We start from the raw sequence: 57671 nt of genomic DNA, 5'->3' as shown, positions 1-57671 counted from the left end.
CGTCGGGCAGGCGGATGCTGGCGGCCGGCAAGCTCTCCCCCCCTTCATCCTGCCAGGCGCGCAAGGCGTCCGCATCGAGGGTAAACACGCAGCCCCAGTCGGTGCACGGCGCATCCGGCGCGCGCCGGTCCAGGCCCAGGTGCACGGTGACGGCCGCCGGCAGCAGCGTCGCCGCGGGCGCTTGCGCGTGCAAATTGCGCAGGATGGCCACCTGCGGCTCCTTGCCCAGCGCCGTATTCATGGTTTCGCTGACGATCACGTCCGGCATGCCGCCGGCAGGAATGCGGCAGGCGGCCGCGTCGGCGCAAAGGTACTCGGCGACGTGGCTGTCCAGGCCCAGGGCGGCAATCAGGTCGCGCGCATACGCCAGGGTCTCGGCATGCACGTCGAGGATGGAAAACTGCACCAACTGCGCATCCAGCACGGCCATCACCGGCAAGGCCAGCAGGGCGAACGGGCCGCAACCCGCGTACAACACCCGCACTGGCTGCCCGCCGCTCACGTCCAGGCGCTCGCGCACGGCCTGCGCCAGGCCCTGGATGAAGGCGGCGCTGCGGTACGGCTCGCGCGCGCACAGTCCCGCCTGCACGGGCGAGATGGCCCAGCCGCTGGGCAGAAAACTTTCGCCATCGCGCAAGCCGTCCTGCCGGTCCATGGACAGGCGAGAATGGCGCTCGACGAGCTGGCGCAGCTGCACCGTTTCGCCGACCAGGCTGGCCAGGGAGCGCTGCGGATCGCACAGCGCGGCCGCAATGGCGGCCAGTTCCGCGCGCGCCGGATTCACGCGCGACTCCACGGGCAAGGCGGGATAAAGACAGAATGCATGGCGGCCTCCTTGAAATGATTGCAAGTACGCGGAAAAATTGGCAGCATAGCAAATAAATACATGCCTGCTCATTTGCCGCCATCGCAACCACCTACCGGAGCACCGATGCACGCCTTGCCGCTTTCCGCCCTCGCCAGCCTGCCCGCCCCCTACCAGTTGCGCGTCCAGCGCGACGACGACGAGGGCTTTGCCGCCGCGCTGTACGGCTCCACCCGCGACGACTTGCGCCAGATGCCGGCCGCGCCCGCCGTCATCGAACAGCTGATCGCCATGCAGCAGCGCATGCAAAGCCACGGCTATCGCCAGACGTATCCGCACGCCGTGTACCTGGTGCTGCAGCACGGCGACACGCCCATCGGACGCCTGATCCTGGAGCGCCGGAATCAGGTGCTGCACCTGGTCGACATCGCCATCCTGCCCGCCGCGCAAGGCCAGGGCGCCGGCAGCGCCGTGCTGCGCGGCCTGCAGGCGCAAGCCGCTGCGGAGCAATGGCAGATCCACCTTGCCGTCAACAAAAGCAACGCCGCCGCGCGCGCACTGTACCAGCGGCTGGGCTTTCGCCTGCGCGGGGAAAACGAGGTGCAGGAGCAACTGGAATGGAGCGCGCCATAGTGCCGGCGCAACATACCCCCAGCACCTGGCTGCAACTGCCGCTGCGCTTCGACGTGGCGCGCATGCAGGGTGACAGCGACCAGTTCGCCGCCGGCGAGTGGATCAGCCATTTCAACACGGGCGCCTATGACACGGGCTGGAGCTGCATACCGCTGCGCTCGCCCGGCGGAGCAGCCGGCGATATCATGCCCGTCAACGGCCCCGCCTATGCCGCCACGCCGCAACTGGCGCGCTGCCCCTGCCTGCGCGAGGTGCTTGCCAGCTTCGCATGCGAGCTTCACGCCGCGCGCCTGATGGCGCTGGCGCCGGGCACCCTCATCCGCGAGCACCGCGACGCCGGCATGTCGCTGGCCGATGGCCTGGTCCGCATCCATGTCCCCATCCACACCTCGCCGCAGGTGCTGTTTACCATCGATGGCGCAACCGTCCACTTCACGGCCGGGCACGCCTGGTACATGGATGCCAGCTGCCTGCACGCGGTGCACAACCGGGGCACGACGCCGCGCATCCACCTCGTGCTCGACTGCATCAGCAATGCCTGGCTCGAAGCGCTGTTCGCCTCGGCCGGCTTCGTGCCGAAAGCGCCCCACAGGTATGGCGACCCCAGCATCAACGATGGCAATGTGCGGGCCGTCATCGCCCAGTTGCGGCTATCGCCCTCGCCCGCCAGCCTGGCGCTGGCCAGCGCGCTGGCTGCCCTGGCCGACGGGAACGCGCCGTGAGCGCCGCGCCAGGCCTGGCCCAGCAGGAGCGCTTGCTGGCCAGGGGCGAGACGGTGCCGTGGCACGAGGGCATGGACCTGCGCGGCTGGTATCCGCTGTACGTGGAGCGGGGCGAAACATGGGCGGACGCCGCCATGTGCTGGCGCAAATTGGGGGAAACACCCTTCAGCGACGCCTTCTTTGTCAATACCCTGGCGCGCCAGCCGCACGGGGAGCGCCGCGTCTGCCGCACGCCGCTGGCGGCGCTGGCGACGCTCGGCGATTGCCTGGCGCCCGACGCCTTCATCTTCCATGTCTCGCGCTGCGGCTCGACCCTGCTGAGCCAGCTGTTGGCGTCCTTGCCGCAATGCATCGTCATGTCCGAGCCGCCCGTCATCGACTCGCTGCTGCGCCTGCATCACGACGGCGCCGACCCGGCGGCCAGCGTGGCCCTGCTGCGCCAGGCCATCCTGGCCCTGGGCCAGCGCCGTTCCGGCGCACAGACGCACTTGTTCATCAAGTTCGACTGCTGGCACATCCACAGCCTGGACTTGCTGCGGCAAGCGTTTCCCGGCACGCCCTGCCTGTTCGTCTACCGCGAACCGCTGGCCGTGCTGGCCTCGCACCAGCGCCAGCGCGGCCCGCAGATGGTGCCCGGCATGCTGCACCCGGCACAGCTGCCGCTGCCCGCACACCAGCTGGCGCCGGGCGATCTCGATGGCTATACGGGCCTCGTGCTGGCCAGCCTGTTCGACGCCGCCCGGTCCCATGCGGCGGCAGGCCAGCTGCAGTTAATTAACTATAAGCAATTGCCCGACATCCTCTTCAGCGATGTATTGCCCCGCTTCGGCATCGCCGCCACAGCGGCGCAGTTGCAAGCGATGCGCGCGCAAGGCGGCGTGCATGCGAAGTACGGCACGGCTTACCACGGCGATCCGCCCGCGCCCGCGGCAAGCGGCCTGGCCGCCATCGCCGCGCAATTGCAAGCCGCTTATCTGGCGCTGGAAGCGTTGCGGCTGCATGCCGGGCAACGTCAATGATTTTCATAAACCCAACTTTTAAACGAGGAGGCATGTCGACGTACCCGCTGGAAACCATGCGATAAATTAGCTGTTCAACTGCGGCGCAGAATGCGCCGGTGCAAGCAACCTGAAACCGACCCTGACACCATGATAAAAAAAATGACATTGGCAGTGCTCTTGACCGCCCTGATTCCCTTCTACGCATGCAAGGCGCAAACCACTGCGGCAGCGACACCCGCTTCCGCGGAAGTCACCACCACCCTGACACCCGATATTGGCGGCATCAAGCAAGTGGTGGAAATCAAGACGGACGACGCGAACAAGCCCGTGCTGCTGTTTTTATCCGGCGGCCCGGGAAGCTCCATGATCAAGGGGGCGGATGCCTTTACGAATCTCCTGAAAAGCAGATTTACGATTGTGCAATGGGACCAGCGGGATGCCGGAAAAACCTTGAAACTGAATCCCTCCCCCACGCAGCCGTCCGTCGGGCAGATGGAGCAGGACACGTATCAAGTCATCCAATTTCTGCGCAAGGAGTTAAAGCAGGACAAAATATACTTGCTGGGCAGTTCCTGGGGCAACGTCCTGGGCTTTGATATCGTCAAGCGTCACCCGGAACTGCTGCATGCCTATTTCGCGTCGAATCCTGTCGTGAGCCAGCTGGAAAGCGAGAAAGAATTGCTGCAAGCCTTGAAAGTGCACTTCAAGGACAATGCCGTCGCCAGCCAGGAGCTGAACAGCATCAGTTTTCCGTTTGCGAGTGACGAAAGCATGTTTTATTTACGGAAATGGCTTTTTTACAAGGATGGCAAGGCATTTGCGACGAGCGAAGGTTTCAAGACGGGTTTTCTGCAATGGTCAAAGACCTGGTCGCCCGTCTGGAACGAGGTCATGAACATTGATTTGCCCAAGACCTTGAAGAGCGTTGACTGCCCCGTGTATTTCTTCGTCGGCAAAAACGATATCCAGACCTCGACCAGGATCACGCAAGCGTATTTCGACACCTTGAAGGCGCCAAGGAAGGGCTTGTTTTTCTTCGAGCATTCCGGGCATCAGATACACCAGGATGAACCGGTGCAATTTCAAGAAGCCATCATCAAGACCTTGGATGCGACTGCCAAGCCCTGATGCAACGCCCCATGACATGGGGCCCTTTTCGGGGGCCGACAGGCTGGCCGGCGCACTGCCGGCCTAGTCGCCGGCAATGCTCGCCGCAGCCTTGCTAATCAGCGACGCCACGGCGTGGGCTTGCGAAATGTAAATGGCATGGCTGCCGGCAACTTCGACCACCGTCGAGCCCGCCCGTTCCGACATCTGGCGCTGCATCGCCGGTGCAATCATCTGGTCCCCGGTCGCGACCAGGTACCAGCTGGGCTTGCTCCTCCACGCTGGCGCGCTGACCACGCCCGTCAAGGCAGCCATCCCCCAGGGCACTTGCGATGCCGCCATGAAGTTGGCCTTGTGCCTGGGGACATCGGCGGCAAAGGCGGCCGCAAACTTTTTCTGGTCGAGCAGCAGGAAGCCATCGTGCGGCGGCAAGATCGGCGGCACCGGCGCGCCAGGCGGGGCATTCTTCAGCAAGGAATCGACTGACTCCCCTTGATCGGGCACAAACGCCGCGATGTAGACCAATGCCTTGACCTTGGGATCGTTCCCCGCTTGCGTGACCACGGCGCCCCCATACGAATGACCGACCAGGACCACGGGACCAGGCACTGCGGCGATGACCCGGCCCGTCGCGGCCACGTCGTCCGCCAGCGATAGCGTTGGGTTTTGCACAATGGCAACGTGACAGCCTTCGTCACGCAGTGCCCGGTAAACGCCTTCCCAGCCGGACCCGTCGACAAAACCACCATGCACGAGCACGATCGTCGCCGGTCCGGCGCGCGCGATGTCATCCATGTCAGCCCCTCCCGGAAATTGCAAGCGATGACAGAGCCGCCAACGCCTTGTCTCTTCCAGCATAGCGCCAGATGCCTGGCGGTCCATGCGGTGGATCAAGAGCAGGCGACACGGGCGTCTGCGCCGGCCCTGAAATGCAAAAAGCCCAACCGGTGAAGGCTGGGCTTTCTGCTACTGCGTGTTCTGGCTCCCCGACCTGGACTCGAACCAGGGACCTGCGGATTAACAGTCCGTCGCTCTACCAACTGAGCTATCAGGGAAAAGAGGCCGCATTCTATAGGGGAAATTTTACGATGTCCAGATTTCCCCCAGAAAAATGTATATTTTCCCGGCTTCACCTTGCCCGTCGGTCAGCCGGGATGCTCTTGCGGGTAGTAGTCAAAGACCAGCACCCGGCCCAGCCATGGCTTGAGCTGCTCGACAAAGGCCAGGTGGGCCGCATGGGTCAGGTACCCATCGCGGGCGGCGGCATCATCGAAGGTCAGGGTAAAGCAATCGGTAAAGCCGTCGTCGAGGCCTTCCGGGCTGACGTTCGGCCCCCATTCGAATTGCCGCACGCCGGGAATGCGGTGTTTCAGCTGGGAAAACTCGTAGACGAGCTCGGCATGCTTGGCAGACGTGATGCCATCGAGGAAGTCGCACAGGACGATGTGGCGCAAGGCGGAGGTACAAGTCATGGGAAGGTGCTCCTGAAGTGATACATTCAGGATAGCGCAAAACGCGATTACGCACAGGCAAGCCCCGCTGGCGGCGGCGGAAAACAAAAAAGGCCATGTTTTTCAACATGGCCTTCCGAATTCTGGCTCCCCGACCTGGACTCGAACCAGGGACCTGCGGATTAACAGTCCGTCGCTCTACCAACTGAGCTATCAGGGAAAAGAGGCCGTATTATATAGGCCAAACTTGGCGCTGTCCAGATTTCCATAGGGAAAATCTTATCCTGCCCCAAGCTGCGCACCGGCGGCGCAAAACAAAAAAGGCCACGTTTTTCAACGTGGCCTTCCGAATTCTGGCTCCCCGACCTGGACTCGAACCAGGGACCTGCGGATTAACAGTCCGTCGCTCTACCAACTGAGCTATCAGGGAAAAGAGGCAATATTATATGTCGTTTGTTCCATATTTGCAAGACCGCTACTGCATCTTCACAAACATGGCCATCGCCGACTTTCTACCGCCATCAGCGCCACACTTGCATGCAGCGCCGAAGAAGCAAGATCTTAAAGCACTTTGGCGATCGCGTCAATAACGATGTCGATATTGCGCGAATTCAATGCTGCCACGCAAATACGGCCCGTGTCGACGGCGTAGATCGATTGCTCGCGCAGCGACGCCACCTGCTCCTTGGTCAAGCCCGAGTACGAGAACATGCCGATTTGCTGGCGCACGAATTCGAAGTCGTGGCCTGGCGCCTTGGCTTTCAGCTTTTCCACGAAGGCATTGCGCATTTCGCGGATGCGCACGCGCATGCCGGCCAGTTCCTCTTCCCACAGCTGGCGCAGTTCCGGCGTGGCCAGGACGGTGGCGACCACCTTGCCGCCGTGTACCGGCGGGTTCGAGTAGTTGGTGCGCACGACGCGCTTCAGTTGCGACAGCAGGCGTGCCGCTTCGTCGGCGCTGGCGGCGACGACGCTCAGGGCGCCCACGCGCTCGCCGTACAGCGAGAACGATTTCGAGAACGAGTTCGATACCAGCAGCGGGCCGCCCGCGTCGGCGAAGCGGCGCACCACGGCGCCGTCTTCGGCGATGCCGTTGGCGAAGCCTTGATAGGCCATGTCCAGGAACGGCACCAGGCCGCGCGAGGTCACCACGCTGATGATCTGATCCCACTGGGCCACGCTCAGGTCGGCGCCGGTCGGGTTGTGGCAGCAGGCGTGCAGCACGACGATGGAACCGGCTGGCATGGCGTTCAGGCTGGCCAGCATGCCGTCGAAGTTCACGCCATGGGTGGCGGCATCGTAATACGTGTAGTTATTCACGACGAAACCGGCGTTCTCGAACAGCGCGCGGTGGTTTTCCCAGCTTGGGTCGCTGATGTAGACCTGGGCACCCGGCGCGAAGCGCTGCAGGAAGTCGGCACCGATCTTCAACGCGCCCGTGCCGCCGATGGCTTGCACGGTCACGGCGCGGCGCTCTTGAATTACGGCGCTATCGGCGCCAAATACGAGTTCTTGCACAGCCTTGTCGTAGGCGGCGAGGCCTTCGATCGGCAGGTAGGTGCGTGGGGCTGCCTGTTCGATCAGGATGGCTTCTGCCTTGCGTACGCAAGCTAACAGAGGCACTTTGCCGTTGTCGTCATAATAGACGCCGACGCCCAGATTGATTTTGGCGGGATTCTGGTCCGCGTTAAATGCTTCGGTGATGCCCAGGATCGGGTCGCGTGGGGCCATCTCGATGGCGCTAAACAGACTGGCAGAAACAGTTGGGTTCGTCATGATAAGATTGGATTCGATTGGAAGCAGGTTCACAGCGGAGTTGTAGACAGCGCCCCAAAATACAACGCCAGGGCCGCCAGCAGAGCACTATTCTAACAAAGGTCTGATTCACATGCCCGAATTATCTACCGCCAGCGAGGCGGAAAGCGCAATTATCTCTTTCCCGGACTCCCCCTTCAAGCTGCACCAGCCCTTCCCTCCGGCCGGCGATCAGCCCACGGCGATCGCCCAGTTATCCGAGGGGATTGCCGACGGACTGGCCTTCCAGACGCTGCTGGGCGTGACCGGTTCCGGCAAGACCTACACCATGGCCAACGTCATCGCGCGCATGGGCCGGCCCGCCATCGTCTTCGCGCCGAACAAGACGCTGGCGGCGCAGCTGTACAGCGAGTTCCGCGACTTTTTCCCGCAGAACGCGGTCGAATACTTCGTCAGCTACTACGATTACTACCAGCCCGAAGCCTACGTGCCGCAGCGCGACCTGTTCATCGAGAAGGATTCGTCGATCAACGAACATATCGAGCAGATGCGGCTGTCGTGCACCAAGTCGCTGATGGAGCGGCGCGACGTCATCATCGTCGCCACCGTCTCGGCCATCTACGGTATCGGTAACCCGAACGAATACCACCAGATGATTTTGACCCTGCGCGTCAAGGACAGGGTCGCGCAGCGCGACGTCATCGCGCGCCTGATCCAGATGCAGTACACGCGCAACGAAGTCGACTTCGGCCGCGGCACCTTCCGCGTGCGCGGCGACACCATCGACATCTTCCCCGCCGAACATGCGGAACTGGCCGTGCGCCTGGAAATGTTCGACGACGAGATCGAATCGATCCAGCTGTTCGACCCGCTGACGGGCCGCGTACGGCAAAAGATCCCCCGCTTCACCGTGTATCCGGGTTCGCACTATGTGACGCCCCGCTCCACCGTGCTGCGCGCCGTGGAAACCATCAAGGACGAGCTGCGCGAACGCCTCGAATTTTTCCGCAAGGAGAATAAACTGATCGAAGAGCAGCGGCTGGAACAGCGCACGCGCTTCGACCTGGAAATGATGGCGGAAATCGGTTTTACGAAGGGCATCGAGAACTATTCGCGCCACCTGTCCGGCGCGCTGCCGGGCGAACCGCCGCCCACCCTGGTCGACTACCTGCCGCCCGACGCCTTGATGTTCCTCGACGAATCGCACGTGCTGACGGGCCAGCTGAGCGCCATGTACAACGGCGACCGCTCGCGCAAGACGAACCTGGTCGACTACGGTTTCCGCCTGCCGTCCGCGCTGGACAACCGGCCCTTGAAATTCGAGGAATTCGAGCAAAAGATGCGCCAGACCGTGTTCGTCTCGGCCACCCCGGCCGAATACGAAAAGACGCATTCCGACCAGGTGGTCGAGCAGGTGGTGCGTCCGACGGGCCTGGTCGACCCGCAAATCATCGTGCGCCCCGCCAGCAGCCAGGTGGACGACCTGATGTCGGAAATCGTCGAGCGCATCAAGAAGGACGAGCGCGTGCTGGTGACGACCCTCACCAAGCGCATGTCGGAGCAGTTGACGGAGTACCTGGGCGACCATGGCATCAAGGTGCGCTACCTGCACAGCGATATCGAGACGGTGGAACGCGTGGAAATCCTGCGCGACCTGCGCCTGGGCACCTTCGACGTGCTGGTGGGGATCAACCTGCTGCGCGAAGGCCTGGACTTGCCGGAAGTGTCGCTGGTGGCCATCCTCGACGCGGACAAGGAAGGCTTCCTGCGCTCCGAGCGCAGCCTGATCCAGACCATCGGCCGCGCCGCGCGCAACCTGAACGGCACGGCGATTTTGTATGGCGACCGCATCACGGACTCCATGCGCCGCGCCATCGACGAGACGGAACGCCGCCGCGCCAAGCAGATCGCCTTCAATACGGCCAACAACATCATCCCGATCGGCGTGAAGAAATCGATCCGCGAAATGATCGATGGCGTCTACAGCCCGCAGGAAGCGCGCGAAACCCTGCAAGTGGCGCAGGAAGCGGCGAAGTTCGAAGCCATGAGCGAAAAACAGGTCAGCAAGGAAATCAAGCGCCTGGAAAAACTGATGGTCGACCACGCCAAGAACCTGGAGTTCGAAAAGGCGGCGCAGGTGCGCGACCAGCTGCACATCCTCAAGCAGCAGCTGTTCGGCGCACCGGGCACCGACAACGTGGCGTCGATACTGGGCAAGTAAATGTCACGCCATGCGTGGGGGCTGGCCGGTCGCGCATGCCATTGCGTCATGCAGCAACAGCGCCCCGCCTCGCCCGTTCAGGGATAGCCGGGCCGGCGCATGCGGAACAGGCTGTCCGGTCCGATCTCGAAATAATCGGCCGGACCGCCGCCGCGCAATATCGGCGCGGCGGCGGCCGTGTCGTACACGCCATCGGTCAACAGGTGGCGCGCGATATGCACGCCCACCACTTCCCCCAGCACCAGCCAGCTGCCGACACCGTCCCCGTTCGCGCCCTGCAGTTCGATGATCTGCGTGCGCCGGCATTCGAAGGAGACGGGGCTTTCGGCCACGCGCGGCACGTTGACGAGACGCGAGGCGGCCGGCGTCAGGCCGGCCAGCGCGAATTCGTCGACTTCGGGCGGCGCCGGCGCGCAGCTGGCATTCATGGCCTCGGCCAGCGGACGCGTCGCCAGGTTCCACACGAATTCGCCCGTTTGTTCGATATTGCGCAAGGTATCCTTGCGGCCGATGCTGGAAAATCCGATCAGCGGCGGATGGTAATTGAAGGCGTTGAAAAAGCTGTACGGCGCCAGGTTGAGCACGCCCTCGCCGCTGCGCGAGGCGATCCAGCCGATGGGCCGCGGCCCCACGATGGCGTTGAACGGGTCATGCGGCAAGCCATGGCCCTGTGCGGGTTCATAAAAGTGAATGGGGTCAAGCACGCGCGCTCCTGCAGTCAAAGGAAGTCAAGACGCCCGGGATGGAACGCCTGGAACGACAGCTTACTGGAATTGCCGCCACCGCGTTGCCGGCCCACCGGCGCCAGGTGCGTTCGCGCACGCAGCATGACAATTGTATGGCGCGCCGCCGCACGCCTCGCTTATGATGGGGCAACTCAACCCCGATCATTGCGCCACCGCCCATGCCTACCCTCACGCTGCACCAGAAAGTGTTCTTGCTCCTCCTCAGCGTCGTCACCATCGGCTTCGGCTGGATACTGGCGCCCTATGCGGGCGCCATCTTCTGGGGTGTCGTCCTGGCGATCCTGTTCGCGCCCGTGTACCGCTGGCTGCTGCGAAAAACCCGGGGCCGCGCCGGCGTGGCGTCGCTGCTGACCTTGCTGCTGATCATCGTCATCGTGATCCTGCCGCTGTCGCTCATTTCCGTGTCGCTGGTGAACCAGGCGGCCAGCGTCGTGGAAATGGTACGTTCGGGTGAAATCACGGTCGCCATGTTCTTCGATAAGATCATGGCGGTGCTGCCGCAATGGCTGATCAACTTGCTCGACCGCTTCAACCTGACCAGCCTGGCCAGCCTGCAGGACAAGCTGGCCGAGGGCGCCACGCAGGTGAGCCAGGTGGTGGCGGTGAAAGCCATCAATGTGGGTCTGTACACCTTCGAATTCCTCACCAGCCTGTGCATCATGCTGTACCTGCTGTTTTTCCTGATGCGCGATGGCTCAGCCCTGTCGGCCCGCATCAAGGGCGCCGTGCCGCTGAGCCGCAAATACAAGCAACGCCTGTTCACCAATTTCACCACGGTGATCCGCGCCACGGTGAAGGGCAACATCCTCGTGGCGATTGCCCAGGGCGCCCTCGGCGGCCTGGCATTCTGGTTCCTCGACGTGCCCGCGCCCCTGCTGTGGGCCGTGCTGATGGCCTTCCTGTCGCTGCTGCCGGCCGTCGGCGCCGCCCTCGTCTGGGCCCCCGTTGCCGTCTACTTCCTGGCCACGGGCGCCATCTGGCAAGGCGCAGGCCTGGCCGCCTTCGGCGTCTTCGTCATCGGCCTGGTCGACAACGTGCTGCGCCCCGTTTTGGTGGGCAAGGACACCAAGATGCCCGACTACGTGGTGCTGCTGTCGACCGTGGGCGGCATGGCCCTGTTCGGCCTGAACGGCTTTGTCATCGGCCCCGTGGTGGCGGCCCTGTTCATCGCCTCGTGGGATCTGTTCGTCTCGGCCAGCGAATTCCAGGCCGAGGATTGAAGCGTGGCAATCGGGAGCGTCAGCACCCCATCCGGCAAAAATAATGGCGACGGAAGCCGGCTTGCCGGCGGCGCCACTTGCGCTTCCTGAAACAGGCCGGAACAGCCTGGCGGCAGAGTGCCCGCCAGCGCTGACCAGGCTCGGCAACTATCCACATGAGACCGCATTTCCCATCATTTACCATGATGCAACAGTGTGTATTTAGCAACAGATGCAAAAATATAGTTTTTGACGCAGCAGGTGCCGCGGCGTAGTGTCGGTCGTCCCGACAACCACGTAATGAGGAGCCTCCCATGGCAAATCCACTGTGCTTAATGATGCCGGCGCTGCCCGGCACCAATCCGACCGCCATCGCCGCAACATTGCTGGAATACCAACCGAAGATCAACGCCGCCCTTACCACTATCGGTACCGTGCACTTTGCCCGCTTTACCCTGCTTGACCGCTCCCAGCCCAATCTGCTGCCCAACATTCAATCGGCGGGCACTTCCGATAGCCTGGTCATCGGCGTGATCACCGAGTATGACGGCAACTTCAACGACTACATCGAAGATTTCGTGGGCGAACTGGGCGAGGTATTCGACGCGCTGCTGCAATTTGTCGTGGGCGGCAAGGCGCTGATTCCTGTGGCTAACCATGTGGCTGCATTTGAAGCCTTCATCACGGCCAACGACGCCGCGCAGCACGTGCCCAATAACGGCCTGTACAGCGCCTATCCGCAGACCGTCCAGAAAATCATCGCCGCATTCCGAACCTGAGCCGAAAGCCACGCCGGGGCTGCGCAAGCGGCCCCACCACCCTGCCAGCCACCACCCCAGCCCCCGGAGACAGCATGGCCGATTCCACCATCGATTACGACGACGTGCAAGGCACGATCCTGCGCGGCTACCGCGTCAACCTGGCGCGCCATTTCATCTTCAGCATCACGGATGCGGCGCAGGCACGGCGCACCATCGCGGCCCTGCTCGACGGCAGCGACGGCTTGCCGTCCATTACCACCGCGCGGCACATCCACCCCAAGCCGCCCTGCTTCCTGAACCTCAGCTTTACCGCGCCCGGCCTGTCGGCGCTGGGCGTTGCCGCGACCGACCTCGCCACCTTTGACCAGGCATTTCAACGGGGCGCGGCCGATCCGGCCAGCGTCAATGCCGTAGGCGACGTGGGCGACAGCGCCCCCGAGCACTGGCTCGGCAACCTGGGGCCGGCTACCCAGCATGGCCAGGTGCATGCGCTGCTGAGCCTGTGGGTCAGCGAATCGACGGAAGTGCTGCAGGCGACCTCGGCCACACTACGCCGCGCCTTTGCCGCCGGCTGGCGCGAACTGTATGCGCACGACGGCGTGGCCCTGCCAGACAACCGCGTGCATTTCGGCTACCGCGACAGCATCGCCCAGCCGGACGTCGATGGCGCCCCGCAGCGCAAGCGCGAGCATGACCCTGATCCGCTCAACAGCGTCAAGACGGGGGAATTCCTGCTCGGCTATCCGAATGAAAACGGCGGCACCTACGCGGTGCAGCCGCCGCAACTGTCCACCAATGGCAGCTATGCCGCCTTCCGCATCCTGGAGCAGGACGTGCCCCTGTTCGACAGCATCCTGAGCCAGGGCGCGGCCAGTTCCGGGCTCACGACCGAAATGGTGGCCGCCAAGATGTGCGGGCGCTGGCGCAACGGCAATCCGCTCGTGCTCAGGCCGGACGAGGCCGGGCCCGTGCTGCCGGACGCCAGCCTGAACCGCTTTCACTATGTCGATGCGCAGCCGGACCTCGATGACACGCTGGGCCTGAAATGCCCGATCGGCGCGCATATCCGGCGCAACAATCCGCGCGACGAAGCCGTCGTGGGCGCTCCCTCCCGCCACCACCGCATCGTGCGGCGCGCCATGCCCTATGGCAGCGAATATGATCCGGCAGCCCCCATCGCGGAGCAGCGCGGCCTGGTCGGCTATTTCATCAATGCCAGCCTGCGCAATCAGTTCGAATTCCTGATGAAGCAATGGAACAATGACGATGCCTTCGTCAAATCGGCCGTCGGCCCGGCCGGTCCCGAGGCGGGCGATGCCACGTTCAACATCAGCGGCCAGGACGTGTTCCTGGGCATCAACGACCCGGCCGTCAGTTCCTTCACCTTGCCCGGCGTGGGCGCCAAGGGAAGCGGCAATACCGAACTGCAGCATTTCTCGCGCAGCGTCATCACACGTGGCGGCGTGTATTGCTTCTTCCCCAGCATCACGGGATTGCGCTACCTGGCGAACCTCGGCTAGGCGGGCGCGCCACGGCGGCAAGCGGGAACGGCGCGTACCGCTTGCATTGATCCTGTCATTGCACTATCGTTGGCACACGCGCGTGTTACCAACCTTTCACAATGACAGGAGTTCCCACCGTGTCGCTGATCCTCTACGGCCATCCCTTTTCCTCGTACACGCAGAAGGTACTCATCGCGCTGTACGAGAACGCCATCCCGTTCGCCTTCCGCTGCCTGGCGCCGGACATGCCCCAGCACCTTCAAGAGTGGCTCGAGCGCTGGCCACTGCGCAAGTTTCCGCTGCTGGTGGACGGCGAGCGCAACATCGCCGAGACCAGCATCATCATCGAATACCTGCAACTGGCCCATCCGGGTCCGCTGCGCCTGCTGCCGGACGACCCGATGCAGGCGCTGGACGTGCGTTTTCTCGACCGCTACTTCGACCTGCACGTCATGACACCCGTACAGCATGCCGTCAGCGCCGCCCTGACTGGCGACCCGGCAAAGACCCATGAAGGCCGCGCGTTTGCCGGCGAAAAGCTGGACCTGGCCTACGCCTGGCTGGAACAGCACCTGGCCGGCAAGACGTGGGCCGCCGGCGACCACTTCAGCCTGGCCGACTGCGCCGCCGCCGCCGCGCTGTTCTACGCGGACTGGACGCAGCCGATTCCCGCAACGCTGCCCCTGCTGCGCGCCTACCGCGCGCGCCTGCTGGCCCGTCCTTCGTTCGCCCGCGCGGTGGAGGAGGCACGTCCGTACCGCCACCTCTTCCCCCTGGGTGCGCCGCAGCGCGATTGACCCCGTTCAGGCAAACACGGGACGGAAAAAACTGCGCTCATAGCTGACGATGCAGCGCGTCTCTTCCGCATAGCGGAAGGCGGCCTGGCATTCGGCGTCCTGCATCGAGTCGCTGCGGTATTGCTCGTACAGGGCCAGGCTGGGGAACGAGAACATGGCCAGCGCCACGTTGCTGGCGCCTTCGGATGGCAAAAAATAGCCGTGGTGCTGGCCGCCGAAGCGTTCGACGAGCGGTATCCACAGTTTGCCGTAGGCTTCGAATTCCCGCAATTTATATGGGTCGATGATGTAACGCAAATAACAGGTAATCATGCGGTTTCCTTGTGAAGATTCAGATCCGTCAGCATGCCGGACTCCCAGGAGCCGATGGCGGCCAGTGGCGTGCCAGGCAAGAAGTCCAGCGCGCAGGGATAGGCAATGGCGTGTTCGGCAAGCACGCCGAGTCCCGGCCAGCCGTAGAACAGCAGCTTGCCCTTGCCGATGCGGCCCAGCGCGCCGCCGTCGGGCAGCCAGCGCAAGGCGTCGCCCGTGCCGCCGCCCGCCTCCACGGCCACCGTGGCCAGCCGGCGGCCATCGTCCAGCGCATGCACGGACAGACACTCTTGGCCGTCAGCGTAATGCAGCACGGCCAGGAGTGTGCCATCGGGCGACGGCGCGCACGACGCCAGCTTCGGCAGCGACAGCACCACGCGGCCGGCGCCCGCCTGCAGCGGCCAGTCCCACACGCTGCAATAGTCGGGCGGCTGCACTTGCCCCTCTTCCACCGATTTGACGCCATGCAGGAGCAGCAAACGCCGCCCGTCATCGATAGCCCACATGCCGCGCAGCATCTCGCGCGCGTGCGCCTGCGTGGAGAGCATCTCGCCCGTTTGCGCGTCGCGCACCCGCAGGCGGCCATCCCAGCCGCCGTCGGCAAGATACTGCCCGCAAGGCGACCACGCGGGACCGCAGCCTTCGCCCTCCTTCTTGTTCTGTAAGTTCAGCAGCAACTGGCCAGCGAGGGCATCCACCACAACCATCTGGCCCGTCGTACTCTTGATGGCCAGCCGGCTGCCGTCGGGCGAAAAGGCCATGTCCGACATATGCGCGATGAATTTGCCGCGCCACAGCTTCTGGCGCGCCGCCACGTCCCACAGGACCAGGTCGCGTCCCAGCACGGCCAGGCGCGTGCCGTCGGGCGAAAAGCGCACGCCATAGCTGCAGCCCAGCTTCAGGGGCTTCGGCCTTGCCGTCATGGGCGCACCAGCCGGTACACGACGCTATCGAGGTCGTAGTGGCGCTCCATGCCCACGTACTGCATGCCCAGGCGCGTCATGACCTTGATCGAGGCGGCATTGTCCGGGTGGGCCACGGCCACCACTTCGGGCGCGCCGACGACGTCGAAGGCATGCGCGACGATGGCATTGGCCGCCTCGCTGGCGTAGCCCTTGCCCCAGCCGGACCGCGCCAGGCGCCAGCCGATTTCGTGCGGCTGCGCCTTGTCGCCGCCGATATGCTGCAGGCAGGCCAGCCCCACCAGCACCTCATCTTCGGTGCGGATCAAGGCCCACCACGAATAGCCCCATTCGACCCAGCGCCCCATGATGCGGGCAACGGCAGCACGTGTATGTTCCTCCGTCTCCGGCTGGCCCGCATTGAGGTAAGTCATCACTTCGGTATCCGAGTTCATGGCGTGCATGGCGTCGTAATGCTTCTCGGTGACGGGTTCGAGGCGCAGGCGCGCCGTGTGCAAGATGGTCATGGCATTTCCTTGGACGAAAAAAAAGACGATACACGATCGTCTTTTTTTAGCAAGAGTGCACGCAAAATTACTTGCCTGCTTCGCCCTTCTTGATCCACGCCGCCAGCTGGTGCGGGCGCAGGCCGTCGTAGTCTTCGAACGGCTGGTGGATCCACGGATTGTGCGGCAGTTCGTCCAGGAAGTAGTCGGGACGCACGACGGAGCAGCCTTTCAGCCAGATCACGGCCGATTTGACTTCGGTCACGTCAGGGAAGTTTTCCTTCAGGTGACGCGTGACCTTGTCCAGGGTGACGCCGGAATCGGCCAGGTCGTCGACCAGCAGGATGCGGCCGGCCAGCGGGCCCTTGGTCATGGTCATGTACTTGGCGATATCGAGGTCGCCGCGCACCGTGCCCGCGTCTTCGCGGTAGGAGCTGGTCGACAAGATGGCCAGCGGCAAATCAAAAATGCGCGAGAAAACGTCGCCGGGACGCACGCCGCCGCGCGCCAGGCACAGTACCTGGTCAAATTTCCAGCCCGATTCGTAGACCTTGAGCGCCAGGCGCTCGATCAGGCGGTGGTATTCTTCCCAGTTGACCCAGAGATGTTGATCGTTCGATTGTGGGGTAGTCATGATAGTGGAATCTTATTATTAGCGTGATTAAAAAAATCCGCCTTGCGGCGGATTGTGTCCAGCAGCTTACTCGAATGGGTGGCGCAGTACGATCGTTTCTTCACGATCCGGACCGGTCGAAACCATGTCCACCGGTACGCCGACCAGTTCTTCGATGCGCTTGATGTAAGCGCGGGCCGTTGCCGGCAGGGCCGCCAGCGATTTGGCGCCGACCGTGCTTTCCGTCCAGCCTGGCATCTCTTCGTACACCGGTACGCAACGGGCGGCTTCTTCGGCGCCCGATGGGAAGATGTCCGTGGCCACGCCGTCGATGGTGTAGCCGGTGCACAGTTTCAAGGTTTCGATACCGTCCAGCACGTCCAGCTTGGTCAGGCACATGCCCGTCACGCCGTTGATCTGCACGGAGCGGCGCAGCAGGGCGGCGTCGAACCAGCCGCAGCGGCGGGCGCGGCCCGTCACGGTGCCGAATTCATGGCCGACCTGCGCCAGGTGGTGACCGACGCCCGCATCCGTTGGCAGTTCCGAAGGGAACGGGCCGGAACCGACGCGCGTCGTGTAAGCCTTGGTGATGCCCATGATGTAGTGCAGCATGCCAGGACCGACGCCCGAACCGGCGGCGGCATTGCCGGCCACGCAGTTCGACGAGGTGACGAACGGATAGGTGCCGTGGTCGACGTCAAGCAGGGAACCTTGCGCGCCTTCGAACAGCAGGTTCGCGCCAGCCTTGTGCGCCTTGTACAGCGCGCTCGACACGTCGGTGACCATCGGACGCAGACGCGGCACATAGGCCAGCGCGTCGTCGAGGGTCTTCTGGTAATCGATGCGCGGAGCTTTCAGGTAGTGCTCCAGCACGAAGTTGTGGTAATCGAGGTTTTCCGCCAGTTTTTCGGCGAAACGGGCTTCGTTCAGCAAGTCGGCGACGCGGATGGCGCGGCGCGCCACCTTGTCTTCGTAGGCCGGGCCGATGCCCTTGCCCGTGGTGCCGATCTTGGCCGCGCCGCGCGCCGCTTCACGGGCCAGGTCGAGTGCCGAGTGGTAAGGCAGGATCACCGGTGCGGCGTCCGACACTTTCAGGCGCGAGGCGACTTCGACGCCGACGGCTTCCAGCTTGTCGATTTCGCGCAGCACGTCCGGCACGGAAACGACCACGCCGTTACCGATGTAGCAGGCGACGCCTGGGCGCATGATGCCCGACGGGATCAGCTGCAGCGCGGTTTTCACGCCGCCGATGACCAGCGTGTGGCCTGCATTGTGGCCGCCCTGGAAGCGCACCACACCCTGGGCGTGATCGGTCAACCAATCGACGATCTTGCCTTTACCTTCATCGCCCCATTGGGTGCCGATGACAACAACGTTCTTTGCCATAATTTTCTTTGACATCACTCAACCTAAGTTTTTAAGAATCCAGCTACTACCATTATCGGCAAGTACCAGCACGCGATCGCACTCGAACTCGTCTTGTTCATTACTGTGACCCGGCATACTCTGGATCACGACCTCGCCCGCCTTGCGCAACTCGGCGATTTTTTCCTTCAATTCTGGCGCGCTGCCCCACGGCGCGCGGATCGAATGCTTCCGTTCCGCGGTCGGCAACAGGCGCGCCAGTTCGCGCAAATCGAGCGAGAAGCCGGTCGCGGGACGAGCCCGGCCGAACGCTTCGCCGACGTGGTCATAACGGCCGCCGCGCGCAACCGCGTTCGGCAAGCCAGGTACATACAGCGCAAACATCGCGCCACTTTCATATTGGTAGCCGCGCAGGTCGGCCAGGTCGATCGCCACTTCGGCGCGGCCCAGGGCGGAACCGGCCAGCGCGGCCAGTTCGGCCAGCGCCTTGAGCACGCCCGGCAGCGGCGGCAGCACTTCGCGCGCACGCGCCAGCACGTCGATATCGCCATACAGGTTCGGCAGGGCCAGCAGCGCATCGCGCGTCACCGCGTCGTAGCCGGCCGTCAGCTCGCGCAAGCCCGGCGCATCTTTTGCGCGCAGCAGGGTGTACAGCGCAGCCTCGTCGCGCACGGCAGCGGCGTCTTGCGCAATGATAGCGCGCAACAGGCCGACGTGCGACAAATCCAGGCGGACCGCGTCGAAACCGGCCAGTGCCAGCGAAGCGAGCGCCAGTTCCTGGATCTCGGCATCCGCTTCCAGGCCGGCATGGCCATAGATTTCGGCGCCGATCTGCAGCGGCTCGCGCGTGGCGTGCAGGCCCGACGGACGGGTATGCAGCACGCTGCCGGCGTAGCACAGGCGGGTGACGGTGGCACGGTTGAGCAGGTGCGCGTCGATGCGCGCCACTTGCGTCGTCATGTCGGCGCGCAGGCCAAGCATGCGGCCCGACAGCTGGTCGACCAGCTTGAACGTGCGCAGGTCGGTATCCTTGCCAGCGCCAGTCATCAGCGATTCCAGATACTCGAGCAGCGGCGGCATGACCAGTTCATATCCGTACAGACGGAAATTATCCAGCATGAGGCGGCGCAGCTCTTCGATCTTGCGCGCTTCCGACGGCAGAACATCGGCAATATTTTCGGGCAAAAGCCAATTCGGCATGAGGGAGCGAGATACGGAAGAAAGTTGAAAAAATGCATCATGCGAGGCAGCGGCGGGCGCGCCAGGCAAGAGGCCGAACCTGATATTTTACGCGAAAACACGGGCCTTTAGGGATAAGTTGTCCGAAACGCTGCCGCACAGCCCTAAAAACACCGCATTTTACGCCTTCCCGCAACAGCATGCCGGGCACAAAAAAACGGGGCCGGCATTCACGCCGGCCCCGCTGCTGCCGCACCCGACCTTGCGGCCGGGAGCAGTCTGGATGCTGCCTTACTTCTTGGCCGGACCGGCTGCGCCGCCACCCTTGAAGTACTTGAAGAATTCCGAACTCGGATCGACCACCATCACGTCGCCCTTGTCCTTGAACGTGGCGCGGTAGGCTTCCAGGCTACGGTAGAACTTGTAGAACTCCGGATTCTTGCCAAACGCTTCCGCATAGATCTGCGATGCCTTGGCATCGCCCTCGCCGCGGATCTTCTCGGCTTCGCGATACGCTTCGGCCAGGATCACCGTGCGCTGCTTGTCGGCGTCGGCGCGGATTTTTTCGGAGTCGGCCGAACCGGTCGAACGCAGCTCATTGGCCACGCGCACGCGCTCGGACTTCATGCGCTCATACACGGAGTTGTTGATCTGCTCGACGTAGTCGACGCGCTTCAGGCGCACGTCGACGATTTCCACGCCGATGGCCTTGGCTTCCGCCGACACCTTCGCCAGGATCGCTTCCATCACCTTGCCGCGCTGGCCCGAGATCACTTCGCGCACGGTGCGCTTGGTGATTTCATCGTTCAGCGCCGCCTTGACGATTTGCGACATGCGGTTGCGGGCCGGCTTTTCATCGCCGCCAAAGCTGCGGAAATACAGCCGTGGATCGGCGATGCGCCATTTCACATACGCGTCGACGAGGATGTTCTTCTTCTCGGCCGTAATGAAGCGTTCCGGCTCCGGCGTATCCAGGGTCAGGATGCGCTTGTCCAGGTACAGCACGTTCTGGAACGGCGGCGGCAGCTTGAAATACAGGCCCGGCGTGCTGATGACTTCCTTGACTTCGCCGAGGGCGAAGACGACCGCATATTTACGCTGGTCGACCACGAACACGGTCGAGGACAAGAGCATGATCGCGATAAAGCCCGCGATCAGGGCGGCTACGATACGGTTCATTAGCGGCTCTCCCGTTCACGCGAAGAGCGGCTGTCGCGGCGCGTATTGACTTCTACTGTCGGCATGGCTTCCTGTGGCAAAACGGTGTTGGCTGCGGGTGTCGCGGCAGCACGGGCGGCGGCAGCGGCAGCGTCGGTGGCAGCCGTCTGGGCGATCAGCTTGTCGAGCGGCAGGTACAGCAGATTGCTGCCCGTCTTCGCGTCGACCATGACCTTGCTGGCACTGCTGAACACTTGCTGCATCGTCTCGAGGTACATGCGGTCGCGCGTGACGACCGGAGCCTTCTGGTACTCGACCAGCACCTGCTTGAAGCGCGAAGCATTACCGGCGGCGTTCTCGGTCACCATCGCGCTGTACGCGGCAGCTTCCTCCATCAGCCGGAATGCGGCACCGCGGGCTTTTGGAATGACGTCGTTGGCGTAAGCCTGGCCTTCATTCTTCTGGCGTTCGCGGTCCTGGCCTGCCTTGACGGCATCGTCGAAGGCGGCTTGCACCTGCTCCGGCGGCTGCACGGCCTGCATCGTCACGTTGGTGATGACGGCGCCGACCTTGTAGCGGTCGAGGATCTGCTGCATCAGCTGCTGCGTATCGTAAGCCACCTTTTCGCGGCCTTCGTACAGCACGAAGTCCATCTTGCTGCGACCGACCACTTCGCGGATCGCCGTTTCGGCGACCTGGCGCAGGGTGTCTTCCTGGTCGCGCGTGTTGAACAGCCACGCGACCGGGTCTTTCAGGGTGTATTGCACCGCGAACTGGATGTCGATGATGTTTTCATCGTCCGTCAGCATCAGCGATTCGCTGGCCTGCTTGTTGCGCAGCGACTGGCGGTAACCCACTTCCACCGTGCGCACCTGCGACACATTGACGGTTTCGTCGGTCTGGAACGGGTACGGCCAGCGCCAGTTGAAACCGGCCGGCGTGGTGTGGCTGTACTTGCCGAACGTGAGCACGACGCCGTTCTGGCCCTCTTGCACGATGAAGGCGCCGCTGGCGAGCCAGATGAAGACGGCGATCACGCCGACCACGCCGGCGGTGATGCCGGCGCCCTTCATGTCGGGACGCGGACCACCGCCGCCGCCGTTGTTATTGCCGCCGTTGTCGGGACGGTTCTTCTGTCCGAAAAAGGCGTTCAGGCGCTGATTGAAATCGCGCCACAACTGATCGAGGTCCGGCGGACCTTCGCCGGGCTTTTTGCCTTCTTGGGCTTTCTTGCCGTCGTCCTTGCGATTGCCCCAGCGGGGATCGTTCAGGGACAACTTCAAGCCTGTTTTTTTGAGTAGGGAGACAAGCATAACTATCGTGTTCCGACTTGGGAGTGGGTGGAAATCCTATCGTCCTCGCCAGGCTCTTCGTCCTGGTCCGGGGCGGCGCCATCGTGCTGGTCGTACTGACCGTCAAACTGATCTTCCTGCAGTGCTTCATCGTTCTGGTACAGGTGGGCCGAACCGGGCGCCTTCCTGGCCATCTCGACTATCGCATCGCGCAGCAGGTCGAGCCCGCTGCCCTTCTGCGCACTGACGAACACGCGACTGATCGTAGCATATTCATCGCGCTCCACCGAAGGCTCCAGCCCGGCCGCATCGATCTTGTTCCACACGAGGATTTGCGGAATATGATCGGCGCCGATCTCTTTCAAGACCAGGTTGACCTGCTCGATCTGCTCCATGCGCACCGGCGACGCGGCGTCGACGACGTGCAGCAGCAAATCGGCATGGATGGTTTCTTCGAGCGTGGCGCGGAAGGCCGCCACCAGCTGATGCGGCAATTCGCGCACGAAGCCGACCGTGTCGGAGATCACCACATTGCCCACGTCCTGGCCCAGGTAAACCCGGCGCGAGGTGGTGTCGAGGGTGGCGAACAACTGGTCGGCGACATACACGCCGGCCTTGGTCACGGCATTGAACAGCGTCGACTTTCCGGCATTGGTATAGCCGACCAGGGACACGGAAAATGTGTGATTGCGGCCGCGCGCGCGGCGCTGCGTTTCGCGCTGCTTGTGCAGCTTTTCCAGGCGCGCGCGCAAGGCCTTGACGCGGTCGCCGATCAGCCGGCGGTCGGTCTCGAGCTGCGTCTCGCCGGGACCGCGCAAGCCGATACCGCCCTTTTGCCGCTCAAGGTGGGTCCAGCCGCGGATCAGGCGCGTGGCCAGATGCTGCAGCTGGGCCAGCTCGACTTGCAGCTTGCCCTCGTGGCTCTTGGCGCGCTGCGCGAAGATGTCGAGGATCAGGCTGGTACGGTCGAGCACGCGCACATTCAGGCGCTTTTCCAGATTGCGCTGCTGTGCTGGCGAGAGGGCATGGTTGAAGATGACGATTTCCAGGCCATCGTTGACGACGACGTCGCCAATTTCATCGGCCTTGCCGCTGCCGACGAAATACGCGGAATCCGGACTGGAACGCTTGGCCGTGATGGTGGAAATCGGGTCGGCGCCAGCCGAACGCGACAACAGCATGAGTTCCTCCATGCTGGCGGCGAAGTCGCTGTGACCGAAGTCAACCCCGACTAGTGCCGCGCGCATGATGGCAACTGATGAGTTGTGGCGGACGCCGACGCCGATGCAAACGCATCAGCGCCGCTGGCGCTGACGGGGGCGATGGAGGGTGAAAGGCGCTGGGCCGTCAAGCTCAACGCTTTACTCCGCTTCAGATTCAATATTGAGATTGACGGCACGGGCCGGCACCACTGTCGAGATGGCATGCTTGTACACCATCTGTGTCACCGTATTGCGCAGCAATACGACATATTGATCGAACGATTCGATATGGCCCTGCAATTTAATGCCATTGACCAGGTAGATCGAGACAGGAACATGCTCTTTGCGTAATGCATTGAGGAATGGGTCTTGTAACAGTTGCCCTTTGTTGCTCATAACAGCTCCGTTGTTTATGTTGTTGTGTAAGAATTGGAGGCGACTCGCTTGATTTCAAGTGCTCTCACACCTTTCAAAGAAAGAAAGATGCGTCATAGCTACTGTAACCTGTTTTCGCGATCGCTGTCGCGCATGGCGCATTAACACTTTATTATTTCCGTGCAAAAGCCATTGAATTGGCTGTCGGCGCCGCATTATCTCTGCGGCGCCTTAATATGCACTTAATTTTACTTGCTTGGCGTGCGTGCGAACGGGTTTTTACCCGTGCGCAATTCGATACGCAGCGGCGTGCCGACCAGCGCAAACGTATCGCGGAAATGTTTTTCCAGATAGCGTTTGTAAGGATCGCCGACGGCGTCGAGCGCATTGCCGTGAATGACGATCACAGGCGGGTTCATGCCGCCCTGGTGGGCATAACGCAGCTTCGGACGAATCGAGCCCTTGCGGCGCGGTTCCTGCTTCTCCACGGCCTCGATCAGGGCGCGCGTCAGCTTCGGCGTCGACAGGTCGCACATGGCGGCTGCATACGCGGCGTTGAGCGATTTCATCAGCGGACCGATGTTGGTGCCCTTCAGCGCGGAAATGAAATGCATTTGCGCGAACGACAGGAAATCGAGCTTGCGGTCGATATCGATCTTGATTTCATCGCGCTGGTGCGATTGCAAACCATCCCATTTATTCACGGCCACGACCAGCGCGCGGCCCGATTCCAGGATAAAGCCGGCGATATGCGCATCCTGCTCGGAAATATCTTGCTGCGCGTCAAGCATCAGCACGACCACGTTGGCTTCGGAAATCGACTGCAGGGTTTTCACCACCGAGAATTTCTCGATCGCTTCAAACACCTTGCCGCGGCGGCGGATACCGGCCGTGTCGATCAAGGTGTATTGCTGGCCGTCGCGCTCGAACGGGATTTCGATCGAATCGCGCGTCGTGCCCGGCATGTCGAAGGCGATCACGCGCTCTTCGCCCAGCAGGGTGTTGATCAAGGTCGACTTGCCCACGTTCGGACGGCCGACGAGGGCGATCTTGATGCCGCGGTCGGTCTTTTCCAGCTCTTCAGGCTCATCCGGACGCTGCGCGAACGCCAGGTCCAGCATCACTTCGACGAGGTCGTTGACGCCGTCGCCGTGCGCCGACGAGATCGCATACGGATCGCCCATGCCCAATTCATAGAATTCGGACACGACGGCCGTGTAGCGCATGCCTTCGCTTTTGTTGACCACCAGCAAGACCGGGCGGCCGCTCTTGCGCAGGAAGTCGACGATGGTCTTGTCATGCGGGGTCAGGCCCTGACGGCCGTCCACGATGAATACCACCACGTCGGCCTCGGCCACGGCCTGCTTGGTCTGCAGTGCCATCTGGTGCATGATGCCTTCCTTGGCGACGGGTTCGAAACCACCCGTATCGATGACCAGGAAGGGACGTTCGCCGACACGGCCTTCGCCATAGTGACGATCGCGCGTCAACCCAGGCAAATCCGCCACCAGCGCATCGCGCGAGCGGGTCAGACGATTGAATAAAGTCGATTTCCCAACATTGGGTCGACCTACTAGTGCAATTACCGGCTTCATTGTATTACTCGACCGCGAGAGCGGTCACTGTCCCTGATTGGGTTTGAAAAATCAAATTCGAACCGGCAACAACGGGAGCCGAAACAATCGGGCTACCGTCGGTGCTGACACGACCTATTAATGCGCCATCTTCCCGTGACAGGAAGTGGATATAACCTTGATAGTCGCCGACGGCGACGCTGCGGCCGTAGGAGGCCGGCGTCGACAGGCGGCGGCGCGCCAGCGCCTCATTCTTCCAGGCGCTCTGGCCGCCTTCGCGGCTGAACGCCACCACGGCGCCCTGGTCATCGGCAACAAACACGAAACGCTGGTCGACGGCCACGCCCACATCGGACGAGATCGGCTTGGTCCAGCGCGGCACGCCCGTGGCGGCATCGAAGCAGCCTGCCTTGCCCTGGTACGTGACGACGCACACTTCGCCTTCGAACGCCACCGGCGTGCCGGCGATGTCGGAGACGCGCTCCAGTTCGGTAGCGCCGCGCGGTTCGCTGACGACGATCTCCCAGCGTACCACACCGGTGGCCGCCGTCAGTGCCAGCAGCTTGCCGCCCGGCTGGGCCACGTAGATATTCGCGCCGCCCAGCACCATGCCCGGCGCATTGCGCAAGGTCAAGGCCGGCGTGGCGCGCTGCACCGTCCACTTGCGCTCGCCCGTCTTGGCGTCGAAGCCGACGATGCGGTTGTCCACGCTGCGCACCACGACCACGCCCTGCCCCACGACGGGCGCCGTCAATACTTCGCTGGACGCCTGCGCCTTCCACAGTTGCTTGCCATCGGCGTCGAACGCCAGTACGGCGCCCTTGGCGGCGCCCACGGCCACCAGCGCGCCATCGCTGCCGGCGCTCGAGGTGATGTCGCTGCCGGCCTTGATGCGCCACGTTTCACGGCCGCTGGCCGCATCCAGGCGCGCCAGCGCGCCATCCGCATTGACCACGTACAGGCTGTTGCCGGCCAGCGCAGGCGTAAACGCGTACACGCCGGCCTTGCCGATCGAATACTTCCAGGCGTCGCGCACGGCGATGCTCGATTTTAACTCGACCAGCTTGGCCGGTTCGACTTTCGGATCTTTCGAGGCGAACGGGTTCCAGGACGAGCAACCGGCCATCAGGGCCAACAGACTTGCAGCTACCAGCTTTTCAGTGACACGCATAAGTGTTATCCAACCTTTTTCTTGTACTTGTAAGGGCAAGGCCGGCGACGTATAACGCCGCGCAGCCACGCCATCAGTGTTCCTGTCAGGCGGCAGCCTTGTCAGCCTTGGCCTTGTCTTCCGGTACCGTACCGCCGATCGCTTCCAGTTTGACCTGGATCAATTGACGGCCTGGATTGTTCTTGTCCGTCGCGGCCAGCGCGGCCAGGTAAGCCGTGCGTGCCTCGGCCAGCTTGTTTTGCGCCACCAGGACGTCGCCCTTGCGGTCGGCCACGGCGCCGGCAAATTGCGCCACGGAAGCCGTCGCCAGCACTTTCAGCGCTTCATCGTAGGCTTTTTCATCCAGCAGGACGCCGGCCAGGCGCAGCTTGGCGATGGATTTGTACTCTTCCGTGCCATGCTCGGCCACCCATTGCAGCTGGGTCTTGGCCGTTTTCAGGTCATTCGCATCGAATGCCACCTTGGCCGCGGACAGGGCGCTCATCTGTGCATACGCCGTGCCGCTGAAACGCGATTGCATGTCGCCGGCCGCGCGCATCACCTTGGCCGTGTCCTTGGCGGCGATGGCGTTTTGCAGTTCGTCGTACAGCTGGCCCGCTTGCGCAGCCTGCGTGCGCTGGTAGTACTGCCAGCCGGCCCAGCCGCTGTAGCCTGCCAGCGCCACGATCAGGACCCAGGAGGTCAGATTGCCATTGCGCTGCCACCAGGCCTTGAGGGTTGCCAGTTGTTCTTGTTCTTCGTGATCGTATGCCATGGGTCGTCAGTTTTAATGAGTAGTTGATCGAGGGTAGAACGGTATTGCGTCAAATCAATGGTGATGATGCACGTGGCCGCCAGGACCGTGGTCATGGCCGCAATCGTGGTCGCCGATGATCTGGTCCACCACGTAGTCGACGACATCGTCGAACGGCACCGTGTTCTGTTGCGCACCGGCATCGGCTTCGCGCATGGCTTTCACCGTCGCGACGTTATTGGCGATTTCATCGTCGCCCATGATCACGGCAAACGCCGCGCCGCTGGCATCGGCTTTTTTCATTTGCGTCTTGAAGCTGCCGCCGCCGTTGCTCGCTGCGCAATGTAGCACAACGTCCAGGCCCGCATCGCGAATCCGCTCGGCCAGCACGAAGGCTTGCAAGCCCGCCTGCTCGCCCTGGTGCACCAGGTAGACGTCGCACTGGGCCGGGGCTTCCGGTTCGGCCGCATCCTTCATCAGCAGCACCAGGCGTTCCACGCCCATGCCGAAACCGACGGCGGGCGTCGATTTGCCGCCGAACATTTCCACCATGCCATCATAGCGGCCACCGGCGCAGACCGTGCCTTGCGCGCCCAGCTTGTCGCTGACCCACTCGAACACGGTGCGGTTGTAGTAGTCGAGGCCGCGCACCAGGCGTGGATTGATGGTGAACGGAATGTTGTTGTGGTTCAAGATCTTCTGCACGCCGTGGAAGTGGGCCAGCGATTCCTCGCCCAGGTAGTCCAGCAGCTTCGGCGCACCGTTGACCAGGTCCTGCATGGCAGGGTTCTTGGTGTCGAGGATGCGCAACGGATTGCTGTGCAGGCGGCGCTTGGCTTCTTCGTCGAGCAGCTCGCTGTGGCTTTCCAGGTAGGCGATCAGGTCGGCGCGGTGGCGCAGGCGCTCGGCCGCGTCGCCGATCGAATTCAGTTCCAGGCGGATGCCTTCCAGGCCCAGGTCATCCCACAGGCGGCGCGACAGCATGATGATTTCCGCGTCGATATCCGGGCCCGTAAAACCGATGGCTTCCACGCCGAACTGGTGGAACTGGCGGTAGCGGCCTTTTTGCGGGCGCTCGTGGCGGAACATCTGGCCCTTGTACCACAGGCGTTTCGGGCCTTCGTAGACCAGGTTGTGCTCGACCACGGCGCGCACCACGCCGGCCGTGCCTTCAGGGCGCAGGGTCAGGTTGTCGCCGTTCATCGAATCGGTGAACGAATACATTTCCTTTTCAACAATATCGGTCACGGCGCCGATGGCGCGCGCGAACAATTTCGTTTCTTCCACGATCGGCGTGCGGATTTGCTGGAAGCCATAGCTTTGCAGCACGGATTGCGCCGTATTTTCAAACAATTCCCACAGCGGGGCGTCGGCGGGCAGGATATCGTTCATGCCTTTGACTGCGGTGATCTTATCGGCTTTTTTATTTTCTGACATGGTATCTACTTTATTAGCTACGATTGCTGTTCAATTTTGGGCTTATTGAGGAGTATAGGCTTGCAAGCCTATACCGCTACGCTGGCGAGCGACATGTCGCTCGAAACCCCAGCTACGCCATAGTGACTCTTTACATAATTCAAGACGATGTCCTGGAATTCCTCGACGATGCGTTCGCCGCGCAGGGTGACGACTTTTTCGCCGTCGACAAACACGGGCGCGGCCGGCGACTCGCCCGTGCCGGGCAAGCTGATGCCGATGTTCGCATGCTTCGATTCGCCGGGACCGTTGACGATGCAGCCCATGACGGCCACGTTCATCGCTTCCACGCCCGGATACGACTTTTTCCACTCCGGCATCTGCTCGCGCAGATACGTCTGGATGTTGTCGGCCAGCTCCTGGAAGGTGGTCGACGTCGTGCGGCCGCAACCGGGACAGGCGATCACCATGGGCGCGAACTTGCGCAAGCCCATGGTTTGCAGGATTTCCTGGCCGACGATGACTTCGCGCGTGCGGTCGCCGCCCGGTTCCGGGGTAAGCGAAATGCGGATGGTGTCGCCGATGCCCTCTTGCAACAGCACGGCCAGGGCCGCCGTCGAAGCGACGATGCCCTTGCTGCCCATGCCCGCTTCCGTCAAGCCCAGGTGCAGCGGATAGTCGCAGCGCTGCGCCAGCTCGCGGTACACGGCGATCAGGTCCTGCACGCCAGAAACCTTGCACGACAGGATGATCTTGTCGCGCGCCAGGCCCAGCTCTTCGGCGCGCACGGCGTTTTCAATGGCCGACGTCACCAGCGCTTCATACATGACGGCTTGCGCCGGCCACGGTTCGGCGCGGCCCGCGTTTTCATCCATGATGCGCGCCAGCAAGGCCTGGTCCAGGCTGCCCCAGTTCACGCCGATGCGCACCGGCTTGTCGTAACGGCAAGCCGCTTCGATCATTTGCGCGAATTGCGTGTCGCGCTTGGCGCCCTTGCCCACGTTGCCCGGATTGATGCGGTACTTCGACAGCGCGCGCGCGCAATCGGGGTAATCGTTGAGCAGGGTATGGCCGTTATAGTGAAAATCGCCCACCAGCGGCACGTCGATGTCCATCTTGTCGAGCTGCTCGCGGATGTAGGGCACGGCCGCGGCCGCTTCCGGACGGTCCACCGTCAGGCGCACCAGTTCCGAACCGGCACGCGCCAGTTCCTTGATCTGGATCGCCGTGCCGATGGCGTCGGCCGTATCCGTGTTCGTCATCGACTGCACCACCACGGGGGCGTCGCCGCCCACCCAGATCTGGCGCTGGCCGTGCGCGATCAGCACCTTGCGGCTGTCGCGCCGGCCGGATGGACCGGAGCCGATCGCTGTTTTCGAGGTAGCCATAATATTATCTTCTGAGTTTGCGTGAACGATTACTGCAATTATTTGATGCTGACACGGGAAATCGTGCCGCCGGCAACGGTCGGCAAGTCCAGCTTGGCGCCGCGCAAAGTTGCCTGCACGACACCAGGCTTGCCCACCACCAAGGTGGCCGGACCGGTGATGTCAAACGTTTCCGTGCTGCCCGCCTTGACCATGCGCGAAATCAGCGGCGAGGTGCCGGGACGGCGAATTTCCACCCAGGAATCTTGCTCCACCTTCAGCACCAGCGCATTCGCGCCCACGGCAGCCGCCGGCGGCGTGACGGCGGCCGTGGCCGCTGGCGTCACGGCTGGCGTCGTTGCCAGCGCAGCTGCTGGCGGCACGGCGGCGGCCGGCGCCGAAGCGATGGCGGAGGCCGGTGCGCCCGTCTGCGTATCGTTGCCTGGCGGCGGCGGCACGGAAATCAGGGGCACGGACGGCGACTGCACGGGCGTCAAATCCTGGCCCGGCTTGATCAGGGTCGTTTCCACGGGGCCCACTTCCGCATGCGCCGCTTCTTTCTCGACATGCGCGGACAGCAGGCTGGCCGGCACATAACCGAGTTTATAGGCGCCAAAGGCGGCCGCCACGACGACAGCCACGGCGCCGGCGATCCAGAGGGGAGTCTGGTTCGACGAACGCTGCGTCATCGACGGGAAGCGCGATTCGGAAAACGTGGCGGAAATCTCGCGCCGCACGGGCGCGGCCGGGTCTTGCGCCGGCGCCGGATGGACTTCGATCATGGCCACCAGCGGCGCCGCGTCGAGGCGCACCACCTTGGCGTAGGCGCGCACGAAACCGCGCACCACGGCCACGTTCGGCAAGGCCGCCATGTCGCCCTCTTCCAGCGCGATCACCTGGCGCGGCGCCAGCTTGAGCTGGTCGGCCACCTGTTCCACCGGCCAGCCCAGCGCTTCGCGCTGCGCCTTCAACTGTGCGCCTGCCAACGCAAGATTGCCCTGGGGCTGCTGCTGAGGCGTTTCTGCCCACTCTGAATTCATTGGTATCCCTGTCTCACTCATCAAACGCCCCATTTTGATAAGCAGCATATTCGGGGGAGCCGGAATGGTGGTTGCGCAAATGCGCCCCCAGGCCAGCTTCCGCACCCGCATCCCCGAGCTTATGCTGCACCTTGATCCCGAGCCACAGCACATCGGCCGTCTGGCTCTCCATTGTTGCTATCCTGCCGAGCCGCTGCAAATAATAAGCCGCTTGCCGGTAGTCTTGCTGTTGGTAATACACGCGCACCAGGCCGGCGTTCGTCACTGCCACGTCCGGTGCGATGCGCACGGCGCGCATCAAATATGCGCCCGCACGCGGGTAATCGTTCAGGGCCAGGCTGCAAGCGCCCCCATTGTTGAGCGCTTTTTCCGGCGAGACATACGCCGCATCGGCCAAGGCCGCATCGAAATACGCCAGCGATTGCGCGGCGCGTCCCGTCTGGCACAAAAACAGGCCGTAATTATTGCTCAACTCAGGATTGTGGGGCGCAAGGCGCAAAGCGTAAAGGAAATCTTTCTCAGCAGGCACAGTTTGCCGCTGGGCCGCGAGGATCAGGGCGCGCACGCCATAGGCTTGCGCATCGTTCGGCGCCAGTTGCACGGCTTGTTCCGCTTCCGCCAGGGCCACGTCGAGCTGACCTTGCGCATAATACGCGCTGGCCAGCTGCAGGCGCAGCGCGGCACGCTCCCGGGTACTCGCCAGCGCCTCCTGGCGCAAGGCGGCGCCCGCATCGACGGGAGCGGAAGCACAGCCGACCAGCAGCACGGCCAGGCAAACAGCGGCCACAGCAAGCGAGCGTTGGTAAGCCATGCCTTCCCTCATCAGGAGCGGATTTCCACGATCTTGCCGAAATTGGCGCCAAATTTCTGTTGATACTCCGTCATCTTTTCCATGCGCTCCTGCACCCGCGTGCGGTCCTTGACTTCGCCGGCCAGCTGGCCGCAGGCCGCATCGATATCGTCGCCGCGCGTCTTGCGCACGGTGGTGATGATGCCGCCATCCATCAGCACCTGGGCAAAGGACTTGATGCGCGGGTTTTTCGAGCGGAACAGGCCCGACTCGGGGAAGGGATTGAACGGGATCAGGTTGAACTTGCAGTTCACGCCGAACTCGCGGTCTTGCACCAGCGCCAGCAGTTCGCGCGCGTGCTCGTCGCTGTCGTTGACGCCGTCCAGCATGCAGTATTCGAAGGTAATGAAATCGCGCGGGGCGAATTCCAGGTAGCGCTTGCAGGCCGCCATCAATTCCTTCAGCGGGTATTTCTTGTTCAGTGGAATCAAACCGTCGCGCAAGGCATCGTTCGAGGCGTGCAGCGAGACGGCCAGGGCCACCGGCACTTCCTGCGACAGCTTGTCCATCATCGGCACCACGCCCGACGTCGACAGGGTCACGCGGCGGCGCGACAGGCCGTAGGCGTTGTCGTCGAGCATCAATTTCAGGGCCGTGACGGTCGGTTCAAAGTTCAGCAGGGGCTCGCCCATGCCCATCATCACCACGTTGGTGATCTGGCGCTCGCCTTTCGGGCCCGGCTCGATGCCCTTGGTGCGGCGCAATTCGAATTCGGCCATCCACAGCTGGCCGATGATCTCGCCCACGGACAGGTTGCGATTGAAGCCTTGCTTGCCCGTCGAGCAGAAACGGCAGTTCACGGCGCAGCCGGCCTGGGTCGAGATGCACAGGGTGCCGCGGTTTTCTTCCGGAATGAACACGGTTTCCACGGCATTGCCATTGCCCACGTCGACCAGCCACTTGCGCGTGCCATCCGTCGACGTATGGTCGCTGATGATGGCCGGGGCGCGCACTTCGGCGCGCGTGGCCAGCTTGTCGCGCAGCGACTTGGCCAGGTCCGTCATGGCGTCGAAATCGGAAGCGCCGAACTGGTGTATCCAACGTTGCAATTGTTTCGCACGAAACGGTTTCTCTCCCAACTCGGCGCAGTAGGCGATGAGTTGCGCGGGATCAAGGTCCAGCAAGTTGGTGAGGGTCGTCGTATTCATGATCATGTCTATTCTAAAAATCCGTCCCCGCGCGCATCCGGAGCGAAAACTCCACAGCGCAGCGGGAACAGGGGGTGATAAGTTATTTCACAGATAACGCCAGGAAATAACGTTATCTAAGGCAATTAAGCCTTCAGTTCTGGGAAGAAGTAAGCGATTTCCACTTTAGCAGCTTCGACAGCGTCGGAACCGTGTACGGCGTTAGCGTCGATCGAATCGGCGAAATCGGCGCGGATCGTGCCTTTTTCTGCTTTCTTCGGATCGGTCGCGCCCATCAGGTCACGGTGGGCCAGAACGGCGTTTTCGCCTTCCAGGGCTTGGATCATGACTGGACCGGAAACCATGAAGTCGACCAGATCCTTGAAGAAGCCGCGTTCTTTGTGCGCTGCGTAGAAGCCTTCAGCTTGTTCGCGCGACAGTTGGGTCATGCGTGCTGCAACGATTTTCAGGCCAGCGTTTTCAAAACGGGAGTAGATTTGACCGATTACGTTTTTTGCAACTGCGTCTGGTTTGATGATCGACAGGGTGCGTTCGATTGCCATGTGTGAAAACTCCAATAAAAAGTAAGGTTTAAAACGGTAAATTGATAACTCAATCAACCTTTGATTTTACCATACTCCACCCCATATCACCCAGACAGGCAGGGGGCATCTTGCCGCCCTGCCCCCGTTTAATGAAATCTTAAGCTGCTTTTTTGGCAAATTCCGGCCCTCATGCTATCCTTGGGCAAAGCAGTAATTTGAATTGACAACACGGAGGCACTATGAATCAGAACATGCAACGCACCTTTGACCTGTCGGGGGGCATGCAGCAAGTCCGCCATCAGGTCTTGCGCAACACTTACTGGCTGCTGGCGCTGTCCATGATCCCGACCGTGCTGGGCGCCTTCATCGGCGTGCAGATGCATTTGCCGATGTTGACCGGCGGCATGGGTTTCATCATCTTCATGGCCGTCGCATTCGGCTTCATGTACGCGATTGAAAAGACCAAGAACTCGGGCCTGGGCGTCGCCGTCCTGCTGGGCTTTACCTTCTTCATGGGCCTGATGCTCACGCCTATCCTGACGCGTACCTTGGGCTATTCGAACGGCGGCATGCTGATCATGACGGCATTCGGCGGCACGGCCACCATCCTGGCCGTGATGGCGACCATCGCCACGGTCTCGAAGCGCGACTTCTCGGCCATGGGCAAATGGCTGTTCGCCGGCGTGATCGTGCTGATCCTGGCATCGGTGGCGAACATCTTCCTGGGCCTGTCGGCACTGTCGATCGTGATCTCCATGGTCGCCATCGCCATCTTCTCGGCTTACATCCTGTATGACGTGCAGCAAATCATCAACGGCGGCGAGACCAACTACATCTCGGCCACCCTGCGCATCTACCTGGACGTGTACAACATCTTCACCAGCCTGCTCTCCTTGCTGGGCTTCGCCGGCGGCAGCCGCGACTAAGCACTGCGCTTATGCGCATGAAAATAAAAGCCGACCCACGGGTCGGCTTTTTTACGTCTGTCGCATCTACTTGCCCTTTTCCGCCACCTCCAGCAGGCAGGCGCGGGCGCGGTCCAGGGTCGAGTTGTCGCGTTGGGCCGCATACACGGCGTAGGCGGAATGCGAGAACTCGGGCGCGTCGCGCACGCGAAACAGGAGGCCCGCATCGAGATAGGGTTGCGCGCTGCCGATACGGAAGTAACTGGCGCCGCCCACGTCCAGCAGATACACGAGCGCCAGCGGCCCCAGCGAGATCGAGATGGGCGGGCTGCTCAGCTCCGGATACGCGGCCTGGTGATTGGCGGCGAAACTGGGGCCCCAGTCCACGTACACATACGTATCGGCCTGCATCTGGCCGTCATCGCGCGTGGTCACCATCACCAGCTTTTCCTCGGCCAGCAATTCGCTGGCCAGGCCCGGACGCTGGGGCGGGTTGTACAGCACGGCCAGGTCGAGCGAGCCGTCGTGCACGGCGTCGAGCAGGCGCGCGGGACTGTCGACCTCGGCGCGCAAGGCGATCTCGGGGCAGTCGCGGCTCATGCGTATCAACCAGTCGCCGAGCAACGGCTGCCACAAGCTCAGCTCGCAGCCGATGCTGACGGCGTCGTCGCGCCCCGGCGGCAAGGCCACCTGGTGGCGCGCCCGCTCCCACACCTGCACCATGGTGGCCGCGTGGCGCATGAAGCGCTCGCCGGCCGGCGTCAGGCGCGCGCCCGCTTTGTTGCGCACGAACAATTGGCGCCCCAGCTGCTGCTCCAGGGTACGGATGCGGGCGCTGACGGCCGTCTGCGTCACGTGCATGCGTTCGGCAGCCATGATGAAGCTGCCGCAGGAAGCCACTTCCAGGAAGGTACGCGCTTGATTGATATCCATCAATCCATCATATCAGTTGCCGCGCATCTCAACTGACACGCTCATAGCCGCCCAATACGCCCTGTTTCGACAAGACCCATTGCCACAGCTGCAAGTCGCGCGCGCGGAAGGCGCCCGCGCAGGACAGCAGATAGTATGACCACATGCGGTGGAAGCGTTCGCCCAGCTGGGCAGCAAAGCGGGGCCACGCCTGCTCGAAATTCGCATGCCAGGCCATCAGGGTCTTGTCATAGTCGGCGCCGAAGTTGTGCAAGTCTTCGGCCACAAACAAATCGTCCATGGCGTCGCCGATCTGGCCCAGCGACGGCAAGTCGCCGTTCGGGAAGATGTATTTGTCGATCCACGGGTCGCAGGTGGAATGGCGCTTGTTCTTGCCGATCGTGTGCAGCAGGAACAGGCCATCGTCTTCCAGGCAGCGGTGCGCCACTTCCATGAAGGTGCGGTGGTTCTTGTGGCCCACGTGCTCGAACATGCCGATGCTGACGATGCGGTCGAATTTTTCATTGGTGTCGCGGTAATCCTGCAGGCGGAAGTCCAGACGCTCGCCGCCCGGCATGCTACGCGCATACGCGGCCTGCTCTTTCGAGATCGTCACGCCCACGCACTGCACCTGGTATTTTTCCGCCGCATAGCGCATGAAACTGCCCCAGCCGCAGCCGATGTCGAGCACGCGCATGCCCGGTTCCAGCCCGAGCTTGCGGCAGATCAAATCGAGCTTCGCTTCCTGCGCCTCGGCCAGGTTGCCGGCATCCTTCCAGTAGCCGCAGGTATAGGTCATGCGCGGATCGAGCATGGCCGCATAGAAGGCATTGCCCAGATCATAGTGCTCCTTGCCCACCATCCAGGCGCGGCGCTCCGTCTGCAAGTTGAACAGGCGCGCGTACAGCGCGTGAAACGCCAGGCGCATGGGGCGCACATCATCGGCCACCCTGGCGCGCAGCAAATGGCAAAAGAATTCATCGAGCTGCTGCGCATCCCAGTCGCCGTCCATGTACGCTTCGCCCAGCCCCAGGTTGCCGCTGGCGAAGGCGCGCTCCGGCACGCCCGGCTTGCGCAGCTGCATGTCCCAGGCGGCGCGACCATTCAAATGGATGTCGGCCTTCGCCAGCAATTCGGCCGCTTCGCGCGTCAGCCGCGTGTCCACGGTGATTTTCGGTGTTTGCTGCAACTGCATTGCTGCTTGTGTCGTGTGCTGCGTGCTCATGCCCTGCCGCCTCCAGATGGTTGTCGGTGCTGGCGCGCGCCGGCAAACCCCATCAGCGGCCCGGCTCCGCGCCAGCCATAAAATTATCCGCCCGCCATCGCCATCTGGATAATGAAACATCATGGTCATTCATATCAAAATAATTGCTGCAAAATGATTTGAATCAATTATTTTATGGAAATATTTTATACAAGTATGGCCCCGTAACATGCAAAAAGCCGCCCGTAAGGCGGCTGTTCGCGGCAGGTTCGCGCCATGCGGCGCCACGATCAAAAGTCGTGATTCGATGGGTACTTGCTGTAAAAATCGTTATCCCATTTGAAATTGGTAAACGCCACCGTCATCGATACGTCGAGCGCTTCGACGAAATGCCAGCAGCCGACGGGCAGGAACAGGATCTCGCCCGGCGCCAGCACGCATTCGCGCACCTGCACGTCGGCCATCAGCGGGTAGCGCCGCAGGTCGATGTCGCGCCCGTCGACGGGCGTAAAGCAGTGGCGCTGGTTGTACACGCGCGCCACCTCGCAGGCGGCCATGATGCGCAGGCGCTTGCGCCCCTTGACCTGGGCCATGAAGTTGTTCGTCAGGTCGTGGTGGAATGGCGTCACCGTGCCGGCCGGACCAAACCATAGAAATCCCGTGGGGCCGCCATCCTGGCGCAGGTATTCGGGAAGCTGGCCGATATCGTCCCACAGCTCGCGCAAGGCTTGGCGGTTCTGCGAATTGTTATTCGCCGTCATGTAGAAATCGTTGGTCGCGCCGCTGGCCTCGACCAGGCTGGCGTATTCGCCGAACGCCATCTTGCGCTTGTGCGCCACGCTGTTCATTTCATACTGGGCATCCGCTTCGCGGCCGAACTGCACTTCCACTTCGCGCTGCGCGTAATGCTCGCGGAAATACGCGGGACTCCATTTCGCTATGGCGGGCCAGTCGTCCATCATGCCCGTGATGATGACGGGCTGGTTGGTGGAATAGTATTCGTCCAGGAATTCCTGCGCGGACAGCTTGTCGCGGCGCGGAATCTCGGGGGTGCGCAGGTGGTTCAGCTTGCGCTGGATGTCGATCACCCAGTCGCGCTTGGCCAGGCGGTTCGACAGGCGCACGGCGCCCGCCAGATAGGGACTCTGCAGCGCCAGCTCCACTTCGCGGCGCGCCAGGGCCTCCGCGATGCCGGCCTGCTGCAGCACCGGCATCAGCGCCGACGGATGGCTGCCCAGCATGAGGTTTTCCGCGATCCAGCTGCGCCACTCGCGGCTCAGCTCCTGCTCCTGCTTCTTCTCCTGCTGCTTGACTCCGAATGTCGATACCGCCGCCATCGCCCGTCTCCTGTATTTTGTGTGAATACACGGCCGGACAGCATGGCTATCCGGCCGCGTCTTACGCTACATCAACATTACCGCACTTTCCATACCTCGGTTGCCAGCACGCCATTCGCGTCGCCATCGAGTTCCCACGAGAACGCGCCGCGCAAGCCCTGGTCCTTGACGTATTTCACCTTGGTGCCGATGACGGTCGGATCGTCATAGCTCCACCACTGGCCGCCCGCCCCCGTGTACAGGTACAGCTGCTTGGTCACGGGATGGTAGTAGCGCGTGCCGGCCTTGGCGACGAGGATTTTGTAGTCCTCGATGCCCGACTCGTAGGTGCCTGGCGCCGTGCCCGTGGCCGCCTGGTACAGGCCATCGCCATTCGGTCCCGGCGCCACGCCCGTCCAGCCGCGGCCATAGAACGGTATGCCCAGCAGCAGCTTGTCGCGCGGCACGCCGGCGGCAATCATGTACTGCACCGCCTTGTCGCCCACGTATTCGCGCGCCATGCCTGTCGACGGATCGGCAGGGTCGGCAAACAGCTGGGCGTTGAAGTTGGTGCTGTTTTCCCAGCCGCCGTGGAAGTCGTAGGTCATCAGGTTGATCCAATCCATGTACTGCGAGTACAGGGCCGGTTCCGTGTTGTCGATCTTGTCCTTGCCGGCACCGACCGCGGCCGTCAACAGGTAGCGCTTGCCGTTGGCTGCGCCGAGCGCATCGAGCTGGGCACGGAATTCCGCCATCAGCAAGGTGAAATTGCGCTTGTCGTTGGGGCTGACCGTGTTGTACGGCTGGCCGCCGCCGACCGGATATTCCCAGTCGATGTCGATGCCGTCAAAGATATTCGCCGCCGCGCCCACGCCGCCGCGACCGCCCTGCACCGGCAAGTTGCCCTTGATGTAGATGTCGATGCACGAGCGCACCATCTGCTTGCGCAGCGCATCCGTGGCGGAACCGACGGAGAAGTTCTTCGACCAGCTCCAGCCGCCCAGCGAGATGAACAGTTTCAAGTTCGGGTGGGCCGCCTTGAGCTTTCTCAACTGCAGGAAGTTGCCCGACAACGGTGCGTCCCAAGGAATCGCCTGGCCATCGACGGTGCGTTTCGGCGTGCGGATGTAGTCGGCCTCGGCATCGCCGCCCGTACCCGCATCCGGCGAATTCGGATTCGTCGCACCCGGCTCCGTCTTGGTGATCATGGCGCATTCATAGCCGCCGTTTTTCGGATAGATATTGCCGAAAGCGTAGTTGATGAAGGTCAACTTGTCGGCCACGCCGCTGGTATGCACGTTCGCCACTTCATAGTCGCGGCCATACACGCCCCATTGGGCGAAATAGGAACCGACTTCGCGGCCCGTTGGCGTTGGCGTTGGCGTTGGCGTTGGCGTTGGCGTTGGGGTCGGGGTCGGGGTCGGCGTCGGTGTTGGAGTAGGCGTTGGCGTTGGCGTCGGTGTCGGCGTGGTGCTGCAGATCTCCAGGCTGGTCCATGGCTTGCCCGTGCCGGCGGCGCCGCTGCTGGTCGACGGATTATCGCCCTGCGTCCAGTAATTGGCGCGGTAATTCGTGCCCGCATAGCTGACGGTGGCGCCCGCGCTGTAGGCCGTGCCGGCCACCCACGCCAGCGCGCACGTGCCGCCGGTTGGCGTTGGCGTCGGAGTAGGCGTCGGGTTCGGCGTTGGTGTGGGCGTCGGGGTCGGGGTCGGGGTCGGGGTCGGGGTCGGCGTTGGTGTCGGAGTAGGAGTTGGCGTGGTGCCGCCATCGCACGTGCCGCCTGCGCTCCACAGGCTAGGCGTGGCGACGGGGTTCCAACCCGAGCCGACGTGATCGGTCTGCGTCACCAGGGCCGTGTAGTTGGCGCCCAGGTAGGTGACCACCGTGCCCGCGCTATACGTGCCGCCCTCTTGCCACGGCACGCACGCGACCACCGTGCTGGCCGCCAGCAATTGCGAACCGGCCGGCGCGCCGGCGTCACCACCGCCGCCGCAGGCCGCCAGCACGCCACCGCTGGCCAGACATACCATCATGTTCCTGATCGTTTTCTTGAGTATTAAATTTTCCACGTTGTCTCCTGTTCAGGTTTGCGGAAATACCACTCTGCTTCAATGAAAAAGCTACCCTGTGATTTTGTTTTTTGCAGTTGCAAGAACAGCATGCTGCTGAAAAAATAGGCGGTCAAGTGGTTTTGAAGTGGCCTCGAAGTGGGCAATACCACTTTACAAAGAAAGCATAACGGCGGAGACGGACGGCGCGTTGTCCTACTGGACAAGCAAAAAAACGGCAGAGGAAGAATGAAAAAAGACGCTGGATCGGGAAAAGACAGACCAGTTTTATAACACGCTGTAAGTGGTATTGCTGTGGAGTCAGGAGAAAAGGCAGAATTTGTGCAAGCGCCCTGAATAGCCTCGGCGCGCCTGAAAAACGTTCAGAGCAAGGCGCCTTGCCGAAGACAGTACGAATAGTACGGCTAGGCAAGGCAACGCCGCTATGGACGTTTTTCTACGTTCAGGGCAAGACGCCTTGCCAAAGACAGTACGCAAGTACGGCTAGGCAAGGCAACGCAGCTATGGACGTTTTATCAGGTGTGCCCTCAGATCAAATCAAAGACCGCCATCGATTCCACGTGCGAAGTATGCGGGAACATGTTCACCACGCCCGCCTTGCTCAGCACATAGCCGGCTTCCAGCGCCAGGATGCCGGCATCGCGCGCCAGGGTGGACGGGCTGCACGACACATACACGATGCGTTTCGGCAGCAGGTCCGGACGCACTTGCGACAGGCCGACCAGCGCCTGGCACAGGGCCATGGCGCCATCGCGCGGCGGGTCGACGAGGATGCGGTCGAACTTGCCCAGCGCGATCAGGTCGTCCGTCGTCACTTCGAACAGGTTGCGCGTCGAGAACGAGGTTTTTTCCGCCAGGCCATTGGCCAGCGCGTTTTCCAACGCCCGCTCCGTCAGGGTGGTGCTGCCTTCGATGCCCACCACTTCGCTGCCTTGCGTGGCCAGCGGCAAGGTGAAATTGCCCAGGCCGCAGAACAGGTCGGCCACGCGGTCGGTCGGCTGCACTTCCAGCAGGCGCAGGGCTTTCGACACCAGCACGCGGTTGATGTGGTGGTTCACCTGGGTAAAATCGACGGGCTTGAACGGCATCTTGACGCCGAATTCCGGCAGCAGGTAGTGCAATTGCTTGTCCAGCGGATAGAACGGCACGGCCGTTTCCGGGCCTTTCACCTGCAGCCACCATTGCACGCCGTATTCGTCGGCAAAGGCCTTCAATTTCGTTTCGTCATCCGCCGTCAAGGGCGCCATGATTCGCAAGACCATGGCGGTGACGTCTTCGCCCACGGCCAGCTCGATCTGCGGCATCTGGTCGAAGATGGACAGCGAAGCAATCAATCCACGCAGCGGCAGCAGCATGGCGGAGATGTGCGGCGGCAAGATTTCACAGCTATCCATGTCGGCCACGAACGCCGATTTCTTTTCATGGAAGCCCACCAGCACGGCGTCTTTCTTCTTGACGTGGCGCACGGACAGGCGCGCGCGGTAGCGGTAACCCCACGTCGGGCCATACATGGGGCGCATGATGCTTTGCGGACGCACTTTGCCGATATGCCACAAGTTGTCTTCCAGCACGCGCTGCTTGATCGCCACCTGCGCCGACGGCTCCAGGTGCTGCATCGAGCAGCCGCCGCAATTGTCGAAATGCTTGCATTTGGGCGTCACGCGCATCGACGATTCGCGGTGCAGCGCCGTCATGCGGGCCATTTCCCAGTTCTTCTTTTTCTTGAACGTCACAAAGCTGACGCGCTCGCCCGGCAACGCGCCTTCGACAAACACGACCTTGCCCGGCGAGCCGTCTTCGTTCTCAATATGGCCAACGCCACGGGCGTCCATGTCGAGCGATTTGATTTCGATGATATTTTCTTGCATAGCGATCAATAGGTAAGAGTGGGCCAGGACGCAGGGCCGCGCTGGAACTTGAAAGAATGGGGGAAAGGTCAGGCGCCGCGAGCGGGGCGTATGATAGCAGATGCCGACTAGCTTAAGTCCGCAGCGCACCTGCGCGTCTTTAGCGTGCCTGAGAAAACGTACAGGGCAAGGCGCATTGCCGAAGACAGTACGTCAGTACGGCGAGGCATTGCAACGCCGCCATGTGCGTTTTATCGGGCACGCTACAGCAGGGAGTCGCGCACGACGCCGCGTGCGGCCATAGCCCGTTTGAGCTTGATCAAGGCTTCTTGCTGGATCTGGCGCACCCGCTCGCGCGTCACGCCCATTTCCTCGGCCAGGGTTTCCAGGGTGGCAGGGTCGTCGTTGTCGAGGCCGAAACGGCGCATGATGACGACGCGCTGCTTGTCGGGCAGCTTGGTCAGCCAGTCGCGCACCAGCACCGTCATTTCATGGTGTTCCGCGCGCGCGTCGGGGCTGTCTTCGCTGGCGCCGGGCAACATGTCCATCAGCGACGATTGCGGGTCGTTGTCGAGCGGCGCGTCGAGCGAGGTGGCGTGCTCGGACAGGGCCAGGATATCCTGCACCTCTTCCACGGGACGGCCCACCAGATGGGCGATATCTTCCGCGGTGGCATCCTTGCCGTCGTGGTGCTGGGCTTCCAGGTGGTACTTGCCGCGCAGAATTTGATTTAGTTCGCGCACCATGTGCACGGGCAGGCGCACCGTGCGCGCCTGGTTCATGATGGCGCGCTCGATGCTCTGGCGTATCCACCAGGTGGCGTAGGTAGAGAAACGGAAACCGCGCTCGGGCTCGAACTTGTCGATGGCCCGCATCAGGCCGATGTTGCCTTCCTCTATCATGTCGAGCAAGACCACGCCGCGGTTGATGTAATGCTTGGCGATCGACACGACCAGGCGCAGGTTGTGCTCGATCATGGTTTGCCGGGCTTCGAAATTGCCCTGCTTGGCGAGGGTGGCATAATGCACCTCCTGCGCCGCCGTCAGCAGGGGCCGCGTGCCGATCTGGTTCAGATAGTGCTGGGTGGTATCGGTCGACAGCTCGGCCGCCAGCACTTTTTTCAATTCATCGACACTTTCGACCAGCACGCTGACGCTGGCCACCTCGCCGCCCTCGCCCTCGCCCGCGTCGACGGCGTCGATGCCGTCAAGTTCGCCGGCATCGTCCGTCACGACTTCGTCTGCCCCGTCTTCCGGCAGTTCCGGGTCATCGTCCAGCTGGTCGTGCGGCGCGTGTGTCATTGCTTTACCTAACGGTTAGGCAGGAATTTCGAAGGGTCGACAGGCTTGCCCTGCTGGCGAATTTCAAAGTGCAGCTTCACGCGGTCGGCATCGGAATCGCCCATTTCGGCGATGGCCTGGCCTTTGTTGACGTTCTGCCCTTCCTTCACCAGGATGCTGCGGTTATGCGCATACGCCGACAATAAACTATTACTGTGCTTCACGATGACAAGATTACCATAACCACGGATTCCGCTCCCGGCATACATGACTTTTCCCGCGCCGGCGGCCACCACTTGCTGGCCCGCCTTGCCGGCGATATCGACGCCCTTGTTCTTGCCTTCGTCGAAAGTGCCGATGACCTTGCCTTCGGACGGCCACATCCAGCTGATCTTGTCGTCGCCGGGCGCCGATGCCGCAGGGGCTGCCGCGGCGGCGGCCGGTGCGGCGGCGACGGTTGCCGCCGGGGCTGGCGCAGGCTTGGCGTCGCCCGTGCCGCCATCGGCGCGCAATTCGGCCAGGGTGGCGTCGGAATACGCGCGCTTCTCGCCGCGCGGGCCCGTTTTCTTCGGTACGACAGGCGCGGCAGGCTTGACTTCCGTCGTTGGCGGCATGACGATGGCCGACGTTTGCGCGCCGCCCGTGTCGCCATTCGGCGGCAACACGCGCAGCACCTGGTCGACCTTGATGTCGTTCGGGTTGCTCAAGTCATTCCAGGCCACCAGGTCGCGGTAATTCTGCCCGTGCTCTAGGGCGATGCGCAACAGGGTGTCGCCACGCTTGACCGTGTAATAGGCCGGGTCGCGGTCGCGCGGATCGCTGGCGGCGGCGCTGCTGCTCGAGGGGTGGCGCTCGACGACGGGCGCCTGGACGCCCGTCGTGCCGCAACCGCTCAACAGCGCGGCCAAGGTGATGCCACATAGAAGTATGTTACTTTTCTTAATCATTCGCATGTATTTATATGTCCTGCTTGCTAGCTGATCCGGGGATCATATGGTGCCCGGGCGCAAAGGTACGAAATGGCAATCTTCCAGGGTTTGGCTAGTCCATTCCATTTTCCCCACCCGGGTAATGAGTTGTAAGTGTTGCAATTTAGCCCCCACCGGCGCAACCAGACGCCCGCCGGGCGCCAGCTGTTCCAGCAGGGCTTGCGGGACTTCCAGGCCGGCTGCGGCAAGGATGATCCCGTCGAAGGGCGCCGCCTGCGGCAGGCCAAGCATACCATCTCCGTACTGCAAGCGCAGATTCGACACGCGCAGCGGGCGCAAATTCGCCTTCGCCAGCTCGTGCAGGGGCCGGATGCGCTCGATCGAATACACCTCTTTCGCCACCAGCGACAGCACCGCCGCCTGGTAGCCGCAGCCCGTGCCGATTTCCAGCACGCGCTGCAACGCCCCGCCCTGGCGCATCACTTCGATCATGCGCGCCACGATGTACGGCTGCGAGATGGTCTGGTGGTGGCCGATGGGCAGCGAGGCGTCGATATACGCCTGCGACGCCAGCGCCTCGTCCATGAACATGTGGCGCGGCACGGCTTGCATGGCGTCCAGCACCGCCTGGTCCTTGACGCCCTGTTTCGCGATGCGCGCCACCATGGCCCGGCGCACGGCCTCCGAAACGAGCGGATTTTGCCGCGGCGGCGACACCGCCGCCGGCTGCGCCCGCTCATTGGCGATGGCCTGGGCCCGCGACGGCGCGATGGCCGCGTGCGCGCCATACGGCTGCGCAACGCCGCGCGCCGCGCTCTGCGCCGCATTCTGCGTGGCCGTCTGCGGCGTGGCGATCCTGGACTGGGCCAGCGACTGCCCCCCGCCCTGCCTGGCGGGCTTGCCGGCCAGCGAATCGAGGGACAGGGGGAAGGTGCGCGGCTTATCGGTCATGGTTGTCGGTCATCGTGAGCGGTCATGCCAGGCCTTTTGCCAGTGCATCGAGTTGGGTGGTATGGGTGAGGTCGATCTGCAGCGGCGTGATCGACACTTGCCCATGTTCAACAGCATGGAAGTCCGTGCCCGGACCGCCTTCCTTGGCGGCGCCGGCGGGGCCGATCCAGAAGATTTCACGGCCGCGGGGGTCGAGCGCGCGGATCACGGGTTCGGCCGAATGGCGCTTGCCCAGGCGCGTGGCCACCACGCCTTGCATTTGCTCGTAAGGAATCGCCGGGATGTTCACGTTCAGCAGATACGGTTTCTGCAGGGCGTCAAACTGGCGCTCGACGATTTCCCTCGCCACGCGGGCGGCCGCGTCCAGGTTGGCCCAGCCAAACTGCGACTGGGAAAAGGCGATGGCGGGAATGCCGAACAGATAGCCTTCCGTGGCGGCGGCCACGGTGCCCGAATACAGGGTGTCGTCGCCCATGTTGGGGCCGTTGTTGATGCCCGAGACCACCAGGTCGGGGCGCTCGATCAGCATGCCCGTCAGCGCCACGTGCACGCAGTCGGTGGGCGTGCCGTTGACAAAATAAAAGCCGTTGGCGGCCTTGTGCACGGACAAGGGCCGGTCCAGGGACAGCGAATTGGACGCGCCCGAACGGTTGCTGTCGGGCGCCACCACGACGATGTCGGCAATGGGGGCGAGCGCGTCGGCCAGGGCCGCCAGGCCAGGCGCCAGGTAGCCGTCGTCGTTACTGATAAGAATTCTCATAACGAGATTTTACCTGAAGCAATGCCAACACTGCGCGTACCGCACGCCGATAGACAGCATTATTTGTGCCGCCGCGCGGACAGGGCGCGCCGCATCAGCGCTGCTCGATGCGCGCCTCAGACAAGGCCCCTTCCAGCGCCTGCACTTCATCCTCCTGCAAGGCCAGCAAGGCATTCAAATCGCCTTGTAATTTGTACATCCTTTTCAGCTGCGCCATGCCACGCCTGCGCAGCTTGCCAGGCACGCCCGGACGCAGCAGGCAAGACTTCAAATGTTCGGCCAGTTCGCCCGCCTGCGCATACTGTTCGCGCTCGATCATGCCTTGCAGCATAGAGATCATACTGGCCAGGGTCTCCGGCTCGGCCCCTTCGTGCCCGTTGGCGCGGCCGGCCAGGATGGTTTCCTGCAAATGCCGCGCGCCGTCCAGCACGCTGTCCGCATGTCCCATGACAGGCGCGTTCAAGAGCCGGTCACTGCCGCTGAGGACGGCGTCTTCCAGCAGGCGCGCCGCCGCGCTGTCGCCCTGCTGCTGCAAGGTGCCGGCCAGTTGCGTCTTGCTGTGCAAGGTATCGAGGTGGTCTTCGCCCAGCAGGCGCGCATGCACTTCCAGCACCTGCTCCTGCACGCTGCGCGCCGCATCGAGTTCACCGCGCCGCAGCAGCGCCTCGGCCAGCTTGCGCTGGCTCATCAGGGTTTCCGGATGATCGAGCCCGTGCGTGCGCTCGCGCGCCGCCACCTGGTCTTCGTGCAACTGGCGCGCGCCGGCCCAGTCGCCCTGCCCGGCCACGATGTCGGCCAGCAAATCGCGCGTGGCCAGGGTGGCCGCATGGTCGCTGCCCAGGCGCCGCTCCTGCGCCTGCAGCACGGCAGCGAACAGGCGCCGCGCCCCTTCCAGGTCGCCTTCGCGCCCCAGCGCCTGCGCCAAGGCCAGCTTGCTGCGCAAGGTATCGCCATGCTCGGCGCCGAACAGGCGTTCGCGCGCCGCCACCACCGTGGCCAGCACTTGCTGCGCCTGCGCCAGCCGGCCCATGCGCAGCAAGGTGGCGGCGCGGCCATCCATCGCTTCCAGGGTCAGCGGATGCTCGCCGCCCAGCTGGCGCGCGTAGCTTGCCAGCACCGTATCCTGCAGCAGCAGCGCCGCCGCCAGTTCACCCTGCAGCAACAGGGTTTTCGCCAGGCAGGCCCGGGCGGCCAGGGTGTCGGGATGTTCGCTGCCCAGCACGCGTTCGCGCACGTCGAGCACGTCCTCTTCCAAGAAGCGGGCTTCCTCGAGCTTGCCCAGCTGGCGCAGCAGGCGCGCCATGCCGCTCTTGCACGCCAGGCTGTCGGGATGCTCCTCGCCCAGCAGGCGCACGCGGATCTCGACGCTTTGGCGGAAGGCATCGAGCGCCTGCCCGCTGCGCCCATCCTTGCGGTACAGCTCGCCCAGGCGCGCCAGGTCGCGCGCCAGCGGCAGGGCCACGGCGCGGCCCGGTTCGGCCTGCAAGGCCTGACGCGCTTCGCTGATGGCGCCCAGCAAGGCGATTTCACGGCTCGATTGCCAGGGGAAGTAGCCGCCCGTCAGCCAGTGCAAAAAGGCTTCGAAGGTGCGCGTGAGGGAAAAGCGGTCGCCGCCCTGGTCTATGCGCACGGCCAATTGCTCGCCATAGGCAAAGGTTTTCGTCTGCTGCAGCTGGACTTCGTCGAAATAACTGTCGAGGGCGATCTGCGGCAAGCCGTACGAGGTGCGCAGCAGGCGCTCGAACATGGGCTGGAAGCCGGCGATGCCCTTGTGCGCATCGCCGCGGCGCCACTCGGCGCGCTGCGCCCCGTCGCCCATTTCTATGCGCGACGGCAAGGGGTACACGAGCAGCGGGCGCTGTTCGTCTTCATGGCTGCGGCGGTATTCGATGGCCCGCGTGACGAGCGCGTCGACGCCTTCCAGGCTTTGCCGGTTCGGCGTGAAGACCACCACCAGCTTTTTCGGCAGCAAGGTGGTGCAGATGCCGGCGCTGTCCGTGCGGCCCGTGCGCGAATCGACCAGCACGTAACGGAAATGCTGGGCCAGGGTATCGGCGAAGCAGCGGAACAGGGCCGGGCAACTGTCGAACAGCTGATCCCAGCGCATCTGCGCCAGGCGCTCGCTGTAGCTGGCGTCGAAGCGCCCCGCACGCATCAGGTACAGCGGACTGCCCTGATCGACGCGCACCACGTACTGCTGCCAGTCGATGGCGTCGAGCACGCGCTGGGCCAGCGCCGCGTCCTCGCGCCCCCCATCTTCCCGCTCCCTGGCCTGCGCGCCGGCGCGCGCGCCCGCCGTTTCCAGGCTGATGCGTTCGAGCTGCTGGCGGCACGCCTCGAAGAACTCGAGCACGCCCGGTCGCTCCTCGTGCTGTTCGAAATAATGGTGCAGGCCCGGCGCTTCCATGTCCCAGTCCAGCATCAGCACGGGCACGCTGGCGTTTTCGCGGCGCGCCAGCAGCACGGCGATGTTCGACAGGGCCATGGTGCGGCCGGTACCGCCCTTGTAGGAGTAGAAGGTGACGACTTCGCCAGGGGCGCTCAAAGGCGGCAGGGAGAGGCGTTGGCATTCCATGACAGGACCTTTTACGTGATTAACGCGGAAAGTGGGGAGGCGGAATGGCGCGCCATTCCGGCGGAATAGCGGGCAACACGAAACGGCTGCAATCGTGGCCGGGCGGTGTTGACCGCTTGAGCAAGTGGTAATGCGTGGCGATGCGCTGCACGATGCGTTCGATGTCGGGCAGGTATTGCGGATTCGATTTCAGGTCGCCGCTGGCCAGGGTATAGCCGGAAAAATCCACGTACAGGCCCGATTCCGTGATTTGCGGCGGCAAGCCGTCCGGATGGCGCGTCATGATGATGGGGATGATCAGGTGGCTGGGCAAGTCGTACCAGGCGCGCCGCTCCTGCTCGATCAATTGCATGGCGGCAAATTCGCGCCGCGTGTAGCCGTGCGCTTCATATTTGGGCGTGTACAGCACGATCATGCACACGCTCTGGCACATGGCGCGCGCCACGCGCAAGTCGATATCGTCGCCGCCCCCCAGCTGTTCGCTGTCGATGAACAGGACTTCCTCGCGGTCCAGGTGCGGTTCCAGATAGCAAGCCAACGCCTCGATGAGGTCATTCTTGAACTTGTTCATGAACGCATATTGGCCGTGCGCGTAGCTCAAGAAACAGCCGTAGCGGATCTCCATGGCATCCCCCTGTTCCCCGTGCGGCCCTGCCATCGCCGCGCCTTGACCCTGCAAGGCATGAGCTCACTGTAGACCGCTCGGCAACAAGCCTGTTTGCGCTGGCGCAAAGATGTGTCTGGCGTCCTGGACATGTGGAAAAATGCCAGAAACTGGCGCGATCGCGCCGATTCCTGGCATGCCAGGCGCGCAAGCGGGCGCCGCGCTAACAACGCCATGTGATTGATAACAAAGGGAAATACGCCGGCGCGCGGATGGCGCCGGCAGGCAGGACTTAGGCGAGGACTTAAGCGCCCTTGGCGGGCAGGTTGCGGAAGAACTCCACCACTTCGGCGGTGTCGCGCGTGCGCTTGAACGGCGGCAGGCTTTGCCAGATACGCTTGCCGTACGGCTTGGAAATGAGGCGCGGATCGCAGATCATCAGCACGCCCCGGTCGCCCTCGTCACGGATCAAGCGGCCCGCGCCCTGCTTCAGGTTGATGATGGCTTCCGGCAGCGAATGGTGCATGAAGCCGTTCTTGCCCTGCTTTTCCATCACTTCGATGCGCGCCGCCAGCACGGGATCGTCGGGCGGCGCGAACGGCAGCTTGTCGATGATCACGAGCGACAGCGCATCGCCGCGCACGTCGACGCCTTCCCAGAAACTCTGGCTGCCGATCAGCACGCCATTGCCGGCCGCGCGGAACTGATCCAGCAATTCCGTGCGCCCCTTTTCTCCCTGCACGAACAGGGGGAAGTTCAGGCCCCGCTGCTTGAATTCGTCGGCCAGGCGCTCGGCTGCGCGCTTGACGGCGCGCAAGGTGGTGCACAGGAAGAAGGTGCGCCCGCCCGCCGCCTCGATGATGGGCAAGGCGCAGTCGATGACGGCATCCGTGTAGCCCAGCGAATTCGGTTGCGGCAGGTTTTGCGGCACGAACAGCAAGCCTTGCTGGCCATAATCGAACGGCGACGGCCACGTATGCGACGGTTCGCCCGTCAAGCCCATCTGTTCGGAAAAATGCTTGAAGTCGTTCTTCACGGCCAGGGTGGCGGACGTGAAAATCCAGCTGCGCGGCGTGCCTTCGCGCTGGTTGTTGAAGATGGGCGCGATCGACAATGGCGTTTTATGCAATTGCAGGGAACTGGAAAACGCTTCCACCCAGAACACGGCTTCTTCGCCGGCCGCAACCTTGGCTTTCGGATCGAACTTCCAGCCACTCAGCTGCTGCGCCAGTTCGACGCCGCGCACGCGGCACTGTTCCAGCGTTTCCGCCCGTTCCGCCTGGGTTTCCAGCACGGCCACCATGCCGTCAAGCTCATCCTTGAGGGTGTCGAGCGCGGGGAAAAAGTCGCTCGAGGGGGCGATCTGCGGCAAGGACAGGCGCACGATGTCCTGCGGGAAGGTCAGGCGCAGGTCGCGCGCCGCCTTTTCCACCACCGTGACGGTCTTGGCCCAGTCGATGCCGCGCGCATGCGCGAGGCCTTCGGCCAGCACGTCGCGGCACAGTTCCAGGATTTGCGACGTCGACACCGTGTTGCCAAAGAACAAAGTGGCCGTATCGGGCAACTGGTGCGCCTCATCGAAGATGATGGTGTTGGCCGAGGGCAGCAATTCCGCCACGCCCGTATCCTTCAGGGCCACGTCGGCAAAGAACAAGTGGTGGTTGACCACCACCACGTCAGCCTGCTGGGCTTCCTTGCGGGCCTTCATGACGAAGCAATCCTGATAATACTGGCACTCGGCGCCCATGCAGGTGTCGCGCGTGGACGTCACCAGATTCCAGATCATGGCGTTTTCCGGCACCTTGGTCAGCTCGGCCTTATCGCCCGAGCTGGTCATCTTGATGAAGCGAGAAATTTCGCGCAGGTGGCCCACGTCGTCGCGCGACGTCATGCGCCCGTTTTGCAGGGTGCGTTCCAGGTGATAGTGGCAGACATAGTTCGAGCGCCCCTTCAGCAAGGCGACGGACACGGGCGCCTGCAGCGCGGCGCGCACGGTGGGGATATCGCGCAGGAATAGCTGATCCTGCAAGTTTTTGGTACCGGTGGACACAATGGTCTTGCCGCCCCACATCAGGGCCGGCACCAGGTAGGCGAAGGTCTTGCCCGTGCCCGTGCCCGCCTCGGCGATCAGGGTCGTCTGGCTGTCGATGGCGCTGGCGATGGCTTTCGCCATTTCCGTTTGCGAGCGGCGCGGCTTGTAGCTGCCCACGGCCGGACCGAGCGGGCCGCCGGCGCCAAACAGGCGCTCGATGTCGGCATCGTGCTTGCCAGGCGGCGCCTGGAGCTCGGCGGGCAGACTGGCTGGCAGATCGGCAGGCTGGCCATCTGGGCTTGCGGGCAATAAATTGTGATCGGTCAAAATATACTTAGGTGAAGGCTGGACTGGACGCTACTGGCGCCCCTCAGGCGGGAACGTCGGGCACCAACTGCATTTTCAGCAAGGTGATGTGATCCTTCAATTGCAATTTGCGTTTTTTCAGGCGGCGCAGTTGCAGCTCGTCATGGTGGCCATCGAGTATCAGCAACTCGATGACGGCATCGAGGTCGCGGTGTTCCACGTTGAGTTCAATCAGGCGCCGCTCTATTTGCTGTGCATCGCTCATGTGTTGCGTTCCAGGCAGTGTTGGTAACGGTGTTGGGAAACCGGCGCGCGCAGCGTACGCAGGCAGCCAGTGGGCGTAGTTTAACCTGCCGCGCGGCTTAGGGCACGCCCTTTCCGGCCTGCCCCCTGCGCGGCAGCGTTATTTGGCCGGCGGCACAGGCACAGCAACGGCCGGCGTGCTGGCAGCGGCGGCCGCCTTGGCAGCCTTGGCCTGCGCTTCGGCCTGGCGCTCGGCCAGACGTTGCGCCACGCGTTTCTGGCGCGCCACGGCGTCAGCCTGCTTGCGGGCATAGGCTGCTTCGCGGGCGGCGCGGCGCGGGGCATCGGCAGCGTCGGCGGCGGCCTGTTTCGCCACCTTCGCCGCGTGCTCAGCCTCGCGCTCGGCCACGCTCTTGCCTTCCGGCTTGGGCGGCGCCGGCTCGGGCGCGACCACTTTCACGGGCTTGGGCAAGGCCGCGGCACGCTGTTCGGCGTCCAGGCGCGCACTTTCCTGCGTCCGGGCCAGGTCGATATCGCGCAGGCGCACGGACTCGGCGCGCTTGAAGTAATTCGCTTCCGCTTCGACGGCGCGCAGGCGCACGAGGATCAGGCGGCGCTTTTCCTTGGCCTTGTCCAGGCAGTTATTCACGAAAAACTTGTCGTAGCACTCCAGTTCGCGCGCGGCAAACTCGTCTTCCGCCGCCGCGCGCTCGCTGGCGACCAGCTTCAGCTTGGCGTCCGCCTCGTCCACCGACAAGGTGGCAGGCACCTGCGGCGCGCCGACCTCATCCAACGCCGCGGCACCCTGGTGCGCGCAGGCGGACAACGCCAGGACCAGGCCCAGCGCCGCACCCAGCTTGTATAGTGTATTTGCCATCATGTTCCTTATCCCTGCCTCAAACGATCGCGTCGGCCGCGCCGCGCTGTTCTTTTTCCATGTATTCGCGCGATTGCATCTCGATGATACGCGAAACGGTGCGGTGAAACTCGTTGGCCAGCATGCCGTTCGTGTACAACTCATCAGGCGCCACTTCGGCCGACATGATCAGCTTGACCTTCTGGTCATAAAACACGTCGATCAGCCAGGTAAAGCGGCGCGCTTCAGACGACTGCGCCGCCGACATGGCCGGTATGCCGGACAATATCACCGTATGGAAGCGGCTGGCGATTTCCAGGTAATCATTTTGCGAGCGGGGACCGCCGCACAGGGTGGCGAAATCGAACCAGATAATGCCGCCGGCGCGGCGCAGGCAATGGATTTCGCGGCTCTCGATGCGGATGCGCGCGTCTTCGTCTGCCGTCTCGGCGATGCGCGTGTAAGCGTCGCGCAAAGCCTTGTCGGTCTCCGCGCCGAGCGGCGTGTAGTAACTTTCCACCTGCTCCAGCGCGCGGCCGCGGTAATCGACGCCCGCGTCGACGTTCATCACGTCGAGCTTGTCTTTCAGCAGCGCGATGGTCGGCAGCATGCGGTCGCGGTGCAGGCCGTCCGGATACAGCAGGTCCGGGTCGTAATTCGAGGTCATGATGAAGGACACGCCGTTGGCGAACAGGGCCGACAGCAGGTTGTACAGGATCATCGCGTCGGCGATGTCGGAGACGTGGAATTCATCGAAACAGATCAAACGGTATTTCTTGGCGATGCGCTTGGCCACCTCGTCGAGCGGGTCGGCCACGCCTTTCAATTCATCGAGCTGCTGGTGCACGCCGCGCATGAATTCGTGGAAGTGCAGGCGCGTCTTGCGCACCAGGGGCACGACCGAGTAAAAACTGTCCATCAGGAACGATTTGCCGCGCCCCACCCCACCCCACATGTACACGCCTTTCGGCACGGCAGGACGGTTCAGCAGGCGCTTGAAGGTGCTCGAGCGCTGGCCCTTGTAGGCCACCCACTCGTCATAGCACAGCTGCAGGCGGTCGACCGCGCGCCGTTGGGCGGCATCGGCCTTGAAATCACGCTTCTGCAGCGCGTGCTGGTAAAACTCTTCTACGTTCATGGGATTCGCTTTAACGCACAAGGGCGCCGGCGGAAAAAATCCGCGAGCGCCCCCGTAGGACTAACTACAATTAAAAGTTCAACGTGCGCTTGTCAACCGCCAGTGCCGCTTCCTTGGTCGCTTCCGACAGGGATGGGTGAGCGTGGCAAATGCGCGCGATGTCTTCGGCCGAAGCCTTGAATTCCATCGCCACGACGGCTTCGGAAATCAGTTCGGACGCCATCGGGCCGACGATGTGTACGCCGAGGATTTCATCGGTGGTCGCATCGGCCAGGAATTTCACCATGCCCGAAGTGTCGCCCAGCGCGCGCGCACGGCCGTTGGCCATGAACGGGAAGGTACCGGCCTTGTAGGCGATGCCTTCCGCCTTCAGGGTTTGCTCGGTCTTGCCGACCCACGCGATTTCCGGCGAGGTGTAGATCACCCAGGGAATCGTGTTGAAGTTGGTGTGACCGTGCTGGCCAGCGATACGCTCGGCCACGGCAACGCCTTCTTCTTCCGCCTTGTGCGCCAGCATCGGGCCGCGCACGACGTCGCCCACTGCCCACACGTTCGGCAGGTTGGTCTTGCAGTCGCCGTCGACGGCGATGAAGCCGCGTTCGTCCAGCTGCAGGCCGACCTTGTCGGCACCCAGGCCATTCGTGTTCGGCGTACGGCCGATCGAGATGATCAGTTTGTCGAACACGGCTTTTTGCGCTTCGCCCTTGGCGTCCACGAATTCCACGGTGACGTCTTTCTTGCCTGGCGTGATCGCACCGATCTTGCAACCGAGGTTGATCTTCAAACCTTGCTTGGTGAACAGCTTCGACGCTTCCTTGGCGATCTGCTCGTCGACAGCGCCCAGGAAGACCGGCAGGCCTTCCAGCACGGTGACGTCGGAACCCAGGCGGCGCCAGACGCTGCCCATTTCCAGGCCGATCACGCCGGCACCGATGACGCCCAGCTTGGCTGGTACGGCGTCGATGGCCAGTGCGCCCGTGTTCGACAGGATCAGTTTCTCGTCGAATGGTGCGCCCGGCAGTTCGCGCGCGTTCGAACCCGTGGCGATGACCACGTGCTTGGCCGTCAGGGTTTCGTTGGCTTCGCCCGTCACGCTGATGTCATACGTGCCAGCGGCGGCGGCAGCGAAAGCGGCGCGGCCGTGGAAGAAGGCGATCTTGTTCTTCTTGAACAGGTACAGGATGCCGTCGTTGTTTTGCTTGACGACGGTGTCTTTGCGCTTGAGCATCTGGCCCAGGTTCAGCTTCAGGCCGGCGACGTCGATGCCGTGCTCGGCGAAGCTGTGGCCCGCGTGTTCGAAATGCTCGGACGATTGCAGCAGCGCTTTCGACGGGATGCAGCCGACGTTGGTGCAGGTACCGCCAGGCGCGGCGCCGCCCTTGGCGTTCGACCACTCGTCGACGCAAGCGACGGAAAAGCCCAGCTGCGCTGCGCGGATGGCGGCGATGTAGCCGCCAGGGCCCGCACCGATGACAACTACGTCAAATTGTTTAGTACTCATGTTTTGTTATTCCAATCTCTTCGTCTGGTACGAAAATCCACAATAGAAGGTAAATCACCACGCCGAAGCCGAAGGTCAATGTAAACAGGACGAAGACGAGGCGCCAGATCCACGCTTCCATGCCGGAAGCGCGGCCCAGGCCGCCGCAGACGCCGCCGAGCCAGCGGTCGTTGCGCGACCGGCGCAGGCGGTTGAATTCCTGCACCAGGTCGTTCGCGGGGCCGGAAGCGGCGCCGGACGCGTTGTCCGGCTTGTCCAGGTTGATATTGCTCAGGAGCTTGGCTTTCGCTTGCGCGAATTCCGCGTCGCTCAGGGCACCTGCCAGGTGCAACTCGTGCAGACGCTTGATTTCTTCAGAGACGTTCATGGGAATCCTCTTTCATTGAGATCAGCCAGCTGCGTCTTCTGGCAAGGGGTATCAGCTACATTGCCCCGGCGGCTACGCCGGGGGACTACAGTGCTTACAGGTCCAGCAGCAGGCGTGCAGGATCTTCCAGCGCTTCTTTCATCGCCACCAGGCCCAGGACGGCTTCGCGGCCGTCGATGATGCGGTGGTCGTAGGACATGGCCAGGTAGTTCATCGGACGTACCACGATCTGGCCGTTTTCGACAACCGCGCGGTCCTTGGTCGCATGCACGCCCAGGATGGCCGATTGCGGCGGGTTGATGATCGGGGTCGACAGCATGGAGCCGAAGGTGCCGCCGTTCGAGATCGAGAACGTGCCGCCCGTCAGGTCGTCCAGGGTCAGCTTGCCTTCCTTGGCTTTCGCGCCGAATTCACCGATTTTTTTCTCGATGTCGGCGATCGACAGCTGGTCCGCGTTGCGGATGATAGGCACGACCAGGCCGCGTGGCGAACCGACAGCGATGCCGATGTCGAAGTAGCCGTGGTAGACGATGTCGTTGCCGTCAACGGAGGCATTGATGATCGGGTATTTTTTCAGCGCGGCGACGGCGGCCTTGACGAAGAAGGACATGAAGCCCAGCTTGACGCCGTGCTCTTTCTCGAACTTGTCCTTGTACTTGTTGCGCAGGTCGATGACCGGCTGCATGTTCACTTCATTGAACGTGGTCAGGATGGCGTTCGTCGATTGCGATTGCAGCAGGCGCTCGGCGATACGTGCGCGCAGGCGGCTCATCGGCACGCGCTCTTCAGGGCGGTCGCCCAGGCTGGCGGCCGACGGCGTGGCAACTTGCTGCAGCGCTGGCTTGGCAGCGGCTGGCGCCAGTGGCGCAACAGCTGGCTTGGCGGAAGCGGCCAGGGCGTCGCCCTTGGTCACGCGGCCGTCTTTGCCCGAACCGGCGACGTCGCCAGCGGACAGGCCTTTTTCGGACAGGATCTTGGCGGCGGCAGGCATGGCGACATCGCCTTTGGTCGCAGCGGCTGGCGCGGACGCGGTAGCGGCGTCTTGCGCGGCGGCAGCCAGGGCTGGTGCAGGCACGGCCGACACTTCCATCGGGCTGACCTTGGCCGAGCCGTCGGTGTCGATGATGGCGATGACTTCGCCGGCGACGACGGTAGCGCCGTCAGCCTTGATAATTTGAACGATCACGCCAGCGGCTGGCGCCGGCAGTTCCAGCACCACTTTATCGGTTTCGATATCGATCATGTTTTCGTCGCGCGCAACTGCTTCGCCGACTTTCTTGTGCCATGCCAGCAGGGTCGCTTCTGCAACCGATTCCGACAACTGGGGAACTTTGACTTCGATTTGTGCCATGTAAAACTCCGTTTATTTTGTTATTGCGGCGCCGCCCCTGCGTAGCAAGGGCGGCGCTCCGTCACGATGTATGCGAACAGGCGCCATGCATACGCACGGCCCCCGTCATCCTGCCACTTACTTGGTCAGGATAAAACCCTTCAGCTTCGAGAATGCCGTTTCCAGCAGATCTTTTTGCTGGGCGTAGTGCTTGTCATAGTAACCGACAGCAGGCGACGCCGAAGCAGGACGGCCGGCGTAAGCCAGACGCTGACCCGATTCCAGGCCTTCGAAGATGTTGTGCTGGATCTGGAACCAGGCGCCCTGGTTTTGCGGCTCGTCCTGCGCCCAGACGACTTCGACCAGGTTCGGGAACTTCTTCAGTTCAGCAGCGAACGACTTGTGCGGGAACGGATACAGCTGTTCCAGGCGCACGATGGCCGTGTCGGTCTGGCCGCGGGTCTTGCGTGCGTTGACCAGGTCGTAGTAGACCTTGCCCGAGCAGGCGACCACGCGCTTGACTTTCTTGGCGTCGATTTTGTCGTCGACTTCGCCGATGACGGTCTGGAAACCGCCTTTGGCCAGGTCGGTCAGCGGCGAACCGGCATCCTTGTTGCGCAACAGCGACTTCGGCGTCAGGATGACCAGCGGCTTGCGGAACTGGCGCACCATCTGGCGGCGCAGCAAATGGAAGATCTGCGAAGCCGTCGTCGGCTGCACCACTTGCATGTTGTTGTCTGCGCACAGCTGCAGGAAACGCTCTGGACGCGCGGACGAGTGCTCAGGACCCTGGCCTTCGTAACCGTGCGGCAGCATCATGACCAGGCCGGAAGCGCGGCCCCACTTCACTTCGCCGGAGCTGATGAATTGGTCGATGACCACTTGCGCGCCGTTGGCGAAGTCGCCGAACTGGGCTTCCCAGATCGTCAGCGTGTTCGGTTCAGCGGTCGAGTAGCCGTATTCGAAGGCCAGTACGGCTTCTTCGGACAGCACCGAGTCGATGACGGTGAACGGCGCCTGATTGTCCGACACGTTTTGCAGCGGAATGTAGGTACCTGCATCCCAACGCTCGCGGTTTTGGTCATGCAAGACGGCGTGGCGGTGCACGAAGGTGCCGCG

53 protein-coding genes and 3 tRNA genes (2 of these 56 running past the window's edge) are annotated in these 57671 nt (G+C 62.9%); 10 read left to right on the top strand and 46 right to left on the bottom strand.

The window, feature by feature from the left end; translation table 11 throughout:
* Positions 1-784: the 5' portion of a hypothetical protein gene (locus tag O3301_RS09595; RefSeq protein WP_305056224.1), read on the bottom strand. Its footprint begins 233 nt before the window's first position; 784 of the gene's 1017 nt are visible here — the first part of the coding sequence; its start codon is at positions 782-784; its stop codon lies off the left edge, out of view.
* A gap of 147 nt (positions 785-931) precedes the next feature.
* Here O3301_RS09595 and O3301_RS09590 point away from each other — a divergent pair, with 147 nt between their 5' ends.
* From O3301_RS09590 to O3301_RS09575, 4 genes are all read left to right on the top strand, one after another.
* Complete coding sequence (locus O3301_RS09590) at positions 932-1438, top strand: N-acetyltransferase (RefSeq protein ID WP_305056223.1); 507 nt, start codon at positions 932-934, stop codon at positions 1436-1438.
* On the top strand, positions 1423-2160 hold the full coding sequence (locus O3301_RS09585; RefSeq protein ID WP_305056222.1) for an aspartyl/asparaginyl beta-hydroxylase domain-containing protein: 738 nt from the start codon (positions 1423-1425) through the stop codon (positions 2158-2160). Before O3301_RS09590 ends, O3301_RS09585 begins: the two co-directional genes overlap by 16 nt.
* Positions 2157-3179, top strand: a complete 1023-nt coding sequence (locus O3301_RS09580; protein WP_305056221.1) for a sulfotransferase — start codon at positions 2157-2159, stop codon at positions 3177-3179. The genes O3301_RS09585 and O3301_RS09580 overlap by 4 nt, the downstream gene beginning before the upstream one ends.
* A gap of 141 nt (positions 3180-3320) precedes the next feature.
* Positions 3321-4289, top strand: a complete 969-nt coding sequence (locus O3301_RS09575) for an alpha/beta fold hydrolase (protein ID WP_099667104.1) — start codon at positions 3321-3323, stop codon at positions 4287-4289.
* Between the two features lie 63 nt (positions 4290-4352).
* Here the strand turns inward: O3301_RS09575 and O3301_RS09570 are convergent, their stop codons facing one another.
* The 6 genes from O3301_RS09570 to O3301_RS09545 form a co-directional block, all read right to left on the bottom strand.
* Positions 4353-5063: an alpha/beta hydrolase gene (locus tag O3301_RS09570; protein WP_305056220.1), complete on the bottom strand. Its 711-nt coding sequence runs from the start codon at positions 5061-5063 to the stop codon at positions 4353-4355.
* A 184-nt stretch (positions 5064-5247) separates the two neighbouring features.
* Positions 5248-5323: transfer RNA gene (locus O3301_RS09565), tRNA-Asn, on the bottom strand.
* 90 nt (positions 5324-5413) lie between these two features.
* Positions 5414-5740, bottom strand: a complete 327-nt coding sequence (locus O3301_RS09560; RefSeq protein ID WP_289898498.1) for a Dabb family protein — start codon at positions 5738-5740, stop codon at positions 5414-5416.
* A 123-nt stretch (positions 5741-5863) separates the two neighbouring features.
* A tRNA-Asn gene (locus O3301_RS09555) sits at positions 5864-5939 on the bottom strand.
* A 134-nt stretch (positions 5940-6073) separates the two neighbouring features.
* Positions 6074-6149: transfer RNA gene (locus O3301_RS09550), tRNA-Asn, on the bottom strand.
* A gap of 131 nt (positions 6150-6280) precedes the next feature.
* Positions 6281-7495: an amino acid aminotransferase gene (locus O3301_RS09545; RefSeq protein ID WP_180278725.1), complete on the bottom strand. Its 1215-nt coding sequence runs from the start codon at positions 7493-7495 to the stop codon at positions 6281-6283.
* 112 nt (positions 7496-7607) lie between these two features.
* Between O3301_RS09545 and uvrB the strand changes: the two genes are divergently transcribed.
* Positions 7608-9695, top strand: a complete 2088-nt coding sequence (gene uvrB, locus O3301_RS09540) for an excinuclease ABC subunit UvrB (protein WP_099667101.1) — start codon at positions 7608-7610, stop codon at positions 9693-9695.
* 77 nt (positions 9696-9772) lie between these two features.
* Here the strand turns inward: uvrB and O3301_RS09535 are convergent, their stop codons facing one another.
* Complete coding sequence (locus tag O3301_RS09535; protein WP_305056219.1) at positions 9773-10399, bottom strand: flavin reductase family protein; 627 nt, start codon at positions 10397-10399, stop codon at positions 9773-9775.
* Positions 10400-10599: 200 nt separating this feature from the next.
* On the opposite strand from O3301_RS09535, the gene O3301_RS09530 reads away from it, so the two are divergent.
* The 4 genes from O3301_RS09530 to O3301_RS09515 all read left to right on the top strand — a co-directional run bounded on the left by O3301_RS09530 (position 10600) and on the right by O3301_RS09515 (position 14700).
* Complete coding sequence (locus O3301_RS09530) at positions 10600-11661, top strand: AI-2E family transporter (protein WP_099667099.1); 1062 nt, start codon at positions 10600-10602, stop codon at positions 11659-11661.
* Positions 11662-11954: 293 nt separating this feature from the next.
* Positions 11955-12419, top strand: a complete 465-nt coding sequence (locus O3301_RS09525) for a hypothetical protein (protein ID WP_143451500.1) — start codon at positions 11955-11957, stop codon at positions 12417-12419.
* Between the two features lie 74 nt (positions 12420-12493).
* Positions 12494-13921, top strand: coding sequence for a hypothetical protein (locus O3301_RS09520; protein ID WP_305056218.1), 1428 nt, complete (start codon positions 12494-12496; stop codon positions 13919-13921).
* Between the two features lie 119 nt (positions 13922-14040).
* Positions 14041-14700 carry a glutathione S-transferase family protein gene (locus O3301_RS09515; protein WP_305056217.1) on the top strand — a complete coding sequence of 220 codons (660 nt, stop codon included), beginning with the start codon at positions 14041-14043 and terminating at the stop codon, positions 14698-14700.
* 6 nt (positions 14701-14706) lie between these two features.
* Here the strand turns inward: O3301_RS09515 and O3301_RS09510 are convergent, their stop codons facing one another.
* From O3301_RS09510 to ndk, 19 genes are all read right to left on the bottom strand, one after another.
* Entirely contained in the window at positions 14707-15012 is a 306-nt protein-coding gene (locus O3301_RS09510; RefSeq protein WP_034752016.1) for an NIPSNAP family protein, read from the bottom strand.
* Positions 15009-15935 carry a WD40 repeat domain-containing protein gene (locus tag O3301_RS09505; RefSeq protein WP_305056216.1) on the bottom strand — a complete coding sequence of 309 codons (927 nt, stop codon included), beginning with the start codon at positions 15933-15935 and terminating at the stop codon, positions 15009-15011. The genes O3301_RS09510 and O3301_RS09505 overlap by 4 nt, the downstream gene beginning before the upstream one ends.
* On the bottom strand, positions 15932-16441 hold the full coding sequence (locus tag O3301_RS09500) for a GNAT family N-acetyltransferase (protein ID WP_305056215.1): 510 nt from the start codon (positions 16439-16441) through the stop codon (positions 15932-15934). Before O3301_RS09500 ends, O3301_RS09505 begins: the two co-directional genes overlap by 4 nt.
* 67 nt (positions 16442-16508) lie before the next feature.
* Positions 16509-17054, bottom strand: a complete 546-nt coding sequence (locus O3301_RS09495) for a phosphoribosyltransferase (RefSeq protein WP_034752020.1) — start codon at positions 17052-17054, stop codon at positions 16509-16511.
* A 66-nt stretch (positions 17055-17120) separates the two neighbouring features.
* The gene (locus O3301_RS09490; RefSeq protein WP_086147765.1) at positions 17121-18434 is read right to left on the bottom strand and encodes an adenylosuccinate synthase; all 1314 of its coding nucleotides are present in this window, start codon (positions 18432-18434) and stop codon (positions 17121-17123) included.
* 3 nt (positions 18435-18437) lie between these two features.
* On the bottom strand, positions 18438-19598 hold the full coding sequence (locus tag O3301_RS09485) for an ATP phosphoribosyltransferase regulatory subunit (protein WP_305056214.1): 1161 nt from the start codon (positions 19596-19598) through the stop codon (positions 18438-18440).
* 270 nt (positions 19599-19868) lie between these two features.
* The gene (hflC, locus tag O3301_RS09480) at positions 19869-20756 is read right to left on the bottom strand and encodes a protease modulator HflC (protein ID WP_099667091.1); all 888 of its coding nucleotides are present in this window, start codon (positions 20754-20756) and stop codon (positions 19869-19871) included.
* Positions 20756-22048: an FtsH protease activity modulator HflK gene (gene hflK, locus O3301_RS09475; RefSeq protein WP_070254060.1), complete on the bottom strand. Its 1293-nt coding sequence runs from the start codon at positions 22046-22048 to the stop codon at positions 20756-20758. The genes hflC and hflK overlap by 1 nt, the downstream gene beginning before the upstream one ends.
* Before the next feature lie 2 nt (positions 22049-22050).
* Positions 22051-23274, bottom strand: coding sequence for a GTPase HflX (gene hflX / locus O3301_RS09470; protein ID WP_251350515.1), 1224 nt, complete (start codon positions 23272-23274; stop codon positions 22051-22053).
* Between the two features lie 114 nt (positions 23275-23388).
* Entirely contained in the window at positions 23389-23625 is a 237-nt protein-coding gene (gene hfq / locus O3301_RS09465; RefSeq protein ID WP_008450615.1) for an RNA chaperone Hfq, read from the bottom strand.
* A gap of 227 nt (positions 23626-23852) precedes the next feature.
* Entirely contained in the window at positions 23853-25199 is a 1347-nt protein-coding gene (der, locus tag O3301_RS09460; RefSeq protein ID WP_070221915.1) for a ribosome biogenesis GTPase Der, read from the bottom strand.
* Between the two features lie 4 nt (positions 25200-25203).
* Positions 25204-26349, bottom strand: a complete 1146-nt coding sequence (gene bamB / locus O3301_RS09455; RefSeq protein ID WP_099667089.1) for an outer membrane protein assembly factor BamB — start codon at positions 26347-26349, stop codon at positions 25204-25206.
* 85 nt (positions 26350-26434) lie between these two features.
* A complete protein-coding gene (locus tag O3301_RS09450) occupies positions 26435-27103 on the bottom strand; it encodes a tetratricopeptide repeat protein (RefSeq protein ID WP_099667088.1) in 669 nt (222 codons plus the stop codon).
* A gap of 54 nt (positions 27104-27157) precedes the next feature.
* A complete protein-coding gene (gene hisS, locus O3301_RS09445) occupies positions 27158-28519 on the bottom strand; it encodes a histidine--tRNA ligase (protein ID WP_251350510.1) in 1362 nt (453 codons plus the stop codon).
* Positions 28520-28587: 68 nt separating this feature from the next.
* A complete protein-coding gene (gene ispG / locus O3301_RS09440) occupies positions 28588-29886 on the bottom strand; it encodes a flavodoxin-dependent (E)-4-hydroxy-3-methylbut-2-enyl-diphosphate synthase (RefSeq protein ID WP_251350508.1) in 1299 nt (432 codons plus the stop codon).
* A 38-nt stretch (positions 29887-29924) separates the two neighbouring features.
* Positions 29925-30851, bottom strand: coding sequence for a helix-turn-helix domain-containing protein (locus tag O3301_RS09435; protein ID WP_328573201.1), 927 nt, complete (start codon positions 30849-30851; stop codon positions 29925-29927).
* Between the two features lie 67 nt (positions 30852-30918).
* Positions 30919-31716: a type IV pilus biogenesis/stability protein PilW gene (gene pilW, locus O3301_RS09430; protein ID WP_305056212.1), complete on the bottom strand. Its 798-nt coding sequence runs from the start codon at positions 31714-31716 to the stop codon at positions 30919-30921.
* Positions 31717-31727: 11 nt separating this feature from the next.
* Positions 31728-32903 (bottom strand): 23S rRNA (adenine(2503)-C(2))-methyltransferase RlmN, encoded by a 1176-nt coding sequence (gene rlmN / locus O3301_RS09425; protein WP_289904161.1) that lies wholly within the window; start codon positions 32901-32903, stop codon positions 31728-31730.
* 125 nt (positions 32904-33028) lie between these two features.
* Complete coding sequence (gene ndk, locus O3301_RS09420; RefSeq protein ID WP_034752036.1) at positions 33029-33445, bottom strand: nucleoside-diphosphate kinase; 417 nt, start codon at positions 33443-33445, stop codon at positions 33029-33031.
* A 221-nt stretch (positions 33446-33666) separates the two neighbouring features.
* On the opposite strand from ndk, the gene O3301_RS09415 reads away from it, so the two are divergent.
* Positions 33667-34353, top strand: coding sequence for a Bax inhibitor-1/YccA family protein (locus O3301_RS09415; RefSeq protein WP_034752039.1), 687 nt, complete (start codon positions 33667-33669; stop codon positions 34351-34353).
* Between the two features lie 66 nt (positions 34354-34419).
* On the opposite strand, the gene O3301_RS09410 is transcribed toward O3301_RS09415, so the two are convergent.
* The 19 genes from O3301_RS09410 to O3301_RS09320 form a co-directional block, all read right to left on the bottom strand.
* Entirely contained in the window at positions 34420-35265 is an 846-nt protein-coding gene (locus O3301_RS09410) for a LysR family transcriptional regulator (RefSeq protein WP_305056211.1), read from the bottom strand.
* 28 nt (positions 35266-35293) lie between these two features.
* Positions 35294-36439, bottom strand: coding sequence for a cyclopropane fatty acyl phospholipid synthase (gene cfa / locus O3301_RS09405; protein WP_305056390.1), 1146 nt, complete (start codon positions 36437-36439; stop codon positions 35294-35296).
* A gap of 299 nt (positions 36440-36738) precedes the next feature.
* Complete coding sequence (locus O3301_RS09400) at positions 36739-37785, bottom strand: cupin-like domain-containing protein (protein ID WP_305056210.1); 1047 nt, start codon at positions 37783-37785, stop codon at positions 36739-36741.
* A 77-nt stretch (positions 37786-37862) separates the two neighbouring features.
* Positions 37863-39833, bottom strand: a complete 1971-nt coding sequence (locus O3301_RS09395) for a glycosyl hydrolase family 18 protein (RefSeq protein ID WP_305056209.1) — start codon at positions 39831-39833, stop codon at positions 37863-37865.
* 527 nt (positions 39834-40360) lie between these two features.
* Positions 40361-41701, bottom strand: a complete 1341-nt coding sequence (gene rlmD / locus O3301_RS09390) for a 23S rRNA (uracil(1939)-C(5))-methyltransferase RlmD (RefSeq protein WP_099667081.1) — start codon at positions 41699-41701, stop codon at positions 40361-40363.
* A gap of 242 nt (positions 41702-41943) precedes the next feature.
* A complete protein-coding gene (rpoS, locus tag O3301_RS09385) occupies positions 41944-42981 on the bottom strand; it encodes an RNA polymerase sigma factor RpoS (RefSeq protein ID WP_305056208.1) in 1038 nt (345 codons plus the stop codon).
* 8 nt (positions 42982-42989) lie between these two features.
* On the bottom strand, positions 42990-43907 hold the full coding sequence (locus O3301_RS09380; protein WP_305056207.1) for a peptidoglycan DD-metalloendopeptidase family protein: 918 nt from the start codon (positions 43905-43907) through the stop codon (positions 42990-42992).
* 42 nt (positions 43908-43949) lie between these two features.
* Positions 43950-44840 (bottom strand): protein-L-isoaspartate(D-aspartate) O-methyltransferase, encoded by an 891-nt coding sequence (locus O3301_RS09375; protein ID WP_289916532.1) that lies wholly within the window; start codon positions 44838-44840, stop codon positions 43950-43952.
* A gap of 22 nt (positions 44841-44862) precedes the next feature.
* Entirely contained in the window at positions 44863-45600 is a 738-nt protein-coding gene (gene surE, locus O3301_RS09370; RefSeq protein ID WP_034789072.1) for a 5'/3'-nucleotidase SurE, read from the bottom strand.
* Positions 45601-45694: 94 nt separating this feature from the next.
* The gene (locus O3301_RS09365) at positions 45695-48175 is read right to left on the bottom strand and encodes a tetratricopeptide repeat protein (protein WP_305056206.1); all 2481 of its coding nucleotides are present in this window, start codon (positions 48173-48175) and stop codon (positions 45695-45697) included.
* A gap of 19 nt (positions 48176-48194) precedes the next feature.
* A complete protein-coding gene (locus tag O3301_RS09360; RefSeq protein ID WP_035820738.1) occupies positions 48195-48800 on the bottom strand; it encodes a toll/interleukin-1 receptor domain-containing protein in 606 nt (201 codons plus the stop codon).
* Between the two features lie 283 nt (positions 48801-49083).
* Entirely contained in the window at positions 49084-51138 is a 2055-nt protein-coding gene (locus O3301_RS09355; protein WP_369812183.1) for an ATP-dependent DNA helicase, read from the bottom strand.
* Between the two features lie 43 nt (positions 51139-51181).
* Entirely contained in the window at positions 51182-51382 is a 201-nt protein-coding gene (locus tag O3301_RS09350) for a YdcH family protein (RefSeq protein ID WP_034752051.1), read from the bottom strand.
* Positions 51383-51520: 138 nt separating this feature from the next.
* Positions 51521-52237 (bottom strand): hypothetical protein, encoded by a 717-nt coding sequence (locus O3301_RS09345; protein ID WP_289904151.1) that lies wholly within the window; start codon positions 52235-52237, stop codon positions 51521-51523.
* Positions 52238-52256: 19 nt separating this feature from the next.
* On the bottom strand, positions 52257-53354 hold the full coding sequence (gene zapE, locus O3301_RS09340) for a cell division protein ZapE (RefSeq protein ID WP_099667077.1): 1098 nt from the start codon (positions 53352-53354) through the stop codon (positions 52257-52259).
* Between the two features lie 70 nt (positions 53355-53424).
* Positions 53425-54855, bottom strand: a complete 1431-nt coding sequence (gene lpdA, locus O3301_RS09335) for a dihydrolipoyl dehydrogenase (RefSeq protein ID WP_034752057.1) — start codon at positions 54853-54855, stop codon at positions 53425-53427.
* Positions 54845-55222, bottom strand: coding sequence for a PspC domain-containing protein (locus O3301_RS09330; protein WP_077407361.1), 378 nt, complete (start codon positions 55220-55222; stop codon positions 54845-54847). The genes lpdA and O3301_RS09330 overlap by 11 nt, the downstream gene beginning before the upstream one ends.
* Positions 55223-55316: 94 nt before the next feature.
* Positions 55317-56573, bottom strand: a complete 1257-nt coding sequence (gene odhB / locus O3301_RS09325; protein ID WP_230542174.1) for a 2-oxoglutarate dehydrogenase complex dihydrolipoyllysine-residue succinyltransferase — start codon at positions 56571-56573, stop codon at positions 55317-55319.
* A 117-nt stretch (positions 56574-56690) separates the two neighbouring features.
* On the bottom strand, positions 56691-57671 hold the end of the coding sequence (locus O3301_RS09320) for a 2-oxoglutarate dehydrogenase E1 component (RefSeq protein ID WP_034789088.1). It continues 1872 nt past the right edge of the window; only the last 981 of its 2853 coding nucleotides appear in the window; its start codon lies off the right edge, out of view; its stop codon occupies positions 56691-56693.

It is taken from the genome of Janthinobacterium sp. SUN211 (assembly GCF_030587315.1).
Taxonomy (GTDB): Bacteria; Pseudomonadota; Gammaproteobacteria; order Burkholderiales; family Burkholderiaceae_D; genus Janthinobacterium; species Janthinobacterium kumbetense.
This window is presented reverse-complemented; position numbering and strand designations above follow the sequence as displayed.

Excerpts from the sequence above, each read along its gene's own strand:
- O3301_RS09590 (WP_305056223.1), top strand. The coding sequence starts at position 932 with ATGCACGCCTTGCCGCTTTCCGCCCTCGCCAGCCTGCCCGCCCCCTAC.
- O3301_RS09585 (WP_305056222.1), top strand. The coding sequence starts at position 1,423 with ATGGAGCGCGCCATAGTGCCGGCGCAACATACCCCCAGCACCTGGCTG.
- O3301_RS09575 (WP_099667104.1), top strand. The coding sequence starts at position 3,321 with ATGACATTGGCAGTGCTCTTGACCGCCCTGATTCCCTTCTACGCATGC.
- O3301_RS09570 (WP_305056220.1), bottom strand. The coding sequence starts at position 5,063 with ATGGATGACATCGCGCGCGCCGGACCGGCGACGATCGTGCTCGTGCAT.
- O3301_RS09560 (WP_289898498.1), bottom strand. The coding sequence starts at position 5,740 with ATGACTTGTACCTCCGCCTTGCGCCACATCGTCCTGTGCGACTTCCTC.
- O3301_RS09545 (WP_180278725.1), bottom strand. The coding sequence starts at position 7,495 with ATGACGAACCCAACTGTTTCTGCCAGTCTGTTTAGCGCCATCGAGATG.
- uvrB (WP_099667101.1), top strand. The coding sequence starts at position 7,608 with ATGCCCGAATTATCTACCGCCAGCGAGGCGGAAAGCGCAATTATCTCT.
- O3301_RS09530 (WP_099667099.1), top strand. The coding sequence starts at position 10,600 with ATGCCTACCCTCACGCTGCACCAGAAAGTGTTCTTGCTCCTCCTCAGC.
- O3301_RS09525 (WP_143451500.1), top strand. The coding sequence starts at position 11,955 with ATGGCAAATCCACTGTGCTTAATGATGCCGGCGCTGCCCGGCACCAAT.
- O3301_RS09520 (WP_305056218.1), top strand. The coding sequence starts at position 12,494 with ATGGCCGATTCCACCATCGATTACGACGACGTGCAAGGCACGATCCTG.
- O3301_RS09510 (WP_034752016.1), bottom strand. The coding sequence starts at position 15,012 with ATGATTACCTGTTATTTGCGTTACATCATCGACCCATATAAATTGCGG.
- O3301_RS09505 (WP_305056216.1), bottom strand. The coding sequence starts at position 15,935 with ATGACGGCAAGGCCGAAGCCCCTGAAGCTGGGCTGCAGCTATGGCGTG.
- O3301_RS09500 (WP_305056215.1), bottom strand. The coding sequence starts at position 16,441 with ATGACCATCTTGCACACGGCGCGCCTGCGCCTCGAACCCGTCACCGAG.
- O3301_RS09495 (WP_034752020.1), bottom strand. The coding sequence starts at position 17,054 with ATGACTACCCCACAATCGAACGATCAACATCTCTGGGTCAACTGGGAA.
- O3301_RS09490 (WP_086147765.1), bottom strand. The coding sequence starts at position 18,434 with ATGTCAAAGAAAATTATGGCAAAGAACGTTGTTGTCATCGGCACCCAA.
- O3301_RS09485 (WP_305056214.1), bottom strand. The coding sequence starts at position 19,598 with ATGCCGAATTGGCTTTTGCCCGAAAATATTGCCGATGTTCTGCCGTCG.
- hflC (WP_099667091.1), bottom strand. The coding sequence starts at position 20,756 with ATGAACCGTATCGTAGCCGCCCTGATCGCGGGCTTTATCGCGATCATG.
- hflK (WP_070254060.1), bottom strand. The coding sequence starts at position 22,048 with ATGCTTGTCTCCCTACTCAAAAAAACAGGCTTGAAGTTGTCCCTGAAC.
- hflX (WP_251350515.1), bottom strand. The coding sequence starts at position 23,274 with ATGCGCGCGGCACTAGTCGGGGTTGACTTCGGTCACAGCGACTTCGCC.
- hfq (WP_008450615.1), bottom strand. The coding sequence starts at position 23,625 with ATGAGCAACAAAGGGCAACTGTTACAAGACCCATTCCTCAATGCATTA.
- der (WP_070221915.1), bottom strand. The coding sequence starts at position 25,199 with ATGAAGCCGGTAATTGCACTAGTAGGTCGACCCAATGTTGGGAAATCG.
- bamB (WP_099667089.1), bottom strand. The coding sequence starts at position 26,349 with ATGCGTGTCACTGAAAAGCTGGTAGCTGCAAGTCTGTTGGCCCTGATG.
- O3301_RS09450 (WP_099667088.1), bottom strand. The coding sequence starts at position 27,103 with ATGGCATACGATCACGAAGAACAAGAACAACTGGCAACCCTCAAGGCC.
- hisS (WP_251350510.1), bottom strand. The coding sequence starts at position 28,519 with ATGTCAGAAAATAAAAAAGCCGATAAGATCACCGCAGTCAAAGGCATG.
- ispG (WP_251350508.1), bottom strand. The coding sequence starts at position 29,886 with ATGGCTACCTCGAAAACAGCGATCGGCTCCGGTCCATCCGGCCGGCGC.
- pilW (WP_305056212.1), bottom strand. The coding sequence starts at position 31,716 with ATGGCTTACCAACGCTCGCTTGCTGTGGCCGCTGTTTGCCTGGCCGTG.
- rlmN (WP_289904161.1), bottom strand. The coding sequence starts at position 32,903 with ATGAATACGACGACCCTCACCAACTTGCTGGACCTTGATCCCGCGCAA.
- ndk (WP_034752036.1), bottom strand. The coding sequence starts at position 33,445 with ATGGCAATCGAACGCACCCTGTCGATCATCAAACCAGACGCAGTTGCA.
- O3301_RS09415 (WP_034752039.1), top strand. The coding sequence starts at position 33,667 with ATGAATCAGAACATGCAACGCACCTTTGACCTGTCGGGGGGCATGCAG.
- O3301_RS09410 (WP_305056211.1), bottom strand. The coding sequence starts at position 35,265 with ATGGATATCAATCAAGCGCGTACCTTCCTGGAAGTGGCTTCCTGCGGC.
- cfa (WP_305056390.1), bottom strand. The coding sequence starts at position 36,439 with ATGCAGTTGCAGCAAACACCGAAAATCACCGTGGACACGCGGCTGACG.
- O3301_RS09400 (WP_305056210.1), bottom strand. The coding sequence starts at position 37,785 with ATGGCGGCGGTATCGACATTCGGAGTCAAGCAGCAGGAGAAGAAGCAG.
- rlmD (WP_099667081.1), bottom strand. The coding sequence starts at position 41,701 with ATGCAAGAAAATATCATCGAAATCAAATCGCTCGACATGGACGCCCGT.
- rpoS (WP_305056208.1), bottom strand. The coding sequence starts at position 42,981 with ATGACACACGCGCCGCACGACCAGCTGGACGATGACCCGGAACTGCCG.
- O3301_RS09380 (WP_305056207.1), bottom strand. The coding sequence starts at position 43,907 with ATGATTAAGAAAAGTAACATACTTCTATGTGGCATCACCTTGGCCGCG.
- O3301_RS09375 (WP_289916532.1), bottom strand. The coding sequence starts at position 44,840 with ATGACCGATAAGCCGCGCACCTTCCCCCTGTCCCTCGATTCGCTGGCC.
- surE (WP_034789072.1), bottom strand. The coding sequence starts at position 45,600 with ATGAGAATTCTTATCAGTAACGACGACGGCTACCTGGCGCCTGGCCTG.
- O3301_RS09365 (WP_305056206.1), bottom strand. The coding sequence starts at position 48,175 with ATGGAATGCCAACGCCTCTCCCTGCCGCCTTTGAGCGCCCCTGGCGAA.
- O3301_RS09360 (WP_035820738.1), bottom strand. The coding sequence starts at position 48,800 with ATGGAGATCCGCTACGGCTGTTTCTTGAGCTACGCGCACGGCCAATAT.
- O3301_RS09350 (WP_034752051.1), bottom strand. The coding sequence starts at position 51,382 with ATGAGCGATGCACAGCAAATAGAGCGGCGCCTGATTGAACTCAACGTG.
- O3301_RS09345 (WP_289904151.1), bottom strand. The coding sequence starts at position 52,237 with ATGGCAAATACACTATACAAGCTGGGTGCGGCGCTGGGCCTGGTCCTG.
- zapE (WP_099667077.1), bottom strand. The coding sequence starts at position 53,354 with ATGAACGTAGAAGAGTTTTACCAGCACGCGCTGCAGAAGCGTGATTTC.
- lpdA (WP_034752057.1), bottom strand. The coding sequence starts at position 54,855 with ATGAGTACTAAACAATTTGACGTAGTTGTCATCGGTGCGGGCCCTGGC.
- O3301_RS09330 (WP_077407361.1), bottom strand. The coding sequence starts at position 55,222 with ATGAACGTCTCTGAAGAAATCAAGCGTCTGCACGAGTTGCACCTGGCA.
- odhB (WP_230542174.1), bottom strand. The coding sequence starts at position 56,573 with ATGGCACAAATCGAAGTCAAAGTTCCCCAGTTGTCGGAATCGGTTGCA.